At 67.0% G+C, this 55127-nt stretch carries 56 protein-coding genes and 1 tRNA gene (2 of these 57 only partly in view); 21 read left to right on the plus strand and 36 right to left on the minus strand.

Annotated elements, in window-relative coordinates; all coding sequences use genetic code 11:
* From ACIQCM_RS10710 to ACIQCM_RS10735, 6 genes are all read right to left on the minus strand, one after another.
* Nucleotides 1–1023: the 5' portion of a TRAP transporter large permease subunit gene (locus tag ACIQCM_RS10710; protein WP_400607509.1), read on the minus strand. The gene continues 315 nt to the left of window position 1, outside the view; the window shows 1023 of its 1338 coding nt (coding positions 1–1023); the start codon lies at nucleotides 1021–1023; the stop codon falls past the left edge of the window.
* Nucleotides 1024–1099: 76 nt separating this feature from the next.
* Nucleotides 1100–1882, minus strand: coding sequence for a DUF1932 domain-containing protein (locus ACIQCM_RS10715; RefSeq protein WP_400607512.1), 783 nt, complete (start codon nucleotides 1880–1882; stop codon nucleotides 1100–1102).
* A gap of 19 nt (nucleotides 1883–1901) precedes the next feature.
* Nucleotides 1902–2531, minus strand: a complete 630-nt coding sequence (locus ACIQCM_RS10720; RefSeq protein WP_400607515.1) for a methyltransferase — start codon at nucleotides 2529–2531, stop codon at nucleotides 1902–1904.
* Nucleotides 2532–2562: 31 nt separating this feature from the next.
* On the minus strand, nucleotides 2563–3570 hold the full coding sequence (locus ACIQCM_RS10725; RefSeq protein ID WP_400607517.1) for a tripartite tricarboxylate transporter substrate binding protein: 1008 nt from the start codon (nucleotides 3568–3570) through the stop codon (nucleotides 2563–2565).
* 46 nt (nucleotides 3571–3616) lie between these two features.
* Nucleotides 3617–5119, minus strand: coding sequence for a tripartite tricarboxylate transporter permease (locus ACIQCM_RS10730; protein ID WP_400607520.1), 1503 nt, complete (start codon nucleotides 5117–5119; stop codon nucleotides 3617–3619).
* A gap of 2 nt (nucleotides 5120–5121) precedes the next feature.
* On the minus strand, nucleotides 5122–5625 hold the full coding sequence (locus ACIQCM_RS10735; protein WP_400607523.1) for a tripartite tricarboxylate transporter TctB family protein: 504 nt from the start codon (nucleotides 5623–5625) through the stop codon (nucleotides 5122–5124).
* A 119-nt stretch (nucleotides 5626–5744) separates the two neighbouring features.
* Here ACIQCM_RS10735 and ACIQCM_RS10740 point away from each other — a divergent pair, with 119 nt between their 5' ends.
* Complete coding sequence (locus ACIQCM_RS10740) at nucleotides 5745–6545, plus strand: IclR family transcriptional regulator (protein ID WP_400607526.1); 801 nt, start codon at nucleotides 5745–5747, stop codon at nucleotides 6543–6545.
* A 90-nt stretch (nucleotides 6546–6635) separates the two neighbouring features.
* On the opposite strand, the gene ACIQCM_RS10745 is transcribed toward ACIQCM_RS10740, so the two are convergent.
* The 5 genes from ACIQCM_RS10745 to ACIQCM_RS10765 all read right to left on the minus strand — a co-directional run bounded on the left by ACIQCM_RS10745 (nucleotide 6636) and on the right by ACIQCM_RS10765 (nucleotide 11735).
* Complete coding sequence (locus ACIQCM_RS10745) at nucleotides 6636–6965, minus strand: GNAT family N-acetyltransferase (RefSeq protein ID WP_400607529.1); 330 nt, start codon at nucleotides 6963–6965, stop codon at nucleotides 6636–6638.
* A gap of 15 nt (nucleotides 6966–6980) precedes the next feature.
* Nucleotides 6981–8330, minus strand: a complete 1350-nt coding sequence (locus ACIQCM_RS10750) for an acyltransferase (protein WP_400607532.1) — start codon at nucleotides 8328–8330, stop codon at nucleotides 6981–6983.
* An 85-nt stretch (nucleotides 8331–8415) separates the two neighbouring features.
* Nucleotides 8416–9267, minus strand: a complete 852-nt coding sequence (locus ACIQCM_RS10755) for a class II fructose-bisphosphate aldolase (protein ID WP_400607535.1) — start codon at nucleotides 9265–9267, stop codon at nucleotides 8416–8418.
* A gap of 24 nt (nucleotides 9268–9291) precedes the next feature.
* The gene (locus tag ACIQCM_RS10760; protein ID WP_400607538.1) at nucleotides 9292–10191 is read right to left on the minus strand and encodes an NAD(P)-dependent oxidoreductase; all 900 of its coding nucleotides are present in this window, start codon (nucleotides 10189–10191) and stop codon (nucleotides 9292–9294) included.
* 11 nt (nucleotides 10192–10202) lie between these two features.
* Complete coding sequence (locus tag ACIQCM_RS10765; protein ID WP_400607541.1) at nucleotides 10203–11735, minus strand: four-carbon acid sugar kinase family protein; 1533 nt, start codon at nucleotides 11733–11735, stop codon at nucleotides 10203–10205.
* Between the two features lie 141 nt (nucleotides 11736–11876).
* Between ACIQCM_RS10765 and ACIQCM_RS10770 the strand changes: the two genes are divergently transcribed.
* The 4 genes from ACIQCM_RS10770 (at nucleotide 11877) to ACIQCM_RS10785 (ending at nucleotide 13790) form a co-directional block, all read left to right on the plus strand.
* The gene (locus ACIQCM_RS10770) at nucleotides 11877–12581 is read left to right on the plus strand and encodes a FadR/GntR family transcriptional regulator (protein WP_400607543.1); all 705 of its coding nucleotides are present in this window, start codon (nucleotides 11877–11879) and stop codon (nucleotides 12579–12581) included.
* Nucleotides 12582–12670: 89 nt separating this feature from the next.
* Complete coding sequence (locus ACIQCM_RS10775) at nucleotides 12671–12883, plus strand: dodecin (RefSeq protein WP_400607546.1); 213 nt, start codon at nucleotides 12671–12673, stop codon at nucleotides 12881–12883.
* A gap of 168 nt (nucleotides 12884–13051) precedes the next feature.
* Nucleotides 13052–13318: a GlsB/YeaQ/YmgE family stress response membrane protein gene (locus ACIQCM_RS10780; protein ID WP_377216569.1), complete on the plus strand. Its 267-nt coding sequence runs from the start codon at nucleotides 13052–13054 to the stop codon at nucleotides 13316–13318.
* Nucleotides 13319–13430: 112 nt separating this feature from the next.
* A complete protein-coding gene (locus ACIQCM_RS10785) occupies nucleotides 13431–13790 on the plus strand; it encodes a YtxH domain-containing protein (protein ID WP_400607548.1) in 360 nt (119 codons plus the stop codon).
* Nucleotides 13791–13935: 145 nt separating this feature from the next.
* Here ACIQCM_RS10785 and ACIQCM_RS10790 read toward each other — a convergent pair whose 3' ends face one another.
* From ACIQCM_RS10790 to ACIQCM_RS10815, 6 genes are all read right to left on the minus strand, one after another.
* Nucleotides 13936–14628: a class F sortase gene (locus ACIQCM_RS10790; protein WP_400607550.1), complete on the minus strand. Its 693-nt coding sequence runs from the start codon at nucleotides 14626–14628 to the stop codon at nucleotides 13936–13938.
* Between the two features lie 9 nt (nucleotides 14629–14637).
* Complete coding sequence (locus ACIQCM_RS10795; RefSeq protein ID WP_400607552.1) at nucleotides 14638–15453, minus strand: hypothetical protein; 816 nt, start codon at nucleotides 15451–15453, stop codon at nucleotides 14638–14640.
* A 292-nt stretch (nucleotides 15454–15745) separates the two neighbouring features.
* On the minus strand, nucleotides 15746–17899 hold the full coding sequence (malQ, locus tag ACIQCM_RS10800; protein WP_400607554.1) for a 4-alpha-glucanotransferase: 2154 nt from the start codon (nucleotides 17897–17899) through the stop codon (nucleotides 15746–15748).
* A 131-nt stretch (nucleotides 17900–18030) separates the two neighbouring features.
* On the minus strand, nucleotides 18031–18765 hold the full coding sequence (locus ACIQCM_RS10805; protein ID WP_400607557.1) for a GAF and ANTAR domain-containing protein: 735 nt from the start codon (nucleotides 18763–18765) through the stop codon (nucleotides 18031–18033).
* Nucleotides 18766–18801: 36 nt separating this feature from the next.
* Entirely contained in the window at nucleotides 18802–19824 is a 1023-nt protein-coding gene (locus tag ACIQCM_RS10810) for a DMT family transporter (protein WP_400607560.1), read from the minus strand.
* On the minus strand, nucleotides 19821–20411 hold the full coding sequence (locus ACIQCM_RS10815) for a TetR/AcrR family transcriptional regulator (protein WP_400607562.1): 591 nt from the start codon (nucleotides 20409–20411) through the stop codon (nucleotides 19821–19823). The genes ACIQCM_RS10810 and ACIQCM_RS10815 overlap by 4 nt, the downstream gene beginning before the upstream one ends.
* 150 nt (nucleotides 20412–20561) lie before the next feature.
* Between ACIQCM_RS10815 and ACIQCM_RS10820 the strand changes: the two genes are divergently transcribed.
* Nucleotides 20562–20861, plus strand: coding sequence for a DUF4193 domain-containing protein (locus ACIQCM_RS10820; protein ID WP_377216560.1), 300 nt, complete (start codon nucleotides 20562–20564; stop codon nucleotides 20859–20861).
* Between the two features lie 50 nt (nucleotides 20862–20911).
* Here ACIQCM_RS10820 and ACIQCM_RS10825 read toward each other — a convergent pair whose 3' ends face one another.
* Together ACIQCM_RS10825 and ACIQCM_RS10830 are read right to left on the minus strand one after the other, a co-directional pair.
* Nucleotides 20912–23200 carry a S8 family serine peptidase gene (locus tag ACIQCM_RS10825; protein WP_400607564.1) on the minus strand — a complete coding sequence of 763 codons (2289 nt, stop codon included), beginning with the start codon at nucleotides 23198–23200 and terminating at the stop codon, nucleotides 20912–20914.
* 180 nt (nucleotides 23201–23380) lie between these two features.
* Complete coding sequence (locus ACIQCM_RS10830; protein ID WP_400607567.1) at nucleotides 23381–23947, minus strand: OsmC family protein; 567 nt, start codon at nucleotides 23945–23947, stop codon at nucleotides 23381–23383.
* Between the two features lie 129 nt (nucleotides 23948–24076).
* Here ACIQCM_RS10830 and ACIQCM_RS10835 point away from each other — a divergent pair, with 129 nt between their 5' ends.
* The 3 genes from ACIQCM_RS10835 to ACIQCM_RS10845 all read left to right on the plus strand — a co-directional run bounded on the left by ACIQCM_RS10835 (nucleotide 24077) and on the right by ACIQCM_RS10845 (nucleotide 26929).
* The gene (locus ACIQCM_RS10835; RefSeq protein ID WP_400633680.1) at nucleotides 24077–24766 is read left to right on the plus strand and encodes an ArsR/SmtB family transcription factor; all 690 of its coding nucleotides are present in this window, start codon (nucleotides 24077–24079) and stop codon (nucleotides 24764–24766) included.
* Complete coding sequence (locus ACIQCM_RS10840) at nucleotides 24753–26048, plus strand: MFS transporter (protein WP_400607571.1); 1296 nt, start codon at nucleotides 24753–24755, stop codon at nucleotides 26046–26048. The genes ACIQCM_RS10835 and ACIQCM_RS10840 overlap by 14 nt, the downstream gene beginning before the upstream one ends.
* Before the next feature lie 68 nt (nucleotides 26049–26116).
* On the plus strand, nucleotides 26117–26929 hold the full coding sequence (locus ACIQCM_RS10845) for a GDSL-type esterase/lipase family protein (RefSeq protein WP_400607574.1): 813 nt from the start codon (nucleotides 26117–26119) through the stop codon (nucleotides 26927–26929).
* A 40-nt stretch (nucleotides 26930–26969) separates the two neighbouring features.
* Here ACIQCM_RS10845 and ACIQCM_RS10850 read toward each other — a convergent pair whose 3' ends face one another.
* The 4 genes from ACIQCM_RS10850 to ACIQCM_RS10865 all read right to left on the minus strand — a co-directional run bounded on the left by ACIQCM_RS10850 (nucleotide 26970) and on the right by ACIQCM_RS10865 (nucleotide 30940).
* The gene (locus tag ACIQCM_RS10850; RefSeq protein ID WP_400607576.1) at nucleotides 26970–27491 is read right to left on the minus strand and encodes an RpiB/LacA/LacB family sugar-phosphate isomerase; all 522 of its coding nucleotides are present in this window, start codon (nucleotides 27489–27491) and stop codon (nucleotides 26970–26972) included.
* Entirely contained in the window at nucleotides 27491–29239 is a 1749-nt protein-coding gene (locus ACIQCM_RS10855) for a dihydroxyacetone kinase family protein (protein WP_400607579.1), read from the minus strand. The genes ACIQCM_RS10850 and ACIQCM_RS10855 overlap by 1 nt, the downstream gene beginning before the upstream one ends.
* Nucleotides 29240–29301: 62 nt before the next feature.
* On the minus strand, nucleotides 29302–30075 hold the full coding sequence (locus tag ACIQCM_RS10860) for an SDR family NAD(P)-dependent oxidoreductase (protein ID WP_400607581.1): 774 nt from the start codon (nucleotides 30073–30075) through the stop codon (nucleotides 29302–29304).
* A 40-nt stretch (nucleotides 30076–30115) separates the two neighbouring features.
* Nucleotides 30116–30940: a sugar phosphate isomerase/epimerase family protein gene (locus ACIQCM_RS10865; protein WP_400607583.1), complete on the minus strand. Its 825-nt coding sequence runs from the start codon at nucleotides 30938–30940 to the stop codon at nucleotides 30116–30118.
* 186 nt (nucleotides 30941–31126) lie between these two features.
* Here ACIQCM_RS10865 and ACIQCM_RS10870 point away from each other — a divergent pair, with 186 nt between their 5' ends.
* The 4 genes from ACIQCM_RS10870 (at nucleotide 31127) to ACIQCM_RS10885 (ending at nucleotide 35189) form a co-directional block, all read left to right on the plus strand.
* The gene (locus ACIQCM_RS10870; protein WP_400607585.1) at nucleotides 31127–32464 is read left to right on the plus strand and encodes an MFS transporter; all 1338 of its coding nucleotides are present in this window, start codon (nucleotides 31127–31129) and stop codon (nucleotides 32462–32464) included.
* 35 nt (nucleotides 32465–32499) lie between these two features.
* Complete coding sequence (locus ACIQCM_RS10875; RefSeq protein WP_400607587.1) at nucleotides 32500–33402, plus strand: transketolase; 903 nt, start codon at nucleotides 32500–32502, stop codon at nucleotides 33400–33402.
* The gene (locus tag ACIQCM_RS10880) at nucleotides 33399–34421 is read left to right on the plus strand and encodes a transketolase family protein (protein ID WP_400607589.1); all 1023 of its coding nucleotides are present in this window, start codon (nucleotides 33399–33401) and stop codon (nucleotides 34419–34421) included. The genes ACIQCM_RS10875 and ACIQCM_RS10880 overlap by 4 nt, the downstream gene beginning before the upstream one ends.
* A gap of 108 nt (nucleotides 34422–34529) precedes the next feature.
* Nucleotides 34530–35189, plus strand: a complete 660-nt coding sequence (locus ACIQCM_RS10885; protein WP_400607592.1) for a GntR family transcriptional regulator — start codon at nucleotides 34530–34532, stop codon at nucleotides 35187–35189.
* 67 nt (nucleotides 35190–35256) lie between these two features.
* Here ACIQCM_RS10885 and ACIQCM_RS10890 read toward each other — a convergent pair whose 3' ends face one another.
* Both ACIQCM_RS10890 and ACIQCM_RS10895 read right to left on the minus strand, forming a co-directional pair.
* Nucleotides 35257–35811, minus strand: a complete 555-nt coding sequence (locus tag ACIQCM_RS10890) for a cysteine hydrolase family protein (protein WP_400607594.1) — start codon at nucleotides 35809–35811, stop codon at nucleotides 35257–35259.
* A 6-nt stretch (nucleotides 35812–35817) separates the two neighbouring features.
* Entirely contained in the window at nucleotides 35818–36390 is a 573-nt protein-coding gene (locus ACIQCM_RS10895; RefSeq protein WP_400607597.1) for an HhH-GPD-type base excision DNA repair protein, read from the minus strand.
* 247 nt (nucleotides 36391–36637) lie between these two features.
* Here ACIQCM_RS10895 and ACIQCM_RS10900 point away from each other — a divergent pair, with 247 nt between their 5' ends.
* Entirely contained in the window at nucleotides 36638–37255 is a 618-nt protein-coding gene (locus ACIQCM_RS10900) for a hypothetical protein (RefSeq protein ID WP_400607599.1), read from the plus strand.
* 78 nt (nucleotides 37256–37333) lie between these two features.
* Here ACIQCM_RS10900 and ACIQCM_RS10905 read toward each other — a convergent pair.
* Nucleotides 37334–37406, minus strand: a tRNA-Lys gene (locus ACIQCM_RS10905).
* 184 nt (nucleotides 37407–37590) lie between these two features.
* Here ACIQCM_RS10905 and ACIQCM_RS10910 point away from each other — a divergent pair.
* The 4 genes from ACIQCM_RS10910 to ACIQCM_RS10925 all read left to right on the plus strand — a co-directional run bounded on the left by ACIQCM_RS10910 (nucleotide 37591) and on the right by ACIQCM_RS10925 (nucleotide 40715).
* Nucleotides 37591–38250, plus strand: coding sequence for a hypothetical protein (locus tag ACIQCM_RS10910; protein WP_400607601.1), 660 nt, complete (start codon nucleotides 37591–37593; stop codon nucleotides 38248–38250).
* A gap of 198 nt (nucleotides 38251–38448) precedes the next feature.
* Entirely contained in the window at nucleotides 38449–39066 is a 618-nt protein-coding gene (locus ACIQCM_RS10915) for a DUF47 domain-containing protein (RefSeq protein WP_400607603.1), read from the plus strand.
* 1 nt (nucleotide 39067) lies between these two features.
* The gene (locus tag ACIQCM_RS10920) at nucleotides 39068–40090 is read left to right on the plus strand and encodes an anion permease (RefSeq protein ID WP_400607604.1); all 1023 of its coding nucleotides are present in this window, start codon (nucleotides 39068–39070) and stop codon (nucleotides 40088–40090) included.
* 217 nt (nucleotides 40091–40307) lie between these two features.
* Entirely contained in the window at nucleotides 40308–40715 is a 408-nt protein-coding gene (locus ACIQCM_RS10925; protein WP_400607606.1) for a hypothetical protein, read from the plus strand.
* A 7-nt stretch (nucleotides 40716–40722) separates the two neighbouring features.
* On the opposite strand, the gene pstB is transcribed toward ACIQCM_RS10925, so the two are convergent.
* The 4 genes from pstB to pstS form a co-directional block, all read right to left on the minus strand.
* Nucleotides 40723–41502: a phosphate ABC transporter ATP-binding protein PstB gene (pstB, locus tag ACIQCM_RS10930; protein ID WP_377216547.1), complete on the minus strand. Its 780-nt coding sequence runs from the start codon at nucleotides 41500–41502 to the stop codon at nucleotides 40723–40725.
* Nucleotides 41503–41597: 95 nt separating this feature from the next.
* The gene (gene pstA / locus ACIQCM_RS10935) at nucleotides 41598–42710 is read right to left on the minus strand and encodes a phosphate ABC transporter permease PstA (protein ID WP_400607608.1); all 1113 of its coding nucleotides are present in this window, start codon (nucleotides 42708–42710) and stop codon (nucleotides 41598–41600) included.
* The gene (gene pstC / locus ACIQCM_RS10940) at nucleotides 42711–43643 is read right to left on the minus strand and encodes a phosphate ABC transporter permease subunit PstC (protein WP_400607609.1); all 933 of its coding nucleotides are present in this window, start codon (nucleotides 43641–43643) and stop codon (nucleotides 42711–42713) included.
* 109 nt (nucleotides 43644–43752) lie between these two features.
* Nucleotides 43753–44874: a phosphate ABC transporter substrate-binding protein PstS gene (pstS, locus tag ACIQCM_RS10945; RefSeq protein ID WP_400607611.1), complete on the minus strand. Its 1122-nt coding sequence runs from the start codon at nucleotides 44872–44874 to the stop codon at nucleotides 43753–43755.
* A 232-nt stretch (nucleotides 44875–45106) separates the two neighbouring features.
* Between pstS and ACIQCM_RS10950 the strand changes: the two genes are divergently transcribed.
* Complete coding sequence (locus ACIQCM_RS10950) at nucleotides 45107–46234, plus strand: aromatic acid exporter family protein (RefSeq protein WP_400607614.1); 1128 nt, start codon at nucleotides 45107–45109, stop codon at nucleotides 46232–46234.
* Between the two features lie 6 nt (nucleotides 46235–46240).
* Here the strand turns inward: ACIQCM_RS10950 and ACIQCM_RS10955 are convergent, their stop codons facing one another.
* The 3 genes from ACIQCM_RS10955 to ACIQCM_RS10965 are packed head-to-tail and all read right to left on the minus strand — an operon-like array spanning nucleotide 46241 to nucleotide 50568.
* On the minus strand, nucleotides 46241–47110 hold the full coding sequence (locus ACIQCM_RS10955; RefSeq protein ID WP_400607617.1) for a PRD domain-containing protein: 870 nt from the start codon (nucleotides 47108–47110) through the stop codon (nucleotides 46241–46243).
* Nucleotides 47111–47166: 56 nt separating this feature from the next.
* Nucleotides 47167–48576, minus strand: a complete 1410-nt coding sequence (locus tag ACIQCM_RS10960) for a glycoside hydrolase family 1 protein (protein ID WP_400607619.1) — start codon at nucleotides 48574–48576, stop codon at nucleotides 47167–47169.
* Nucleotides 48577–48618: 42 nt separating this feature from the next.
* On the minus strand, nucleotides 48619–50568 hold the full coding sequence (locus ACIQCM_RS10965; RefSeq protein WP_400607621.1) for a beta-glucoside-specific PTS transporter subunit IIABC: 1950 nt from the start codon (nucleotides 50566–50568) through the stop codon (nucleotides 48619–48621).
* Between the two features lie 220 nt (nucleotides 50569–50788).
* Here ACIQCM_RS10965 and radA point away from each other — a divergent pair, with 220 nt between their 5' ends.
* A complete protein-coding gene (radA, locus tag ACIQCM_RS10970) occupies nucleotides 50789–52162 on the plus strand; it encodes a DNA repair protein RadA (protein ID WP_400607623.1) in 1374 nt (457 codons plus the stop codon).
* On the opposite strand, the gene ACIQCM_RS10975 is transcribed toward radA, so the two are convergent.
* Complete coding sequence (locus ACIQCM_RS10975; protein ID WP_400607624.1) at nucleotides 52159–52440, minus strand: hypothetical protein; 282 nt, start codon at nucleotides 52438–52440, stop codon at nucleotides 52159–52161. The two genes, radA and ACIQCM_RS10975, sit on opposite strands and share 4 nt — an antisense overlap.
* A 131-nt stretch (nucleotides 52441–52571) precedes the next feature.
* On the opposite strand from ACIQCM_RS10975, the gene ACIQCM_RS10980 reads away from it, so the two are divergent.
* Complete coding sequence (locus ACIQCM_RS10980) at nucleotides 52572–53051, plus strand: NUDIX domain-containing protein (protein ID WP_400607626.1); 480 nt, start codon at nucleotides 52572–52574, stop codon at nucleotides 53049–53051.
* A gap of 8 nt (nucleotides 53052–53059) precedes the next feature.
* On the opposite strand, the gene ACIQCM_RS10985 is transcribed toward ACIQCM_RS10980, so the two are convergent.
* Both ACIQCM_RS10985 and ACIQCM_RS10990 read right to left on the minus strand, forming a co-directional pair.
* Entirely contained in the window at nucleotides 53060–54289 is a 1230-nt protein-coding gene (locus ACIQCM_RS10985; protein WP_400607627.1) for a beta-ketoacyl-[acyl-carrier-protein] synthase family protein, read from the minus strand.
* 6 nt (nucleotides 54290–54295) lie between these two features.
* Nucleotides 54296–55127: the 3' portion of a peptide chain release factor 3 gene (locus ACIQCM_RS10990; RefSeq protein ID WP_400607629.1), read on the minus strand. It continues 782 nt past the right edge of the window; only the last 832 of its 1614 coding nucleotides appear in the window; the start codon falls outside the window, past its right edge; the stop codon is at nucleotides 54296–54298.

The following is a 55127-nucleotide window of genomic DNA, read 5'->3' on the forward strand; positions in this document are numbered from 1 at the left end:
AAGCCACAGTGGCAGGCTCATCCCGTTCAGCAGCTCCGTCATCTGCTTGGGCAGCCCGGTGGCAGCCAGGGCGTTGGCGCCGGCGAAGGCGAACACCACGGTCACCCCCACGATCCCGAAGCGCGGCGCGGAGTCCTGCAGCAGCGCCCACCACTTCCGGCCATCCCCGGGCAGGTTCTTCCGGCCCAGCAGGAGGCCTGTGATGATCAGGACCACTGGAATCCACACAATCACGCTGACTGCCTTCGTCACGTCGCCGCCGGTCCAGCCGGAAAGAGCCTTGGCGATGGCACCGGAGGTGATGACCAGCGGAATGGCCACCACAACGAAGAGCAGCAGCGGGGTCCAGCCGCGGCCAAACGCTGCCCGGACGGACAGCCGGTGCGCCGCATCGAGGGCAGCCATGCCGCTCTTGCGGACCAGCAGCCAGGTGACGATCAGCCGGTGCAGGAAGCACCACAGGCCGCCGAACAGCAGCGGCAGGACCAGCGCATTGACGTCCAGGAGGGGCCCGACGGTGGCCGACCCGACCAGCACGAACATCGAGGCACTGAACGGAAACGTGATGCCCATTCCCGCATTCCCGGCCACCAGTGTGGCAGCTGCGGGCTTGTCCAGCTTGGATTTTTCCATCCAGGGTATGGTGACCGAGCCAACCGTGGCGGCGATGGCGGCCTGGTTGTGCACCACGCTGCCCAGCCCCGCTGACGCCACGGTAGACACCCAGGCCGGGCCGCCCTTGACTCCGCCGATCACTGAATTCAGCAGGTCGATCAGCCGGTCCAGCACGCCGGTTCTGTCCAGCAGGTACCCCATGAAAACGAACGCCATGGTGGCAAAGACAATCTCGTCGGTAATGGCCCCATACAGCGCCTCCCATCCCATTTGGGCGGCCGCGGAGCCAGTGAACGGGAGCACCACCAGGAAGCCGAGGATCATGGCCTCGCCGACGCTGCGCTTGATCACGGTTGTCCAGACCAGGATCGCGGCAAGGTAGGCCCCGAGTGCCCAGATGCCGATCATGCGCCTGCTCCTGACGTTCTGTTGGATGTCATGTGGTTGGTACTTCCCTGCTCATTGATTCTGCCGCGCCGTAGGGTCAGCGCAACACCGCAGCCGGTTCTGCTTCGGCGATGCGGGCGTGGGCAGCCGCGGAAGCTGTCGTCATTTCCGCCGGAACGCCGAGTTCGGAGAGATAGTGGGCAGTGTCCTGCATTTCCCGGGAGCGGCGCAGCGCGTGCTTGCTGGTGCCGGCGAGGAACCTGTCGATGACCGCCTGGCCGTCACCGGCGAGCTGCCTGGCGATCTGGCCGCGGATCCAGTCCTCCAGCCCCGCGGCCTTGCCTGCGGTGACGGCTTCGACCACCACTGCTGCCAGGCCCTTCATCAGGACACTGCGCAGAAGCTTGTGGGCCATGGCGGCGCCCGGCTCACCTTCGGCGATTTCGACGTCGACACCGAGCGGGCGCAGCAGGCCGGCGACGGCCTGGGCGCCGGGGCCGCTGACCATGAGGGGGGTCTTCTCCCCCAGCGCGGCAACGGGTCCAAGGATGGCGACGTCGGCGAACTCGGCCTTGCCGGGAAGCCGGCCGAGTTCCTGCATGACAGAGGGAGAAGAGGAAGTGAAGTCCGCATAGCAGCTTCCGGTCGCCAGGACCGGCAGGCATTCCTGGGCAACGGCCCGGGCTGCCGCCGCGCCGGTCATCACCAGGACGATGTCGGCGCCCCGGCATGCTTCGGCGGCGGTGGCGGCGCGGGTGACGCCTGACGGAGTGGCGGGGGCAACGGGATCGTAGCCGGTGACGGCGTGTCCGGCTGCGGTAAGGGCTGCGGCATAGGTTGCTCCGGCCTCGCCGAGGCCGATGACGGTGCAGGCAGTCATGGAGTCTTCTCTTTCGTGGTTAGGAGCGGGCTGCAACAATTGCTTGCCGGCGGTTGGTTTCGTCTGCGAACACGGCTTCCGCGGCTTCCGCGACGGCGGCTGCCTGATCCCGGGGGATGACCACCACGCCGTCGGAGTCGCCGATGATGACGTCGCCCGGCAGGACGGGGACGCCGCCGAAGGCGATGGCAGTTCCCAGCCGGAAGGGCCCGTTCTTATAGGGACCGGCGGGCGTGGTGGCCCGGGCGAAGACCGGCATACCAATTTCGGCCAGGGCCTCGGCATCGCGGGCCGCCCCGTCAAGGGCGAATCCGGCGATGCCGAGGTTGATGGCGCGCTCCCCGATCAGTTCACCAAGGAGGGCGCGGGACTCATCGGCCCCGCCGGCTACGACGATGACATCCCCCGGCTGAGCCAGGCGCAGGGCCTGGTGGATGCCCTGGTTGTCGCCGGGCCGGGTCCAGACGGTGAAGGCCGGCCCGGCGATTTTCGCTCCTGGCCAGATGGCCTGGATTGCCGAATGGGCGACGCCAAGGCGGTCCACGGCGTCCCCGATGTTGGCAGCCGGCAGTTTGGCGAGCCGTTCAATGACATCCCTGTCGGGGCGGGGGAAGTCGGCGTCGATGGTCTCAGGGGCGGGCGTTGTCATGGTGCGTTCTTTCGGTGGGGCGCGGCAAGGGTTAGTCGGTCTTTTGAACCAGCGGGAGGACCTTCTTGAAGTCCCCTTCCTGGGCGGCCCAGAACTGCTGGTAGTCATCGCCGTTGAGGTAGCTGGTCTGCAGGCCCAGGTCCTCCATCTTCTTGACGACGGCCGGGTCCTGGATGGCCTTCTGCAGTGCGGCTTCCAGCTTTTCGGCCACCTCGTCCGGCAGCCCGGCCGGGGCGGAGTATCCGCGTGCCGTTCCTGCTATCAGGTCATGGCCCGATTCCTTGAACGTGGGTACGTCCGGCAGGGAGGGTGCCCGCTCTTCGGACATGACCCCCAGGACGCGTGCTTTGCCCTGCTTGGTAAGGTCGGTGACGTCGCTGACGTTGGCCACGAGGATATCCACGTGCCTGCCAAGGAACGCAGTGGTGGCCTGGGATGCGCCTTCAGAGAAGTGGACCGGGGCGAACTCGGAGCCCGTAGCTTCCTGGATTTGGGTCAAGGCGAAGTGCTCGCCGGTCTGCAGGCCGGTGGTGGAAGCGGTCATGGACTTGGGCTTGGCTTTGGCCGCGTCCAGAAGGTCTTTCAAAGTCTGGTACGGGCTGTCCGGCTGAACGGCGATCACGGTGGGGTCGATGACCTGCCGGCCGAGGGGCTGGAAGCTGTCCCGGGTGTACTTTGCGCCACGGCTGGGATCCAGCGGCGAGACGACCACGGACGGGGAACCGGTGGCCCCGATGGTGTAGCCGTCGGGCTTGGCGCGGGTGAGCTGGGTGTAGCCGATCTGTCCGCCGGCTCCGGGCTTGTTGATGACTTCCACGTTGGTGCCGAGTTCCTTCTCCAGGACGGGCTGGATCAGCCGGGCTGCCGTGTCCACGGCGCCGCCGGAGGAGAACGCGACGATGAGTTCGATGGACTTTCCCTTTTTCGGAAAGCCGTCGGCGGCGGAAGTGTTCGGGGAACCTGCATTGGCGCCGCAACCGGTGACTGCGATCAGGGTTGCTGCTGCGAACGCAGCTGCGATACGGGGGCGGATGGTCATGGTACTTCTCCTTTGAAGGTGCGGGTTTCTTGGGGTAGGGGGTGGATTAGGTTTCTGGGTCTTCGCTCAGCGCCTTGGGCTTGCGGAGTCTGAGCAGCGGGCTGAAGACGATGAGGAGTCCGAGGCCGATGAGGACTGCGGAGATGGGGCGGTTAAGGAAGATGCTGAAGTCACCCTGGGAGATCTCGAGCGATTCCCGCAGTGAACGTTCCATGAGGGGTCCGAGGACCAACGTGAGCACCATCGGGGCGAGGGGGATGTCCAGGTGCCGCAGTGCGAGTCCTAGAAGGCCGAAGCCGATCATGACGAAGACGTCAAAGACACTGAAGTTGATCGTGTAGGCACCAATGACCATGAAGAGCAGGATCAGGGCGGTCAGGATTGAATACGGTACCCGGAGGATGGAGGTCCACAGCCCGACCAACGGCACGTTCAGCAGCAGCAGCATCAGGTTTCCGATGAACAGGCTGGCAATGATCGCCCACGCGATGTCCGAGTTTTCCGTGAACAGGGTCGGGCCCGGGGTGAGGCCCTGCTGGAGGAAGGCTCCCATGAGGACAGCGATAGTTGGGGATGCCGGGATGCCGAGTGTGAACAGCGGGATCAGTGCAGCGTTCGCGTGGGAATTGTTGGCCGTTTCGGGCCCTGCGACGCCTTCGATGGCGCCCTTGCCCAGCTCGTTGCGGTGGCGGGAGAACTTCTTCTCGGCGCCGTAGGCCAGCAGGGAGGACACGGAGCCGGTCATGCCGGGAATGAGGCCCAGGCCGAAGCCGATGCCGGTGCCGCGGGCCATGGCCGGAGCGCTCCGGCGCCATTCCTTGCCCGTGGGGAGCAGCGAAACGAGGTTCGGGGCATGGACAGCGGGCGTCGGGGTTCCTTTTCGGTAGGAAAGAAGTTCCGAGAGCCCGAAGACACCAACGATCACGGCCACGAAGCTAACGCCGTCAAGGAGCCGGTCCATCCCAAAGGTGAAGCGCGGGGCGCCTGCAACAGGGTCAATGCCCACCATGGAAATCAGCAGGCCCAGGGCACCGGAGATCACGGCCTTGACCATCGATTTGCCCGCGAGAGCAACGAGCAGGGAGATTCCCACCACCATTAGGGCGAAGAACTCAGGAGGTCCGACGAGCAGGCCCAGCTCGCCAAGCGGTTTGGCTGCGGCGACGAGGCCGACAGTCGCGATCGTTCCACCGACGAAGGACCCGACCGCGGCGATGGTCAGGGCAGCACCTGCTTTGCCCATTTTGGTCATGGCATAGCCATCTATGGTGGTGATCGCCGACGCAGCTTCACCGGGAGTGTTCAGAAGCACGCTGGTGATCGTTCCGCCGTAGGCGGTGCCGTAGAAGATGGCACACAGCATGATGATCGCGCCGGTGGCGTCCATGTTCAGCGTCAGGGGGATCAATAGGGCGACGCCGGCAACCGGGCCGATGCCGGGCAGTACGCCGATGAATGTGCCCAAAAGGCAGCCAGCGAAGGCGAACAGGAGGTTCTGCCAGGTCATGGCAGCGGCAAAACCGCCGAGCAGTTCGTTGAAAATGTCCACGCCTAGAGTCCGATCGTGTTCAGCAGGGGGAAGGCAGAGACCGGCAGCGCGACGTTCAGTCCGTAGTTGAAGGCGTAGAAGGCGCCGACACTTCCGGCCAGGGCGATGATGAGCGAGGAAACCCACGATCTGCGGCTGCGAAGTTTCAGGTGGTACATCAGGAAGAGGAACATGCTCAACTGGAACCCGAGCAGATCCATGACGGATGCCAGGATTGCCAGGCTCAGGACAACTGCGATCACCAGTCCCCTGTCCACGCCTGCTGACGCCTCACTCGGATGGCGCAGTTCCTGGACCAGCCAGCTAGCCGCCATCAGGGCAAGCACCGCACCCATGGCGAAGGGAAACAATCCCGGACCCGGCCCGAGGGAAGTCCACAGGCCAAGGCCCACAGAGCTCATCAGGACGTAAATCCCAACTGCCGTGAAAGCGCCGATGCCCACCAGGACTGACGGTGCGACTCTGGCCGCGCGCTGCGGTGCCCTCATCACTGACTCCGTTGTCATGAGTTCCTTCTTCGTTTCGACTCACCCTTCCATACAATGGAAGAGAATTACATACATAGAAATTGTGACAGCAGACACAACCCACTGTCAAGCGCAAGGAAATTACATAGAATGAAAGAATGACGACAGGACCTAAGAACCCAGAGGCATCGGCGGAAGAAGGGCCGAAGGCCTCCAACATGCGGTCCTTGTCCAGGGCGCTGGAGGTCTTCGCTGAACTCCAGCGTGCCGAGAGGCCGCAGCGGCTCAGTGATCTGGCCCGGGCTTGCGGCATGAGCCTGCCCACCACACTGCGCATCCTCCGTGTGCTCCAGGACTTCGGCATGGTCAGCCAGACGGACAAGTCCTACCGGGTTGGCCCCGCCGTCCTGCCCGCGGCCAGGAGCTACCTGGAAAACGATCCCCTTGTAGTCTCCTCACGCCCAATCCTGCAGCAACTGGCGACCCAGACCGGGCTCACGGCCTCCCTGTACACCCGGCTTGGCTACGAAAGAATTCTGGTGGCCCGCGTGGATGGCGAGGCACCCCTTAGGTATGACCTTCCGCTGGGCAAGCGGCTGCCGCTCACGCTCGGGGCAGCGGGCAAGATACTCCTTGCCTCCGCGTCCGCGGAGGAACTTCAGCAAGTAGCGGCCGCGGCCATAGCTGCAGGGCAAGAGGATGAATCGTTCACGGCCGACGTGTTGCGGTCCCGCCTCCCCGAGCCGGGTTCTGATTTCGCATACTCGGCTGATGAGCGTGCCACAGGCGTGCATTCCGTAGCCGTTGCCTTATCCAACAGGACGGAACTGCCCACAGAATCCATCTCGCTGACCAGTCCCGTTGAGGCTGCGAGTGAGGCCACGCTTCGGGCTGGGGTCCCGGAACTAAGGCGTGCCGCCGGCAGGTTGTCAGAACTGCTGGAAGGCTCGGTTTATTAACAGCGTCTTCCACGTAGAAGGGCCATTCTGTGTAGTCCGGCGAACGAGCGGTCCCGGCCAGGATCGGTACGGCAATCCGGCTGCGGGGCGTTACCGTTCGGGCCAATCGACGCACTGCTCATAGCCCTCGTGCTGCCGGAGGTACCCGGAGATGAACGGGCAATGCGGAATGATCCGTTTACCCGATGCCACCACGTCATCCAGGGCAAAATGGGCCAGCACTTTCGCCAGGCCGCGGCCCTCGAACCCTTCGGTGGTTTCGGTGTGGGTGAAGTCGATGTGGCCGGGAAGGTCGCGGAAGAAGGTCTTCACCGCCACCTGTCCGTCTACGCTCAGTTCGTACCGGTGCCGTGCGTCATTGCGGGCAAGGGACACACCGGCGGCAAAACGGTCGTCAGTGGACATCATGTTCTCGGTCATGGTTCGACACTGGCACTACTTCACGCCGCTGGCAATGCCTCCCCTGCCACGCCGCCGCTTCCGGTGCGCATCCCGGGCGGCCCGCGGGCGGCCCCTCCTGCCCGGTGCGTGCCGGTCGCGCAGCATCAACAGGGCCAGGGCAAAGCAGACCGCCCCGACGCCCAGCAATTCAAGCGTCAGCCCGGTCAGCGCTCCTGCCGCGGCAGGGAAGAAAACCACGACGGCGGCCCCCGCCGCACCGGCCGGCCGGAAGCCCGTGGCGGGAGACGCCGTCGTACGCTGCTCAAGGTGGCCAAACGCAGCGAGGACCGGCAGCAAGAGGAGCACCAGCGCCAGCAGCACTATAGGGCGCGCCCACCACCACTCTGCCGTGCCGGCGGCGGGCTTGGGGAACGGCGTAAGGAGAAGCAGCCCGGACATCGCTCCGAGCAGGGGCAGGTGCCACAGGTACACCGTGAGGGACCTGCTGCCGGTCACCAGCAACATCCGCCGGACGCGCGGCGCCGATCCGGCGGCGGTGAGGGCGGGGCGGGCCAACTGCATCAGGGACGCCTGCGAGATGCCCAGCAATAACAGGGTCAGGTTGGGCGGATTCAGGTTGACCAGCATGTTGTTCGAGTAGATCCCAAGCGCCGTGACCACGCCCATGACAAGGTTCGCCGCCAATGCAATCCCGGCCAGGGCCGGCCGCGGGAGCCGGGCGGCGTGGCCGTCCGCGGTAAGGAACCCCAGTTGCTGGACCGCCCACCACAGGAACAGCAGGTTGAGGTAGGCCAGCTCCGGCACCGCGCCCCGGAAACTGTCCACCGCCACCACCAAAGTGGCGAGCCCCAGGAAAGTCAGCCAGGGACTGCGGGAGTGCAGGGCGGACAGGAGGGGGATGTTCAGCTGCGCGGCGAGGTAGGCAGCCAGGAACCACAGGGGCATGGCACCGCCGGAGGCCAGCAGCTGCACCACCTGCGGGTGTACGCCCAGCAGCCCGGCCAGCCAGAAGCCCAGGAACATCGCGGCCAGCACGGCGACCGCGGGGCGGAGGAAACGGCGGAGGCGGCCGCGCACAAAGTCGGCCGCCGTGCCGCCGCGGGCCACCAGCCGTCGCCACGACTGCAGCCCGGTGATGCCGCCGGTCACGAAAAACAGCGGCATCACCATAAACACCCAGATGACCGGTTCAAACCAGTCCTGGTCCCCAAGCGTGTTTTGCGTGGTGACGGTGCCGTCCGGATGCAGGACCGGGCTGACCATCATGGCGTGCCCCACCACCACCAGCGCCAAACAGATGCAGCGGACAAGGTCGATCGCCGGATCACGGACAGGCTCCGTTCCGGGCTGCACGCTTGGCTCCGCGGGGCCGATGCCGCTCACAGCACCATTGTGCGCCCGTCCCAGGCGTTTTTGTCCCCGTCGAGGGTATGAGCGCGTTTTAGGGTATGAGCGCGTTTTAAGGTCTCTACCTGGACAAAAACGCCAAGGCCGCGGCAGCGAACGAACCCGCCGACCGGTTCCAGTGGCCCAGCAGCGCCTGGAGGTTCTCGCCGTCGGCCCGCTGCGCCGGAAGCTGCTCCTGCAGCGTTGCCAGCACGCCGGTACGCAGTTCGGTGTTGAAGTTGACCTTGCCCACATTCATCGCGGCGGCCTTCACCAGCTCCTCCGGCGGGATGCCCGAGGCGCCGTGCAGCACCAGCGGCAGCCTTGTGCGCACCGCAATGTCCTGCAGCACGTCCCAGCGCAGCTGCGGCTCGCCCTTGTACCGGCCGTGCACGTTGCCCACGGCCACGGCCAGCAGCTCCGCGCCGGAACGCGAGACAAAGTCCTCCACCTGCGCCGAATCGGTCAGGCCCGTAACCTCCACGCCTGCCTGGCCGGGTTCAAAAGCGCGGTCCTCGTCACCTGCCAGCCCGCCCAGTTCAGCTTCAAGTCCGACGGCGGGACCCAGCAGGGCACGCGCCGCACGGACCAGCGCAATATTGTCCTCATACGGCAGTGACGAGCCGTCCGCGAGGACCGCGTCCGCGCCGGCGGCCACGGCGGCGGCCATGACGCGCAGGTCGGTGGCGTGGTCCAGCTGGACGGACACCGGGACGGCGGCGGCGTCGGCCAGGCCGCGGAGGGCGGCGATGAGGCGCAGCCCGTTGGCCGTGGCCGCGGTTTTCGGGGCCACCAGCAGGATCACGCCCTGGCCGGATTCCTCGGCGGCGCTCACCACAGCCAGCGCGGTGGTGAAGTCATAGCAGGTGAAGGCCGGGACGGCGGAGCCCTGCTGCAGGGCGGAGGTGACGAGGTGGTCGAGTCGGGTTCGCATCAGAAAATGTTCCTCGGTGGGGGGTCAGGAAGTTCGTTTGGCGGGGGCGACGACCTTGATGACTGCCGAGTCATCTGCGGCGGCGAGGCCCTGGGCCTGGCCCAGCAGGTACAGCTGCTCGGCGGCTGCGGCAACGGGGGCTGCCAGGCAGGCCGCCCGGGTGGCCTTGCCGACTATGCCCATGTCCTTGACGAAGATGTCCAGGCGGGAGAGCACCTCGGCGCCGTCCTCGCTGTACGCCTCGAGGATGCGTGGGCCGCGGTTGGACAGCATGAACGAACCTGCGGCGCCGGCTTCGAGGGCGGCGAGCGTCCTGGCCTGGTCCAGTCCCAGCGCGTCGGCGAGGGCCATGGCCTCGGCGGCGGCGGCGATGTGGACGCCGCAGAGGAGCTGGTTGACGGTCTTGAGCGCCTGGCCGTCACCGGGGTTGTCGCCCACCACGGTCAGGGTGGAGGCGAGCAGTTCCAGGGCGGGGGCTGCTTTTTCGCGGGCTGCCGGGGAGGCGCCGACGACGATCAGCAGGTCGCCTTCGCCGGCGCGCTTGGGCCCGCCGGACAGCGGAGCGTCCACCAGTTCCACGCCGTATTCGGCAAGCTTTTCCACCGTGGCGGGGATGGCGTCAGTGCCCACGGTGCTGCTGAGGATGACGACGGCACCCGCCTCCAGAACGGGGGCCACGCCGTTCCCGCCGAAGAGGACGTCGTTGAGCTGCTCGCCGTTGCGGACGGCCAGCAGGACTGCGTCGGCGCCCTTGGCGGCTTCGCGGGCCGAGGCGAAGGTGGCGATGCCGGCTTCTTCGGCGAGCCTGAGCCGTGCTTCGGCGACGTCGAAACCGTGGACGGTCAGCCGACTCGCCAGGCGGGTCGCCATGGGCAGTCCCATGGCGCCGAGGCCCAGGACGCTGACGGTGTAATCGCTGGTCATGGTGTGTTCCTTCAGGATTGGAAAGTGCTGCTCAGCTTGCGCGTGACCTGGGCCAGGGACTCGTCGTCGCCCACATTCCCCGCGAACACCACGTACGGGATGCCCTTGGCGGGTCCGTCCACCGGTTCCCACAGGCTCACGATCCCGGGCAGCATGGGCCCGCGGACAATGGCACGGCGGATCTCCAGGCCGTGCGCTGCCACGTCGGAGGACGTGATGCCGCCCTTGGCGATGACGAACCGCGGCGGAAAGGTCTTCAGGGTGCGGTTCACAACGCTGACGACGGCGGCAGACACCGTGCGCGCAATCCTTAGGCTTTCGGCCGGGTCATCCGCCTTGATGAGCAGGCGGCTGGTGTGGACGATAACGTCGCCTCCGCGCAGGGCCTCGACGACCGAGTCCACCGTGCGGGCAAGGTAGGCGTCGGCTTGTTCCTCGGTCCCGGCGAGAAGCTGCTGCACGTCGATTTCGATGATGCGGGCCGCGCTGTGCTGGCCTGTGAGGACCTTCAGCTGGCGGGTGGTGACGCCCACGTGGGAACCCACCACGATGAGGCCGCCGGCCCTGGACGGGTTGTGGCCGGCATAGGCTTCCTCGCCGGTGAGCTCGGGCCGGATCTCCTGGCCAATGCGGGCGCGGCCGAACGGCGGACCCACGCGGTAGAGGAGTTTCTTGCCGCGGCGCTCGGCCTCTTCAAGGCCCAACGCGAGGGCCCGGAGGTCGTTTTCGGTGACGATGTCCGCCACGATCGGGGTGGAGTCCTTGGCGTCATCGATGGCGTCCGCGATGGCGTTGGCGGACACCGCAGGGTCTCCGTCGGTGCCGTCCGAGGCGGCTCCGGCCCGGATGACGCCCAGGTCCAGGATGATTACGGACTCTGCGGCGAACCGGCCCTGGGACTTCTCCTCCACGTATTTGGCGATCTCGGAGTTGGCGAAGCCGAACGTCGCGTCCCGGGCGAATTCGGTCTCGGCCACGGGGGTCAGGGTTCCTGCCGCCTCGCCGGTGCCGCGCATGTAGTGGACGCCGCCGATGGTGACCCGCCCGGCGTCGGGAAAGGCCGGGACCATGACCACGCCGTCGGTCGATTCTCCGCTGGCCTCGGCTACCGTGGCCGCGATGACGTCCGGCTCAAGCGGGAAGTGCCCGCGGAGGGTGGAGTCACTGCGGCTCACGAACCCCAGCTTCAGTCCGGAACCCGCGGATCCGTCCGGAGTGCCGGCGGCGAGGGCATTACGGACCACTTCCCGGTTCCGGGCTGCGGCTTCGGCCGGGTCCAGGCTGCGGGTGTTCGTGAGGACGTAGACGGCGGGGCCGCAGCCGCTCTCCGCGATGTGGGCGAAGGCCCATTCGAAGTCAGCCACTTCCCAGCTGGTGAGCACGGGAAGGTCAGCAACGGATTGGGTGCCGGTGGGGTCGTCGTCGAGCACTACCAGGACCCTGGGAGACTCGGCACCGGAGGCGGCAACGGCACTGGCCACCAGGGACGCGGGAATCCTGACCTCTGCCGGGTAGCCGGCGAGGATGTCTGCTTCAAGGGTCACAGTTCACTCCATTGTGGCGGTTTCGGGAAGGCATTATCTGTAAGATGTCTGACATCTTGCATCGGCTGCTAGTGTGGCATACGGCATAAACCGGCGCAAGCAGACCTTCATCCGGGGGCGCGCAGGCACGATGGGGGCGGCATGACAAGGAAATCCCTGGTGGGCGTGGTGGCCGACGATCTGCTGGACCGCATCATCCAGGGCGAATTCCCGCCCGGCGCCACCGTCCCGGGCGAGCACGAGCTCAGCGCCCGCCACGAGGTCAGCCGAATGACCGTCCGGGAAGCGATGAAAACGCTCCAGGCGCAGCGGATCCTCAGCGTGGAGCGCGGCCGCGGCACCTTCGTCAATCCGCTCAACCGCTGGAGTTCCCTTGAGGCGGTGCTGCGTGCGGCGTCCGAAGGCAAGAACGACGCCGACGCCGCAATCCAGCTCATTGAACTGCGCCGCATGCTGGAAACCGGCGCCTGTGAGCTGGCCGCCGCCCGTATCACAGCAGATGAAACCGGACAGCTCTTCGCCTGCGTGGAGACGATGAGGCAGGCCCACAGCGTCAACGACGTCGCCGCATTCGTGGCGGCGGACCTGGCATTCCACAACCTGATCCTGCAGGCGTCCGGAAATGTCTTCGTGTCCGTTCTGTTCGAGCCGCTGCACCGGGTCCTGGAGAAGCGCCGCACCGAAACGTCCGCGGTACCCGCTATCCAGGAGCATGCCATAGGGCATCACCAGGCCATCGCCGACGCACTGAAGTCCCGCGACGCCGCCCGGGCCCGCGAAGCCATGGACGCCCACATGCAGCAGACCCTGGACGACCTGAAGACACTGGTCCTGGACGGCAGGTAGGCGCCCCCGCTCTGGCCAGTGCCCGGAATCGCCACTAGTCTTCAAGGACGCCCGCAACCGGGATCATCGGCAATCACGAGGAGCGAAAGTTGTCCAACCGCACGTACAGCATTTCTGAAATTGTCGGCACGTCGGACCAGGGCGTGGATGACGCCGTCCGCAACGGCATCGCCCAGGCAGCCAAGACGGTCCGGAACCTTGACTGGTTCGAGGTCAAGGAGATCCGCGGGCACCTCGAAGACGGCAAAATTGCCGACTGGCAGGTGACCATCAAGATCGGATTCCGCCTCGACGAAGGCTGATCCCCGCCGCAGCAATCCGGGGCGGGACGCCCTCCCGCCACGCCCCTGACATGGACTTTTCCGCGCGCCGGGTTGGCAAATCGATAGTAAGCATGATTACTATTGAGCCAGAAGGATGAAGTGCTTCCGGAATCCGGGGGCCTCCTTTACTAGGAAGAGGAACGAAAAATGGGATTTATTGCATTTCTGATTCTCGGACTTATTGCTGGTGCCATCGCCAAGGCGATCCTGCCGGGTAGGCAGGGTGGCGGCTGGCTGATCACGCTCGTCCTGGGCGTCGTGGGAGCACTCCTCGGCGGCTGGATCGGCGGCATGATCTTCGGCAGCGGACTGCAGGAGTTCTTCTCCCTGCAGACGTGGCTGCTGGCCATCGGCGGCGCACTTATCGTGCTGTTGGTGTACGGCATGATCACCAAGCGCAGCGCGCGCGGATAACTGACGCGCACGCCAGGAAACCGGCCTGGGGGACACAATCCCCGGGCCGGTTTTCTTTACCCCGGCCATACCGGCCCGGACCGCAAAACCTCTCACGGAACAGGAGTTCAACGTGAAAAACAAGCTTCTTTTGGGCGTGGGAATCGCCACCGGCTACGTCTTGGGATCCCGCTCGGGACGCGCCGCATATGACAAGCTCAAGGCCCGTGCGGCCGGCATCTGGGACAGCCCGCCGGTGCAGGAGAAGGTCACCTCGGCCACCGACGCAATCAAGGAAAAGGCACCCGTCATGGCGGACCAGCTGACCGAGGCTGCCCGGCGCGCCGGAACGGTCCTGGGATCCGCGATGCACCGCGATGACTCCTCGGTAAAATCGGGCACCGGCACGGATGGGGACCATATCCCCGCCCACAGCACGCACCCCGAAACCACCAACCTGGGAACCTCCGCTGAGGACGGCGCCAAGCCGTAGCGGAACCAGCACCCATTGCGCAGGGCCCCGGTGTGACAACGGGGATGCGCGCGCCTTGTGCTACAACTGAACTGCCTTGCTGGCCGTCGCGATCCTTGGGGGACGCGGCGGCCAGCGACGTGTGCGGAGCATTCCGCAAGAACCGTCAGCGCCGCGGCGAGGCGGTGAGCACCACGTTCTTGCCCCACGGGTCCTGGGTGTAACAACTGATCAGGACCACCCGGTTGGGCGCCACGCTCCAAATGTCGCTGTCCTTGAGGGTGTTCTTGTCGTAGGTGGTGACCGAATCCACCACGTAGCCCAGCACGCCCTTCGCCGTTGTCACGGTAACCGGCTTGCCCACCAGCCCGGTGTCACTGAGGCGGTTGAACGGGGCGTCGCCGCCGTCCAGGCTGTGCCCCGCGATGTACGTCGTGTTCACTGAACCGCGGCCGGGCACGCCGTAGTTGGTCAGCCAGTAGGCCTCCAGCGTGAGCGGCGGGACCAGCAATCCGGACGCGAACTGGTCCTCGCTGACGGTCAGCGGCAGGACCCTGACGTCGAAGTCGGCGGCCTTGATGGACACGCGGGTAGGCGCGGCGGCCGTCGGGCCGGCGGCCTTTCGCACCGTTGCCGGCGACGGAAGTCCCGCCGACGGAGTCGCCGCGGACGGCGCAGAAGAATGTCCGACGCCGGTGCTGCCGCCGTCGCGCGCGGAACCTGCGGCGGGGTTCCCGAAGAGTCCGTCCGCGGGCGCCAGGAAGAGGGCTGCGGCAAGGGCTGCCACGCCCAGTCCGGACACGGCAAACCAGCGCCGGCGGATGGGCCGGCGCCGGTTGTCCGTGGTCCGTGATTGCACTGCGGGCTGTTACTTGCGGGCCGATTCCAGGCGGCGCATCCGGAGGGCGACACCCGAGGGCACGGCAATGCCGGCGGCGAGAAGACCTGCCAGGAGCGCCAGGCCGGGGTGCGTTGCCGGTTCCGCTTCAACCGCGGTCTGGACGTTGAGGCCCTTGTTGACCACCGGCGTGGCGGCCGGAACGACAGCCGGGGTGTCCGAACCAATGGCTTCCGGGTTGCAGGCTGCCAGGAAGGCGTCAAACAGCGCCATCAGGTTGGCCGCGGACTCTTCGTCCAGCGAGAGCATGCCCAGGGCTGCCTCAAATTCAGCGACCGCAGCGTCGTAGGCTTCCTCGGCGGCGAGGATCTCCGGGGTGCTGACCGCTGCCTCGTAAGCAGCGGTCAGGTCGTCCACCAGTTGCGCGGCCGCAGTCTCGGCAGCAACAGCTTCGTCCCGGGCCGTTTCGGCTTCAGCGATGGCGTCGGCGTCGCCGGAACCCTGCGCCGCAGCCAATGCCGCTTCGGCTTCCACGGTGGCGGCCGAAGCCGCCTCAAGGTCTGCTTCCGCGGCCTCGAGCTCAGCCAGGGGACCGGCTTCGGCGGCATCCAGCAGGTCAAAATACTTGGCCTCTGCAGCGGCAGCGGCCTCGGCGGCAGCCTCAAGCTGGGCAACACTTTCCTCGGTGATGCCGGCCGCTGCCAGGGCAGCCTCGAACTGGGTGGAAGCCTGCAGGCAGGCTGCGTCGCCCGGTGCCGCGCTTGCGGCCGGGGCTCCGAGGAAGAGCCCGCCGGCCAGAAGAGCTGCCGAAGAACCGGCAGCGACCCATTTGGATACAGCAGTCATAACGTGAAAGTCCCCCTAGGACACGAAGCGACCGCCGGGCCAGCCCCGGCGGTTTCAGCGCGCCGCAGGGCATCCCGGATGCGCTCTGTACCAAGGAGGTTCGCCGGAGAAGCATTGGGGAGGTCCCTGCTGCTGATCGTCCGGATTGGAGAGGCGGGCCTGAGCCTGTGTGCCGCCCGAAAGACCGCTGTGAAACCTAAAAATACAAGGTAAAGGTGATCCAGGCAACGCGGTGCGTCGGATCCGGCCCAACAACGGCCCTGCATTGGGCCACATCTGACCCCGCGTTGCTTTAAGCGTGGAGGGAGCGGTCCACTGCAGCCAGCAGCGCGTTGAACCGGGGATTGGCCGGGAGGTCGTCCAGCAGGACCGGTTGCCCGTCCGGCCCGCCCAGCGGCACCTGCCAGTTCGGGTAAACCTCCCCGGTGGTGCCGGGCTGGTTCTGCACCCGCCGCTCCCCCACGGCGTCCACCAGCGCCACGCCCAGAAGGGCCGACGGCGTCTGGCTCAGCAGGAGGTGGAGCGCCTCGATGGTGCGTTCCTCCGAAGCTTCTCCCGCCAGGTAGCCGCGCTCCCGGAGCAGGGCGAACATCTTCTCCAGCGACGCCTCGTGTTCGGCGCGTTCTTCCTCCTCGGACCGTTCCAGAAGGCCCAGCCGGCTGCGCAGGCCAACGTGGTCCCCGGCGAGGTAACCCGCGGTGGGCGGGAGGTCGTGGGTGTTGACGCTCGCGAGCGCCTGCGTCCGGTACTTTTCAGGCGCAAGGGGAGCGTCGCCGTCGTACTCGAACCAGAGGATGGACGTGCCCAGGATGCCGCGCGCAGCGAGGTAATCCCGCACCCACGGTTCGAAGGTGCCCAGGTCCTCGCCGATCACCACGGCACCGGCACGGTGCGCCTCAAGGGCGAGGATGCCGATCAGCGCCTCATGGTCGTAGCGGACGTAGGCGCCGTCGCCGGGCGCGTTGCCCGAGGGGATCCACCAGAGCCGGAACAGGCCCAGGATGTGGTCCACCCGGATGCCGCCGGCGTGCCGCAGCACCGTGGCAAGCATGTTGCGGAACGGCAGGTAGCCCGCTTCGGCAAGGCGCGCCGGGTGCCACGGCGGCTGGCCCCAGTCCTGTCCCTGCTGGTTGTACATGTCCGGCGGGGCGCCGACGCTGGTCCCCGGCGCCAGCACATTGCGGAGCGTCCAGGCGTCGGCGCTGCTGTGGTCCACCCCCACGGCGAGGTCGTGCACCACGCCCAGCCGCATTCCTGCCCGGAGGGCAGCCCGCTGCGCATCCTCCAGCTGCTCATCGCAGATCCACTGCAGCCAGCGGTGGAACCCGATGCGGTCGGCCAGCTTTTCCCGGAGCGTTTCGGCTTCCCTGCTGCCCAAGGCAAAACCGGGATCTGTCCACCGCGGATCATCGGCCGGAATATCCTCACGGATGGCGGACCAGAGGGCAAAGTCCTCCAGCCCCTGCCCGGACACGCGGCAGAACGCGTCAAAGGCGGCCTGCCGTGCCGGGGGCCGCCGGGCGTGGTAGAGCATCTCCAGGGCCTGGAGCTTGGCGGCATACACGGCGTCCCGTTCCAGCCGTCCGCCCTCCCGGTTCAGTGCCGCCACCTCTTCGCGGAGCTTCTCCACCGCAGCCCGGCGGCGCGGCTTCAGGTAGGCGAGCTCCGGGATGTCTTCGATGCGGATGTAGAGCGGGTTGAAGAACCTGCGCGTCGACGGCGAGTAGGGCGAGGGCTGGACCGGCGGAACGGGCTCGGCGGCGTGCAGCGGGTTGACCAGAACGTAGTCGGCGCCGCGGGTGCCGCTGATCGCGGCCAGGTCCGCCAGGTCTGAAAAGTCGCCGATGCCCCAAGAGCGCCGGGACCGGACCGAGTACAGCTGGGTTGCCAGTCCCCAACCCCGGCGTTCCTCCAGCTGCCGTGCCGTGCCCAGCCGCGCGGGCGTAACCACCAGGGTGGCTGTGGCTGTTGCGCCGCCGGCTTCAGCGCACAGCGCATGCCATCCCAGCGGAAGGTCCTGCGGCAGTGCGAAGTTGGCCCGCCCGGTAGGCACCCCGTCAACGTGCACCGGCGCCAGGCGCGCCTTCTGTCGGACGGCCTCGCGGCTGCCGGAGCCGTCCTCAAGCATTACGGTCAGGCTCACCGGTGCGCCGTCGGGGGCGTGGACCGGCACCAGCGCCGGCTCGCCTTCCTGGATGACGACGGCGGGAGGCAGCATCCGACGCCACGGCGCCAGTTCCGCTTCCGTGAGCGCCGCGCGGATCTGTTCATCCGTTCCGGCTTCGACACCGAGTGCAGCGAGCACCTTGATGAGGGTGCCTTCGGCCACGGAGTGCGGCAGGCCGTCCCAGCCCTGGAACGAGGTTTCCACGCCGTGGGCATCCGCCAGCTGCTGGAGCAGGTGGGGGTCAGGCTGTTGTTTGAGCTGCTGGTCTGAAGCCGTCATGCGTGTCCGCCTCGCGTGGTGTGGTGGGCCCGAACTTACAGTGCTGCCTGTTGCACCGGGCGCTTGCACCCCGTGCACAACCGTTGGTTCAGATTATTGCAGGGCGGCGTCCGGACGAAAGCCGCGCCCCCTTAGGGGTCGAAGTGCGTGTTGACCGTCCCGGCGCTGACCCTGCCCAGGATCTCGGCGGCCAGTACCCGCAGTTTCTGGTTGCGGTGGGAGGAGGCCTTGGTCAGCAGCGCCATCGCTTCCTCCTGCGAACAGCGGTTCTGGGCCATGATGATGCCGCAGGCCAGGTCGATCGTGGTGCGGTTCTGCAGGGCAGCGGTGAGGTCGTCGGCGAGGTTCTGGGCGTCAGAAATTTTCAGGGCCAGCCGAAGTGCCCTCCCGGCCAGGCCGGCAAAACTCTCGGCGCGTTTAATGATGTCTTCGGAGAAGGTTCCGGGCTCGGCGGCGAAAAAGTTCAGCGCCGCGGCGTGGTTCTCGTCCAGGGGCAGGGGCACACCCAGCACGGCCTGGCAGCCGTGCTCGGCCAGCACCCTTTGGTACTCAGGCCACCGGTTGTCCGTGGCGACGTCCGCCAGCAGCACCGGTTTCATGGCCTCCATGGCGGTGAGGCAGGGACCTTGCCCGAGCACCTGCTCCAGCCGGTCCAGTTCCCTGGCGCGGTCGCTGCTGCCGGCCACGGTGGCGCTGCGCTTGCGCCGCCGGAGGGTCACGCCGCATTCGATGGCATTGCCCGCCGTCTGGGTCAACGTGCCGGCGGCGACAATCGACAGTTCCCCCAGGAAATCGTTCACGTTGCTGCTGCCGATGATGAGGTCATGCAGCTGGAGGAACTGGTCGTGTGTTCCGGAGGTGTCCATCCCTCAATATAAGCCCATCCGCCTTAGGGGGCTGCGCTACGACGAGCTGGGCTGAACCGCTTCCACCTGCCCAGGGGAGGAACGCGGCTGCCCGTCACGGGTGGCCGGCAGCACGGCAGTGCGTTCCCTCGCCGGGGTGAGGATGAACAGGCTGCCAAGCACGACGGCGGCGCCAAGCCACGCGGGTGCCGGAAGCCGCTCCCCCACCACCAGCACCGCCAGGACAGCGGCCACCACCGTCTCGAGGAGGGAGATGCTGGTGGCGGTACTGGCCCCGGTCCGCGCCAGTCCCCAGCCGAAGAGGACGTAGCCGGCAAACATTGGCACCACGGCCATGTAGGCGCCCACCGAGAAGTTTGTCCAGGACGCCAGGAGCGGTGCACCGGTCAGGACCAGCACCGGCATCAGCAGGATGCCTCCCAAACCAAAGACCGACCCCATGGCGGCCCTCGAGGAGATGCCCCGACCGATCAGGCGGTGCGCCGCCCATGAGTAAACCGCGTAGGTGGCGCCGGCCAGCAGGCCCAGGGCGATTCCCGCCGTCGTGCCCCACTGGCTGGGGGGATCCCCGGCTGTGGCCGGGGCGTGTCCGGCGAAGGACAGCAGTGCGGCGCCGCAGATACCCAGGGCCGCGCCGGCGGTCCAGCGCCTGGTGAGGGGTCTCCGGTCGGCGAACCGTTCGATCAGGGCCGCCGCAACAGGGGCCGAACCGATGGACACCACAGTTCCCACGGCCACGCCGGACAGGCGCATCGAGCTGTAGAAAGCCAGCGGGTAGACGGCGACGGCCGCGGCGCCCAGGCCTACGAGCCGCCACTGGCTGCGGAGTCGGAGCCGGTGTGCCGCAAGGGCGCTGGCCGCGTACAGGGCCTGCAGCAGTCCTCCCACTCCCATGGCCGCAGCGCCGATGGCCAGCGGGCTTACCGCCGGCGCGAAGCTAGCCACGGTACCCGTGGTGCCCCAAAGGATCGAAGCCCCCACGACGAACAGGGCACCCCAGAGTGCGGCCCTGGCGTGCTGGCTCCGGCCCGCCCGGGCTGCCGCGTCGCGGCCCGTCACAGGGCGGCCAGGATCTCGACGGCGATGCCCCGCGCGTCCCGCAGCCGGGCGTCGTCCCCTTCGAGGCCGGCACGCGACACCGACCCCTCGAGAAGGAACGACAGGTGCCGGGCAACCCCGGGGGCACGCTCCTCCGCTCCGGGCAGCAGCTCACGCACATGCGTGGCCAGCAGTTCCTCCACTTCCTCCTTGTGCCGCCGGACGGCGGCCCGGCCTGCATCCCCCGCCGGGAGTTCGGCAGCCGCGTTGAGCAGCCCGCAGCCACGGAAGCCGTGCGCGTAGGCGCCATGGGCGTGGTCGGCATAGGCATCGAAAACGGCGAGGACCCGCTCCCGCGGGTTGGCGGCGGCAGAGGCGCGTGCGTTGTACAGGTCCAGCCATTCCGCGTGCCGGGCCTCGAGGTAGGCCGCCACCAGCTCGGCTTTGGACGCAAAGTTGTTGTACAAACTCTTCTTGGCCACACCGGCCCGGGCGGTGATGGTGTCGATGCCGGTGCCCGCCACCCCGTGCGCATAGAACAGCTGTGCTGCCGCGTCGAGCAGCAGCTCGCGGGCGGGCCTGCGGGACGGCGCATGGGTGTCCGGCACGGTGCGGCAACTCCTTGGAAATCGGGTAGGTAGACCAGTCTACCTACCCGATGCCCCGGCCGCCACATGCCGGGAATATTTCAGGCACCGCTCGGGTTTTCGATCTGTTCAGGTAATCTGCTCACCACCAGCCGAACAGGAGAAGCAGCCATGTCAGTTGACTACGACGCTCCGCGGGCCACGCCCGGGGAAGAGCCGGCCAACGACCTCGAGGGGCTGAAGACCGACAAGGCGGGGCGCCGCGAGGCCGTTCCGGACGTTGACGAAACGGACCTCGCGGACAGCTTCGAACTGCCCGGCGCGGACCTCTCCCAGGAGGAACTCCAGATCCAGGTGGTTCCGGTCCAGTCCGATGAATTCACCTGCATGTCCTGCTTCCTGGTCCACCACCGCAGCCAGCTGGCGCGGGAGAAGGACGGGAAAAAGTACTGCAAGGAATGCGAGTCCTGACGGTTCGGGCTGCCGCCCGCTGAGCGGTTCCTGCTCGGAAGACGGGTGGCCTAGCGGGATGTGTACGCTGCGAACCGGTACATGAACGCTGCCATAACGTCCCGCGATACGGCCGAGGTGGGCCGGTAGGACTTCGTTCCGTCAGGTTCCGACCACCCACCGCTGATCCGTGCCGCCGCCAGCCAGGAAATCTCCTTATAGAAGACCCGCTTCACGGAGACATCGGAGAACGGCGAAACCGCGGGCGGGGTGAAAGCTGGGCTCCCCGCAAGCCGGTACATGAACGCAGCCATCACATCCCGGGACACCGCCAGCGTGGGGCGGTAGGTCCGGGTTCCGTTTGGCCCGGCCCAGCCCCTGCTGACTCCCGTGCTGGCCAGCCAGGAAATCTCCTTATAGAAGTCGTGCCCCACCGAAACGTCCGTGAAAGGGGAAACCCTGGGCGGGGTGAAAGCGGGGCTTCCTGCCAGCCGGTACATGAACGCAGCCATAACGTCCCGCGATACCGCCAGTGCGGGACGGTAGGTCCGGGTTCCACCGGCACCGGCCCAGCCGTTGCTGATACCCCTGGCGGACATCCAGTGGATCTCAGAGGCAAAAACCCTGGTGAACCCGATGTCAATGAACGGGCGGACGCGGACCGCCGGGGAAGTGCTGGACGCCGCGGCATATCCCGGCTTGGAGCCCGTCACCACCACCCGCAGGTCCTGCAGGGTGTCCAGGCGGCTGGTCTTGTAGGTACGTCCGGTTGCCATCGGAATGGGGTTTCCGCCACGCGTCCACTGGTACGCGAACGCGTCCGGCGCCGGAACCCAGGTGCCCTCACTCGCCGTCAGGGTCAGGCCCACGGCGGCGTCGCCCTGCACCACGGCCGATCCCGGAGCCAACTCCGGAGCCGGGGGTGCCGCCGGCGGCCCGGGCAGGGCGGCCAGGGCGGCGGTGGCGTCCAGCAGGCCGGCGCCGCAGCCGTTCACGTCGCATTTTTGGGGCAACGCACGCGCGCTGCCCATGAGTGTTTTCTCCACCTGTTCAGGCGCCAGGGTGCCGTCGGCTGCCAGCAGGAGCGCAGCCACGCCGGCCACGTGCGGGGCCGCCATCGAGGTTCCCTGCATGTACACATAGGTCTCCTGCGCCGGGGTGGTGGTTCCGGTATTCAAGGTGGACGCGATGCCGTTCTTAACACCGGTGGCCATATAGCCTCCCGGTGCGCTGATATCCACGGCCGGGCCGTAGTTGGAGTAGGGAGCCCGGGCGCCGTCCCGCCCGGTGGAACCGACGGTGATAACGCGGTCGCAGTTTGCCGGCGTGGAGTCTGCTGCGGGCCTCCCGTCGTTGCCGGCAGCCACTACCACCACAGCCCCTTTGGCCGCCGCGAAGTTCAGGCTGTTCTGGAATGTAGCGCTGCATTCGGCGATCGCGCCCACGCTGAGGTTGACCACCCGAGCCGGCGTCGCGTTCGGTGGAATGCCGGGCACCGCACCTCCCACAGCCCAGATGACGGCGTCGGAGATATCGCTCATGTACCCGCCGCAGGCCCCCATGGCCCGCAGCGGCTGGATCTTGGCACCATGGGCAATGCCGGCCACGCCTTTGCTGTTGTTCGTGGCCGCACCGATGATGCCCGCCACGTGCGTCCCATGCCATGACGACTTCTCCGAGCCGCACCAGTCACCCTCGTCCTGGGGGTTGGAGTCCCGGCCACCGCCATCGCGGGACATTGAGTCATCCGTGATGAAGTCGTAGCCGGGAACGACATTCGCCTGAAGATCCGAATGGGGCGTCATGCCGCTGTCCACCACGGCCACAATCTGCCCCGCCCCGGTGGAGCGCTCCCACGCCCCGGGAACCCGGATTCCGCCAGGCTCTTCGAAGAGGTTCCACTGGAGTTCATAGTAGGAGTCGTTGGGCGCTGCCGCGGCGGGCCGCAGGAAGGTATCGACTTCCGCGTATTCGACGCCGGGGGAAGCTCCCAGGCTTTCCGCCACCCGCCGGGCATCCTGGGCCGTGAGCCGCTTGCCCGCCGTGGCCACCGCAAGGCTGCGGCTGTCCCCGCGCACCTCCTGTAGCGGGACCCCGAGCCGGCGGCCCACGGCGTCGTAGGCCTGGGTCCGAAGCAACTGCCCTTTCGGCGAAGGCGCTGCAGAGTCCTTGAACTTGACCACGAACCGGGTTTCCGGGCTGTCCGCGGCAGATCCCTGGCCGGTGTGGACGGTGGGGTCGTCTGCTATCGGCGCCGGGCGGTCCTGCGCCCGGGCGGGAACGCCGGCCAGCGTGGACACGACAAGCAAAGCCGGCAGCATCAGGGCGGCGTATACGGTGCGGCGGACGGGCTGGGGCATAAGCGGAACCCTTCACGTTGGCGGCCATGACAAGTGGTCACAAACGTATCGCAGCCGCGGGAGACCTATTACTTACATTGTGCTGGGCTGCACTGACCTTGTAAATATGGTCGGCGCCTGCTCCGGGACGGAACCGGGCCTGTTGCCGCTTCCGTCCCGCGATGGGCAGGGGAGCACTCCCTAATGGATTTCCAGCGTGGTTTCCACGGGTACCGGATTCGCCAGGCAGTCGCGCACAGGGGACGTTTCCTGCACGTAACGGCACAACGCCTGAAGCTGCTCGGCCGTGGCGTTCGGGCTTGCCACCCGGGCCTTCGCCCGGATCGCAGTGAAGCCAGGCCGGGGCCCTTCCAATCCGAGGAACGGCCCCACATCGAGGTCGCCCTCCATCTCAAAGGCCAGGTCGGTCAGCTCGATCCCCTGGGCCGCGGCATTGGCCGCGTAGCCCACCGCGTAGCAGAAGCCCAAAGCCTGGAGCAGGAGTTCTACTGCATTGGGACCACGGTTGTTGCCCAGGAGCACCGGAGGCTCGTCCCCCGCAAGCTCAAAGGCCTCGGCGCGGCCCGTGTCGGGCTGTCCCGCTTGCGTAAAGCCCTGGATGTGCCCCGTATTGTAGGTGCCGCCGCGCCAGGTAGTGGCGGCTTTGAAGGTGAAGCTCCCCAGCCCCGGTTCCGATTTAATGGCGTCGATGGTTGCCATCAGCCCGTCGACGTCGATGCCATTGCGGGCGGTCGTTGCATTAGTCATGGCCTTTTCCCTCCTTCTGGACCGGCCGGCACGGTCGGACCTTAATATTCAAGCGATAGCTTGAATATTTGAATTCGACACCCGGACGCGGTATCTTGTCAAGCATCTACTTGAATAAGACTGGAAGAGGTGCCCGTGGGAAACAGGGAAGCAAAGGACGCACTGTTTGACGCGTTCGCTTCAGTGGCCAAGGTGCTGGGCAGCGGCCGCCGGGCGGAGATCGTGGACGTACTGGCCCAGGGCGAACGTGCCGTGGACGAACTCGCTGCGGAGATCGGCCAGAGCGTGGCAAACACGTCCCAGCACCTCCAGCAGCTCCTGCGCTCCGGACTGGTTCTGACCCGGCGTGAAGGCACCAGGATTTTCTACCGGCTGAGCAGCCCCGCGGTGGCGGAACTCTGGAGCTCAGTCCGGCGGGTGGCGGAAGAGCATGTCGCGGAACTGGCCCGCCTGGCCGATTCCTATCTGGGCGACCGCGCCGCGCTCGACACCCTGACACAGCTGGAACTGAATGAACGCATGGAGGCGGGGGACGTCGTCGTCGTCGATGTCCGGCCGGAACCCGAATTCCGTGCCGGGCACATCAGCGGTGCCGTCTCCATCCCGCTCAAGGAACTGGAATCGCGCCTTCAGGACCTTCCCGCGGGGCAGACGGTGGTGGCGTACTGCCGCGGTCCGTACTGCGTCTTCGCCGATGACGCAGTACGGCTGCTGCGCGCCCGGGACATCCCTGCCGCGCGTTTGGAGGCCGGGTACCCCGAGTGGGCGGCAGCCCGCCTGCCCGTTGACCGGGGAGCGTCCGGCGATGTCGAAGGGTAGCCCGGCGGCAGCGCTGGGGCTGCGGCAAAACCTTGCCCAATTCATGCTGCTGGTGGCAGTCAACGCCATGGTGGGGGGAACGCTCGGCCAGGAGCGGACGGTGCTGCCGCTGCTGGCAGGGCAGGTCTTCGGCCTGGACCTCTACACCGGCGCACTGACCTACATCCTTGCCTTCGGCCTGGCGAAGGCAGCCACGAACTACTTCGCCGGCACCCTCTCCGACAAGTACGGACGCAAACCCGTCCTCATTGCCGGCTGGCTCATCGCGCTGCCGGTCCCGCTGATGCTGATCGCAGCCCCCACCTGGGCTTGGATCGTCGCCGCGAACGTGGTGCTGGGCATCAGCCAGGGCCTGACCTGGTCCACCACCATCGTGATGAAAATGGATTTGGTGGGGCCGGCCAGGCGCGGGCTGGCCATGGGCCTGAACGAGGCCGCCGGGTACCTGGGCGTTGCCGGTGCTGCCCTGGGGACCGGGTACGTGGCTGCGCAGTACGGGCTGAGGCCTGCGCCCTTCCTGCTGGGCGCAGCGTTCATCGCCGTGGGCCTGGGACTGTCCGTCTTCACCGTCCGGGAGACCCGCGGGCATGCCATGGCCGAGGCCGCCGGACACGTGGACAGCCATGCCGGGGCCCACGCACACCTCAGCAACCGGGAGATCTTCTCCCTGACGAGTTTCCATGACCGTTCGCTGTCCTCGGTGAGCCAGGCCGGGCTGGTCAACAACCTCAACGACGGCCTGGCCTGGGGACTCTTTCCCGTCCTGTTCGCGGGAGCCGGGCTGGGAGTGGACCGGATCGGCATCCTGGCCGCGGCCTACCCCGCGGTATGGGGTGCCGGACAGCTGCTCACGGGTGCGCTCTCCGACAAGGTTGGCCGCAAGCCCCTGATCGTTGGCGGCATGCTTCTCCAGGCCGTCGCGCTTGCCCTGACAGGGCTGGGGGGTGACTTTGGCACGTGGCTGGCCGCAGCCATCCTCCTGGGCGCGGGGACGGCCATGGTCTACCCCACCCTCCTGGCAGCGATCGGCGACGTCGCCCATCCCCACTGGCGCGCCCGTTCCGTGGGCATCTACCGGCTATGGCGCGACGGCGGATTCGCCGTGGGGGCGCTTCTTTCCGGCCTGCTCGCGGATGCGTACGGCATCCCTGCGGCAATTATCGCCGTCGCCGTCCTTACTGCCGCCTCCGGAGTCCTGGTGGCGTTCCGGATGCGAAGCAATGACCACGTCCCCGTCGCGCCGGAAGAACCGCCGTCGACACAGCCGCGGCACCGGGTGTAGCTTTTTGCCTCCAGGGTCTTTTTGTGGAAGCCGGCCCGCCGCAGTGCCGGCCGTACCGGGAGGTAGCCATGCGCAAGATCGCCAAATTCCTGCTCGTTCCAGTGATGTTTTTCTTTATGGTCGCCGGCGCGCAGCCCGCGTCAGCGCTGACCTATCCCAAGAGCATGGCGGCTCTGGGTGATTCCATTTCGCAGGCCGCGGACGTTTGCTGCTGGTACGGGGACCACCCCGCGCAGTCATGGTCCACGGGCAACAACCAGTACGACGGCATCCGCAGCCACTATGAGCGGCTGCTGCCCCTGCGTCCGGCCATCGCCGGCAAGAACTACAACAACTCCCGCAGCGGCGCCAAGGCCTCGGACCTGCCGGGCCAGGCCAAGGCAGCCGCAGCGCAAAAGGCGGAGTACGTCACCATCCTGATCGGTGCCAACGACCTCTGCACGTCCACTGCGGGAGGAATGACTGACCCGGGCAGCTTCGAAGAATCCATCCGGACCTCCCTGGCAACGCTGGACCAGATACGGCCCAGGCCCCAGGTGTTCGTCAGCAGCATCCCGAATATCCACCACCTGTGGTCGGTCCTGAAGGACAGTTCGGTGGCGCAATGGGTCTGGTCCACGGCCAAGGTCTGCCAGTCCATGCTGTCCACCGCCAATACCGACGCCGACCGGCAGCTGGTGGTGGACCGTGAACTGGCATTCAACGCTTCCCTTGCCCGGGTTTGCCAGGAATACCGGCACATGTGCCGCCACGACGGCGGCGCGGTGTACAACTACCCGTTCGCGGCAGGCGACGTCAGCGTCCTGGACTATTTCCACCCCAGCCTCCGGGGCCAGGCAGCCCTGGCGGAAGTTACGTGGAAGGCGGCCGGGTGGTCCTGACCGGCTGACGCGTGGGCTCGCGGCGCTGATGCGCGGCAGTCTAGGCTCCGGCCGGCGCCCCGACAGTAGGCTGGCAGACCTCGAAATCCGTGAGGACCTTTACCTTGCCGGCAGAAGCGGAGCCCGGGTCAAAGGTGTAGCCGATCCATTCCCTGGCCAGGCGGCGGGCCAGTTCAATGCCCACCACCCGCTGGCCCATGGTCAGGACCTGGCAGTCGTTGGAGAGGACCGACCGCTCCACTGAGAACGAGTCATGGGCGGCCGTGGCCCGGATGCCTTCCACCTTGTTCGCAGCGATCGCCACGCCAATCCCTGTGCCGCAGAAGAGGATTGCACGGTCGGCGCGTCCGTCACGGATCATCTCTCCGGCGGCAATCCCCACGTAGGGATAGGGCCGGGTAAAGTCGTCCGGCGCGTCGGAGCGGTTGACGCCGATGTCGATGACCTCAACCACCCGGGGGTCCTGCCGGAGGTCTTCGAGCACCCGGTCCTTGTAATCCACGCCCGCCTCGTCCGAGCCCACAATCAGCCGCAGTCCCATCGCTTTTCCTTCCGTAGCCATTACTTTGCCCCCACCGGGTCTGCCGCCGTGGCGGCGGCTGTGAAATGGGGTCCCATGACGGTGAAGATCATCGCCAGGGAGGTTGCGCCGGGGTCAGGGGTGCCCAGGCTCTTCCCGGCCAGCGGCCTGGCACGTCCCTTCAGTGGAAGGAGCCCGGCGGTGGCCTCCGCAGCGGCTGTGGCGGCGCTTGCGGCACCTGTCCAGGCCTCGCCCGGCTCCTGCCCGTCCGCAATGAGGCGCGCGAAGTTGTCCGCGAACGGCAACAGCGCGTCAACCATGGTCTTGTCCCCAATGTCGGCCTTGCCCAGTTGGACAATGCGGTGCGCAAAAGCGGTCACGGCGCCCGCCAGGCCGGACCCGTCCGGCGCGGCCGTGTTTCCAACGCACTCGCCGAACGCCCGCAGCCCGGCGCCCCACAGGACCCCCGAGGTGCCGCCGGCCTTGTCCGCCCAGGCGTCCCCTGCGGTCGAGAGCACGTCCCCGGCACCGGCACCCGCCTCAAGCGCGGCCGCTGCGGCGTCGGCGGCCGCGTCCACGCCCCGGACCATGCCGCGCCCGTGGTCCCCGTCGCCGGCGATTGCGTCCATCCGGCCCAGCCGTTCCTCCGCGCCATGGAGGAGGGTGCGGGCCGCCCGGATCGCCGCAACGCACGCAGCCGCGTAGTCCCGGGAGGCATCCGTGGCGGCAAACTCAGCAGCGGAGGTTCCGCCGTCGGACGTTTCCTCACGTGTGATTGCCCCGTCCGGCTCAGTGGCGGTCCCGCGGCGGTAGGCCGGTGTCTCCGCCGGAGCAATCCATAATGGCTCCAGTTCATCGTCCAGCCAGGTGACGGTCAGCGAGACGCCCGCCATGTCCAGGCTCGTGACCAGCTCGCCTGCCTCGGGCATCACCAGCGTGTAGCCTGCGGCGCGCAGCAGCGGAGCCACGGTGCCCCAAAGGACAAACAGTTCCTCATGCTTGGTGGAGCCGAGCCCGTTGAGGATGACCGCGATCCGCTGCCCGGCGCCGGGCGGGGTTTCGGCGAGAACCCGTGACACCAGTTCCTGGCCCAGTTCCCTGGCGGAGGGCAGGCCGGCGTCGTGGAGGCCGGGCTCGCCGTGGATGCCCAGGCCCAGCCCCATTTGCCCCTCGGGGAGGGTGAACAGGGGCGCCTGGGCGCCCGGGAAGGTGCAGCCGGCGAAGGCGCTGCCGATGGTCCGCGTCCGGTCATTGGCCTTGCGGCCCAGGCGGACAACCTCGGACAGTTCCGCACCGGCCTCGGCAGCCGCGCCCATTACCTTGAAGACCGTGAAGTCACCGGCTATGCCGCGGCGTTTGGCAATGTCCGACGGCGGTGCGCTGGCTATATCGTCGGTGACCAGCACGTTCTCCACGGCAATGCCTTCCGCGGCCAGCCTGTCGCTGGCCATGCCGAAGTTCATGACGTCACCGGCGTAGTTGCCGTAGGTGAAGACGACGCCGGCGCCGGACTCCGCTGCCTTGGCCACCGAGTAGGCCTGCTGGGCGGAGGGGGATGTGAAGATGTTGCCCACCACGGCGCCGTCAGCGAAGCCGGGCCCGATCATTCCGGCGAAGGCCGGGTAGTGCCCGGAGCCGCCGCCGGCGAGGACCACAACCTTGGGCTGGGCGGGCCGGTGCCGGCGGACGGCGCCGCCGGGGACCTGGCGCACCAGATCAGAGTGCAGGTCGCAAAAGCCCGCCAGGGCTTCCTCGGCGAATTCCGAGGGGTCATTGAAAATTTTCGTCATGGTGGGGTCTCTGCCGTGCTCTCAGTCTTCGGAGTGGAGGTGGGCCGGTGGCGCTTAGGGCCTTAGTGGAGGTGGCTTCCGCCGTTGATGTCGATGGTGGTGCCGGTGAGGTAGGCGGAGTCCTCGGAGGAGAGGAAGGTGATGACGGCTGCAACCTCTTCGGTGGTGGCGTTGCGGCCCAGCGGGATGCCGGCGTTGATGGCGGCTTCCTGTTCCTCGGTGCTGCCCACGCGGATGTTGGTGTCCACCGCGCCCGGGGTGATGGCGTTGACGGTGACGCCGGTGGTGCCCAGTTCGCGGGCCAGGGCCTTGGTGAAGCCGAGGATGGCAGCCTTCGCGGCGGAATAGGGAACCTTGCCGAAGACACCGCCGCCGCGCTGGGCGGAGACGGAGGACATATTGACGATGCGGCCCCAGCCGTTGTCGATCATGCCCGGCAGGAAGGCCTTGGTGACCAGGTAGGTGCCGGTGGCGTTGACGTCCATGACCTTGTGCCACAGTTCGAGGGTGGTCTCCAGGAACGGCACGGGCGAGGTGATGCCGGCGATGTTCGCCAGTGCCCCGACGGGCGGCAGGTTGCCTGCGGCGACTTCGGCGGCGACGGCGGCCTGGGCCGCGGTGACGGAGGCTTCGTTGGCGACGTCGATCTCGTGGCCGAAGGCGGGGACGTTGAATTCGTTGCCGATCTCGGCGGCCACCTTGGCCGACTTCTCGCCGTCGAGGTCCAGGATTACGATGCCCCAACCGTCACGGGCGTAGCGGCGGGCGGTGGTGAGGCCGATGCCCCGGTCCGAGGTTGCGCCGGTGAGGACGGCGGTGCGCTGGATGGTGCTCATGGTGGTACTCCTTGTGGCTGGTGGTGGGAAGGGTTTTGTCTTAGAGGAGGTCGGTGATGAAGCTGGCGGCCTTTGCGGCAGCCGCCGGGCGTTCGTCATCGGTGACGTCCCGCGTCTCGAGTTCGAGGGAGTAGTGGCCGGTGTACCCGTCCGCGGCGAGCCGCTTGAGGCCCCCGGCGAAATCGGCTGCGCCGTTGCCGATGCTGAGGTTGATGTTCCCCGGCACGGCGTCGCGCAGGTGGACGTGGCTGATGCGGCCGCGGTGCCGGTCAACGTAATCGTGCACGTCCTCGCCTGCGGCCGTGATGTGGCTGAAGTCCATGACGATCCCGACCCCGGATCCCGCCAGCCGGTCAGCCAGCCGTCCGGCGCGTTCCAGGTTCCAGCAGAACCGCAGGAAGTGCAGCGACTCGGTCCAAAGTTCGACGCCGAACTCCGCCGCGCGCTTGCCGGCGGCCGTGAGCTGGGCAGCAATCAGGTCCAGATCCTCGTCTTCGCTGCGGACCGGTACGTGGTCGAGAGCGCCGCACGGCAGGACCAGGGCCGTGGCCCCGGTATTCGCGGTGAGGGTGAGGAGGGCGTCAAGGTGCCTTGACCGCGCCGCCTGGGCTTCGGCGTCGAGCACTGCGTTGAGGTCCCCGACGTCGCCGTTCACGGATCGAACCCGGAGGCCGGAGGCCGCCACTTCGGCAGAGACAGCGGTAACCGCCGCCGCGTCCAGGTTGTAGGGGACGTGGTTGCACACGCCGGGCAGGGCGCCGAGATCGATCTCCTCGAAGCCCAAGTCCCTCATGGTGCCCAGGGCGAAGCCCAGTTCCTGGTGGCGGAAGCTGATGGAAGAGCACCCGAGTCGGGAATGGAACATCGTTGATCCTCTGGTCGGCACTGGCGGTAGTGATGGAAACCACAGTAGGTTCGTTAACTGTCAACAGTCAACTCCAAACATTAACTGTTGACAGTCAGCATGAGGTGGCTCACACTTGGAGCTATCATTTGTTAACAGTCGACAGCGGCGGACTTCCCCCGGCCGCTTTTCGAAAGGGAAACCACCATGAGCAAAGATGCTCTGAACATGCGCGGTCCGGTCCACGGCACCAAGGACGCCAAGCGCGTCGCCGTCGGGTCCGGCGTGGGTGCCGTGATCGAGACGTACGACTTCATCGGTTTCGGCACCGCTGCTGCGCTGTACTTCGGAACGGCCTTCTTCCCCACCGGCGACCCCGTTACGGGTACGCTGGCCGCCTTCGCGACGCTGGGTGTCGGCTTCGCCGCCCGTCCGCTGGGCGGCATCATCGGCGGACACCTGGGAGACAAAGTGGGCCGCAAACCCGTCCTGGTGGCCTCGCTGATCCTGATGGGCGTAGCGACTTTCCTGATTGGCCTGCTGCCCACCTACGAGCAGGTGGGGCTGCTGGCTCCGGCGCTGCTGGTCTTCGTCCGCATTGTCCAGGGCCTGGCTTTCGGCGCCGAGTGGGGCGGCGCCATCCTGATGAGCTACGAACACGCACCGTGGAAAGCCAAGGGAAAGTACACCGGCATCGTCCAGGCCGGCTTCCCGGTGGGCCTGCTGCTGGCCAACCTGGTGTTCCTGGTCAGCGTGAACCTGGGCGGCGAGCTCGCTTGGCGCGTTCCCTTCCTGGCGAGCATCGTGCTGGTGGTGGTCGGCCTGATCATCCGCTCCAAGGTGCCCGAATCCCCCGTCTTTGACGAGGTCAAGGACAGCGGCGACATCGTTAAGTCGCCCATCGTCGAGGTCATCAAGACCGATTGGCGCAACATTGTCCGCGGTATCGGCCTGCGCGTGGCAGAGACTGCCGGCTACGCCGTGTCCATCACCTACATGATTTCCTACCTGCACACCGAGAAGCTGGCGGACAAGACCGAGACGCTCATCGCCCTCTGCATCGCGTCCTTCATCGGCATCTTTGCCACCGCCGCCTGGGCCCGCCTGACCGACAAGGTCGGCCGCCGCCCCCTTTACATCTGGTCCTGCACCTTCGCGGTACTCTTTGCAGTGCCGATGTTCGTGATGGTCAACACCGGCCTGTTCATCGCCATCATCGCCACGATTGCCATCTCCTACGCCGTCTGCCAGAACTCTCTCGCCGGAGCCCAGGGCGCGTGGTTCCCGGAGCTCTTCCAGGCCAAGACACGCGCTTCCGGCGCCAGCCTGGCCTACCAGATCTCGGCAATGGTCTCCGGTTTCACCCCGTTCGTGACCACCCTGCTGTTCGTGAGCTTCGGCTGGATGGGCCCGGCCATGCTGTTCGGCCTCTATGCCGCAGTGGGGCTGTGGGCCGCCGTTGCCACCCGCGAAACCTGGGGCAAGCGCGAACGCGAACTGGCCGATGAGGCCACCAAAAGCACGCCCAACACGGTAAGCGTCTAATGACGGTCGCGCACGAAACGAAGAGGGAGCAGGCAATGCCTCCAGAGACACTCCAGGGACGCGTTGCCGTGAGCGGAGCAGCCGTGGCGCAGGACCGCGTGGAGACAGTCAGCGCAGCCGCATACCGGATCCGGCACCACGCCCTGAACATGGGCGAGGTGCAGGGCCAGGGCTACGTGGGCCAGGCCCTGGGCGCTGCGGACATGCTCGCCGCCATCTATGGCGATCAGCTCCGCTTCCGGGCAGAAGACCCGCACTGGGAGGCCCGGGACCGGTTCCTGCTCTCCACCGGGCACTACGCCATCGGCCACTACGCCGCCCTCGCCGAGGCCGGGATCGTCCCGGTCGGAGAACTCGAGACCTATGGCTCTGACGATTCCCGCCTGCCGATGTCCGGGATGTCCACGTACACCCCGGGCATGGAAATCTCCGGCGGATCCCTGGGCCACGGGCTGACCATCGCCGTCGGCATGGCCCTCGGCCTGCGCTACCAGGGTTCCAGCGCCCGGGTGTTCAACTTCCTCTCCGATGGTGAGCTGGACGAAGGCTCCACCTGGGAAGCCGCCATGGGCGCGCACCACCACCAGCTGGGCAACCTCACTGCCATGGTGGACATCAACGCCCTGCAGGCAGACGGAAAAACGGACACGGTGCTCCGCACCGAACCGGTCACCGAGAAATGGGAATCCTTCGGCTGGTACACCCAGCGGGTGGACGGAAACGACGTCGGCGCGCTGCTGGCAGCGTTCGACAACGCAGCCCGCCAGGCCGCCGCCGTCGGACGCCCTTCCGTGATCCTGTGCGACACGAAGGTGGGCCGCGGGGTGCCGCTGCTGGAGAACCGCGAGAAGGCGCATTTCATGCGCATCGAAGAACACGAATGGCAGACCTGCCGTGAGCAGCTCACCGCCGGATACGAAGGAAAGGGCGCCCGATGAGCACCACCACTGAGGCTCCCGACACCGCAGCAGCAGCCGCCAGGCCGAAGCTCAAGACCTCGGCGATGATCGCCTCCTTCGCCGACCCCGGCCAGAAGACCGCGCCTGCGCCGTTCGGGCACGCACTGGTTAAGGCTGCGCAGGAGAACGACAGGATAGTGGGCCTGACGGCTGACCTGGGCAAGTACACGGACATGCACATCTTCGCCAAGGCCTTCCCGGAGCGGTTCTTCCAGATGGGCATGGCCGAGCAGCTGCTCTTCGGCGCAGCCGCCGGCCTGGCCGAAACCGGGCTGGTGCCGTTCGCGTCCACCTACTCCGTATTCGCCGCCCGCAGGGCCTATGACTTCCTGTGCCTGGACGCGGCGGAGCCGAACCTGAACGTCAACATCGTGGGCGGCCTGCCCGGCCTGACCACGGGGTACGGCCCCAGCCACCAGGCCACCGAGGACATGGCGATCTTCCGCGGCATGCCCAACCTGACCATCGTGGACCCCTGCGACTCGGTGGACATCGAGCAGGCCGTGCCGCAGCTCGCCGCCTCGGAGGGGCCCACCTACCTGCGGCTGCTGCGCGGCAACGTTCCCACCGTCCTGGATGAATACGGCTACACGTTCGAGCTCGGCAAGGCCAAGGTGCTGCGCGGCGGCAACGACGTCGTGTTCATCTCCTCCGGGCTGATGACCATGCGTGCCCTCCAGGCAGCCAAGGCGCTGGCGGCACACAAGGTGGATGTCGCCGTCGTGCACACCCCCACCATCAAGCCGTTCGACGCCGAAACCGTCCTCAAGGAGATCAACACGGACCGGCTCGCCGTCACCCTGGAAAACCACTCCGTGGTGGGCGGACTGTTCGAAACCGTCGCCTCCGCCGTGGTCACAGCAGGGCTCGGCAAGCGCGTGGTGCCGGTGGCGCTGCCGGACCAGTTCCTCGACGCCGGGGCTCTGCCCACCCTGCACGACCGCTACGGCCTGGCCGTGGACCGCATCGTGGCAAAGGTCCTGGCCGAACTCAGCTAGGACCTTGTGACCCGGCAGAAAGCACGGCCCCGGCCGGGGCCGTGCTTTCTGCCGTACTATCGAGTTACCGACTGTAAACAGTCGACTTACAACATTGAGGGACAAGCCATGGCCGGACTGACCGCCCCGCTGCTGGGACTGGAAAAGAAAAGCCTGCGCGAGCAGGCGCTCTCGGCGCTGAGGACCGCCATCACCAGTGGTGAACTGGAGCCGGGGCGGCACCTGGTGGAAACCGAGCTGTCCGAAATGCTTCAGATCAGCCGCGGTACCCTGCGTGAGGCACTGCGCCAGCTCGAGCAGGAGGGCCTGCTTTCCGCCGGGCCCCGCGGACGGCTCTCCGTCCGGCACCTGGACGAAAAGGAAATCCGGGACATCTACGCCGTGCGCGCGGCACTCGAATCCCTTGCTGCCCGGACGCTTTGTGAACTGCCGGACCGGCAGCAGGTCACTACCTCGCTGCACAACGCCATAGATGCAATGAGCGCGGCCGCCAGCGGAACCCTGGAGGAACGGATCGAGTCGGATCTTGAGTTCCACCGCACCCTGTGCCGGCTCACCGGAAACGAGACGCTGCTGCACTCCTGGGAGTCCCTGGAAGGCTCCATCCGGATGTCGATCATGTTCGCAGGGCTCGAAAAGGGTGTCAGCAACATGAGCGTGGACCGGCACAAGGACATCGTCGCAGCCATCGACACCGGTGACGCGCACCTGGCCCGGAAGACCATCCTGGAACACATGGACACCGCTGCCGCCAACCTGGTCGCCTGACGCGATAGCGCGCCACGTCGGAACCGCGACGGCGGCGCTTACGCAAGTGCCGCCGTCGCGCGTTCTCCTAGGCGTCCCGAAGCCTCGCCAGGATTTCGTCGTTGGACTGCACCGGCTGGCGGTAGGTGGTGGACAGGATGCGGAGCATGTCCGCGGCGTCCTGGTTGTCCTCTGAGGCCATCGCGTCCCTGGCGTAGGTGACGCGGATGTTATGCGCGAAGGCGTCGGCGCCTGTTTGCGCGATGCAGTTATGCGTTGAGATGCCGGCGAGCACCACTTCCTCGGCACCCCAGTTCCGCAGCCTGGCCAGGAGGTCGGTGCCCACGAAGGCGCTGTCCCGGGTCTTAGTAAGCTGCGGCAGCCCGTCCTTGGCGAGGCCCGGCACCGCTTCCGCCTGCCTGGTGCCGCGGAAAATGAAGCCCTGGTCGTCGTCGAGCATGTTCAGCGTCCAGGTGGACTTGTCCCGCTCATGCTCCGTCCCCACGAGCAGCGCCCTGTGGCCGCTCGCCGTGAAGCCCTCCAGGAGGGCATTGCAGGAGGCCACGAGCCGTTCCTGCTGCGCGGCCAGTTCGGGCGCCTCAAAGTACGCGTTCTGCATGTCGATCACCAGCAGTGCAATCATGGAAACCTACTTCGCTGCCTTGGCGGCCGCCTTGGCTGCCTGTTTGGACGCGCGCACCTTGGCCAGGGATTCGGGGTCCACGATGTCCGCCACTGACAGGTACGCTCCTTCCTCGCCGTAGTGGCCGGCCGCCTCACGCCAGCCCGCGGCCCGCAGCCCGCGCTGCTTGCCCAGGAGCGCCAGGAAGATTTTCGCTTTCTGCTCGCCGAAACCGGGGAGTGCCTTCAGCCGGCGCAGCACCTCCTGCCCGTCCGGGTTGCCCTCGGTCCATATCGCCTTGGTGTCTCCACCCCACTCGGTGTGCACGGTGTCCGCGAGCGCTTGGACCCGTGCGGCCATGGATCCGGGGAAGCGGTGGACGGCGGGGCGTTCCTTGAAGAGCTCAACGAAAGCCTCCGGATCGTGCGCCGCGATGGTCTCCGGATCCATGGAACCGAGCCGTGCCCTGATCTTTTCCGGCCCGGCAAACGCGGATTCCATGGTCACCTGCTGGTCCAACAGCATTCCGGTCAACAGAGCGAAGTCGTCTTCGCTGAGCAGCTTGTCCGCGGCGGGGTCGCCTGTGATGTGCAGTTCCATGCGCCCATCCTGCCACTCCCCCGCCCTCACTCGGAGTTTTTTGTCCGGATCGAGGGCCTTTCCGGGCGGTTTGACGCCTCTGAATGGAGAAGAACCCGTTGGGGAGGAGTGAAACCAAGTACTGCCCCCGCCAAAAAACGAGTACTGCGTACGCGTTACCGGCCACCCTCCCCGGGGCTAAGTTTTTCCTCACAGACATGGGGGTCTGGTTCGCAGCACTTGACTCATGAGGGGGGTGGGGCTGGCGATGCACACACGGCACGCAGCAGGTTTCCCGGGGCACCAGCCCCGGGTACTAAGCGGGGCCGGCGATGAGGAGGCCTTTGAGACCGAGGCCTCTCCCCCAGCCGTCGCCGGCCCCCTCCTTTTGGATACTGCCACCGGCCCCGAAAGCGTTGCGGCATCCCTGGTCCGGTTGGCTGCGGCGGCAGCTGCGGTCATGGCGGCGAACATCCGCGTCCCGGTGGAGTGCGGCCTGGTGGTCCTGCAGCCCAGCCGCCCCGCGCAAATCCTTGGAACTTCCGCGGCCGCGGCCCGCCTCCTGGAATGGGAACTGGCCGCACAGCAGGGCCCGGCCAGTGCGGTGCTCTCCGGAGGCCACCCCGTGGCTGCCCTCCAGGGGAACGGAGACCTCCGCTGGCCGCAGTATGCGGTACAAATGTACGACGCCGGACTGGCCAGTTCGCTTGCTGTCCGGCTTCGGCTGGACTGCTGCAGGGAGTGGCAGGACACCCGGGCGGCCCTCACCTTCAACTCGCGCAACCCGCGAGGGCTGGCGCTGGAGGTCATCGCCGCCGCCCGCTTCCTCGCCGTGCCGGCGGCCCGGGGACTGGAGGGTGTCCTCGACGGGGCTGTGCGGGCCTGAGCCACTGCCCCGGGAACGCAAAATCCCCGGCTCCCTGCAACGGCAGGAAACCGGGGACCTGTCCACTCTTTGAAAGAGTGGGCCCTGTGGGGCTCGAACCCACGACCCACGGATTAAAAGTCCGATGCTCTACCAACTGAGCTAAAGGCCCCAGCCGGGCAAACACTGCCGCCCGGCCCATTCCATTCTGGACGTTAATACTCTAACGCATGCTTCCGGCGCGTTCGCACCGGGGCGGGCGCCGTCGTCGTACGCTTCCGCCAGGCGCAGAAGCGCGCCCATGGTGCGCGGCCGGATGCTCGATTTCCACCGCGGCACAGGAGTAGCGTGGGGGCATGAGCGAGCAACCAGGATCCAGTCCGTATGGCGGCGCGAACCGGCACCACAAGCCCAAGCCGTTTGCCCCGGTTGACTTCGAGCCTTTCGCGGGCGGGGCGGATCCCGCCCGGGTCTCGGAAGCCGCCCACCTCGCCGCGCAGGCCCTGGTCCGCCACGGCCGGGACAGCGACGATCCTGTGGTCACCGAGCGCCTGGTGAAGCTCGCGGACGAGCAGGGGCTGGAGGCGATAGCGGAAATGTGGGCAGAAAGTCCGGCCCGCTCGCTGCCCGGAGCCCTGTGGCGGCTGTACGCACTGCGCGCCGCCACCGTCCGCGATCCGGAGCGCATCTCGGTCTACTTCCGCGCCGGAAAGGACACGGCGCAGGTTTCCAACGTGGTGGCCGGCGCTGCCGAGCCGCCCGGGGCGGACGAGATGACAGCGATGGCGGACGCCATCCTTTCAGGGGCGTTCGACGGCGAATTCGACGTCGCGCTGGAACGTTCCGCCGCGTTTTGCCGCGTCATCGCGCTCGGCCAGGCGACACTCGCCGATGGTGCCGAGCACGCCAATGAGGCCCACGCCAGCAAGCTCACCCGCAGCTCCCACCAATTGGTGAAGACGGCGGAGGACCTGGAGCACGCCGCCAACGCGTGGCGCCTGGGTGAGCTGGACTGAACCGGCGGCACCACCCCGCTGCCCCCAATTGTCAAGATTGACTTGGGCCAGGCATCGTAGAACACTGAAACTGGTGCCGAACCGCGAAACCCCCGGGCTTCAACAATTAGCCGCCTAGAGCGGCCTACCGCCGAGAGGCGTATCCGGTTCGGCACCATTTTTGCGCCCGTTTTCATGGCCTGCCGGTAGAGTAAGCGCGTGAAGCTGCGCCTTTTCCCCCAGGAGCCCGCCGGGCTGAACCTTCTCTCCCAGATGGCACAGCAGATCGTGCTGGCCGCCGGCACGCTCGCGGAGATCCTGGGCGTCCCGGCAGCGGAGCAGGGCCGGCTGGTGGAGGACATGCACAACCACGAGGCCAAGTCCGCTGAACTGAACTTCGCTCTTCTCACCCATATGCGCACCAGCTTCGTAAACCCGCTCCCCCGCGAGGACATGTACGCCCTGTCCCGCTACCTGAACGAAGCCATGGAAAAGATGGACGCAGCCGCCGAGCTGGTGGGCCTGTACAAGCTGGAGCGGCTGCCCAGGCGCGCCGCCGAACAGCTGGAGATCATCAGCCGGCAGGCCGAGCTCACCGTTGACGCCATGCGCCGCCTGGACAACCTGGACGATCTTGAGGACTACTGGATCGAAATCCTCCGTCTCGCCAAGCGGGCCGAACGGACGCACCGGCTGTGGGTCGCGGACATGATCAACGACATGAAGTGGGCGCAGTACTCCCGCAACCGCGACATTGCCAACCAGCTGGTGGAGGTCACCAAGGACATGCGGCGGATCGCCGTCCAGGTAGGCAGCATCATCGTCAAGGAATCGTGAGGTGGCTCCGGTCATATTCGGCGTGGTGGTCCTGCTGGCCGCCGGATTCGCTTTCCTGAACGGGTTCCGCGACGCGTCCACGTCCGTGGCACTGGCAGTCCGCACCCGGGCACTGACCCCCAGCGTCGCTGTCCTGCTGGCCGCCTTTTTCAACTTCGTGGGCGCCCTGCTGAGCGCCGGCCTTGCCGTGGCCATCAGCCGGACCTGGATCAGCCTGCCGGGCGGGACGGACGGGCTCACCATCCTTGCCGCGGGACTGGCCAGTGCCTGCGGCTGGGGAATCCTGATGTGGTGGCGCGGAATTCCGGCCTCCTCGACGCACGCGCTGGTGGGCGGGCTGGCCGGCGCCGCCCTGGCGAGCCTCGTCGTAGGCGGCCCGGGGGTGGCCGGGGTCAACCAGTCCCTCCTGCTTCAGGTGGTCCTGCCCCTGCTGTTGTCCCCGCTGATCGCATACAGCGGCGCCTTCCTGCTGGTCTACCCCGCCACCTGGAGTGCCCGCTACACGCAGCCGTCCGTCGTCAACCAGCGGTTCCGGCGCAGCCAGGCCGTGGCGGCGGGTGCAGTGGCATTCGGGCACGGCCTGCAGGACGGGCAACGGATCAGCGCGGTGCTGCTGCTGGCGCTGCTCGCCGCCGGCTATGACGACGGCGGCGGCATCCCCGTGTGGGTGGCCCTCCTGACCGCTGTGCTCATCAGCACCGGGACGCTGTTTGGCGGCTGGCGCATCTCCCACACAGTGGGCTACAAGATCACCCGGATCGACCCGCTGCGGGGCTCCGTGGCGCAGATCCACAGCGCGCTCCTGCTGCTCCTGGGGGCTGTGGTGTTCCATTGGCCGCTGTCCAGTACACACACCGTGACCGCTGCGGCCCTGGGCGCGGGTGAGAACCAGCATTTCTCCGTCACCAGCCGGAAGCTTGTGTTCCGCATCGTCGCCCTCTGGGTGCTGACGCCGCTGGCTACGGCCGCGCTGGCGTTCGTCCTGGCTTTGGCGCTCTCTCCGCTGCCGTCCGCGCTGCCATGACGTGCTGCCCTTGGGCGGGCCGGCCGTAGCGGCGGCCGGGCCCATTTCCCCGATACACCCGGCCCCTATACACCCGGACGGCGGTGGCGTACATTCAAAAGTGCGTCCCGGCGGCCGCGCTGCCGGGTACGTGCGTCCGGGCCGCGTGCTGGGCCCGGAGCCGCGCCGCTGCAGCCACCGGCGGTACTGATGCACTTGGCGGAAAAGAGCAGGCGCCTTGTCCAACTCCGATCCCCGGCACCCCATGCCCCGCCCCAGGGAACTTCGGTGCGAGTCCTGCGGGACCGAACACCGGCTCACCATCCATGCGATCACCGCCATGGAGACAGGCAACAGCGAACTCGTCACCGTTTCCTACACCTGCGCGGACTGCCAGAGGTTCCAGGAACATCCGGCCTACGCCTCTGACGTGACCGCCGCCCTCCACCAGGTCCGCTGGATGGCCCGGGTGGTTCTCTTCGGCGACGATTACGTGCACTGCGGCTTCCCGATGGAGGAGGCCGAACTTGAGGTCGAGCGGCTCTGCTACCGGAGCAGTGCCACCGGCGGCGGACTCAACACCCTGTCACTGCCGGTCCGGGTGCTGCGCTGCCACTGCGGCTTCCAACTGGAAATCCCGGGATAGCGGCTTTTTATCCGAAGCGGCCGGAGACGTAGTCCTCGGTGGCCTTCTGGGTGGGGTTGCTGAAGATGGTGTGGGTGTCCCCCACCTCGATCAGCTTGCCGGGCTTGCCGGTGCCTGCGATGTTGAAGAACGCGGTGCGGTCCGAGACGCGTGCCGCCTGCTGCATGTTGTGCGTCACGATGACCACGGTGTACTGGTCCTTGAGCTCATTGATGAGGTCCTCAATGGCAAGGGTGGAGATGGGGTCCAGGGCGGAGCAGGGCTCGTCCATCAGGATGACCTGCGGCTCCACGGCGATGGCGCGGGCGATGCAGAGGCGCTGCTGCTGGCCGCCGGACAAACCGGAGCCGGGCTTCTCCAGCCGGTCCTTGACCTCGTTCCAAAGGTTGGCGCCCTTGAGGGAGCGCTCCACCAGGACATCAGCCTCGCCCTTGGAAATCTTCTTGTTGTTCAGCTTTACGCCGGCCAGGACGTTGTCCCGGATGGACATGGTGGGGAACGGGTTGGGCCGCTGGAACACCATGCCGATCTGCGAACGCACCGTCACGGGGTCAACGCCGGGACCGTAGAGGTTGTCGCCGTCCAGCAGGACGTCGCCTTCCACGCGGGCACCCGGGATGACCTCGTGCATGCGGTTCAGGGTCCGCAGGAAGGTGGACTTGCCGCAGCCGGACGGGCCGATGAAGGCGGTCACCGACTTGGCCTCGATGTTGATGGTCACGTCTTCCACGGCAAGGAAGTCGCCGTAGTACACGTTCAGGTCCTTGACGTCGATGCGCTTAGACATGGTGTTCCTTCACTAACTGGGTATGAATTGAAGTTTAGGAGCCGGCCCGGAGGAGTGGAAGGGCCGGCGTCCGGCGAACGGAGCGGAACTGCTGGTCAGCGGCCGGTCTTCGGTGCGAATACCCGTGCGATCAGCCGCGCGCCGAGGTTCAGGACCATCACCAGGACGATCAGCACCAGGGCCGCGCCCCACGCACGCTGGTTGGAGGGGTCCGGGTTGGCCGGCGAGGTGGGGTTGAGGATCTGGGTGTAGATGAAGGTGGGCAGGGACGCCATCCAGCCGCCGAACACGTTCGAGTTGATGCTGGTGGCGAATCCTGCGGTCACCAGGATGGGTGCCGTCTCGCCGATCACACGGGCGATCGCCAGGGTGACGCCGGAGGCGATACCGGAGATCGCCGTCGGAATAACCACCTTGAGGATGGTCCGCCACTTGCGGACGCCGAGTGCGTAGGCGGCCTCGCGCAGTTCGTTCGGGACGATCTTCAGCATTTCCTCGCTGGAGCGCACCACCACGGGGATCATCAGGACGGAAAGCGCGACGGCGGCGACCGCACCGGTCTTGGTGCCCGGGCCCACCACCGCGAAGAAGAACGCGGCGGCGAAGAGGCCGGCCACGATGGAGGGGATGCCGGTCATGACATCCACAAAGAACGTGATGGCCCGTGCCAGCCGGCCCTCGTTCCCGTATTCCACCAGGTAGATGGCGGTGAGCAGGCCCACCGGAACGGAGATCACGGTGGCCAGCAGGGTGATCTGCACGGTGCCCAGGAGCGCGTGGTAGATGCCGCCCAGGACCGGACTCCCGTTCTCCACTGCCTTGTTGTCGTAGACACCGGTGACTCCGTTCATGGAGTTGGTCAGGAAGCCTGGAGTCACGAGGCCCGGGATGCCGTTGACCAGGACAGTCCAGATCACGGAAACCAGCGGAAGCAGCGCGATCAGGAAGGAGCCCACCACCAGGCAGGTGGCCAGTTTGTCCTTGGCCTTGCGGGATCCTTCCACTGCTGCGCTCCAGGACACCAGGCCCACGGCGAACAGGATGGCCGAGACGATGCCCCAGCCGAAGACATTGAAGCCCACCAGCGCCATGATGGCTGCGCCGGCGATCAGGGCTGCGGCCAGCACCGTGTAGGGAGCATATTTCGGCAGCTGGCCCTTGGTCAGGGCGGAGCGCTTGCTGCGCACGGGGGTAAGCGTGGAGGTCATTTAGTTGGCTCCCGAGAATTCTTTGTGCCGGCTGATGATCCAGCGCGCGACCATGTTCACGGCCAGGGTGATGATGAACAGGACCAGGCCGGCGGCAATGAGGGTGCTGACCTTCATTCCGCTCGCCTCCGGGAAGTTAAGCGCGATTTCCGCGGCGATGGTCTGGTTGCCGGACTGGATCAGGCTGGCTGTGAGGGCGCCGGAGGACAGCACCAGCGCCACGGCCATCGTCTCACCCAGAGCGCGGCCCAGGCCGAGCATGACCGCGCTGATGATGCCGGGGCGGGCGAACGGAAGGACGGACATCTTGATCATTTCCCACCGGGTGGCGCCGAGCGCCAGGGCGGCCTCCTCGTGCAGTTTGGGGGTCTGCAGGAAGATTTCACGGGAGAGCGAGGTGATGATGGGAAGGACCATGACGGAGAGCACGATGCCGGCGGTAAGGATCGTCTTGCCGGTTGCGGAGGCCGGTCCCTGGAAGATGGGCAGCCAGCCCATGTTCGCCGCCAGCCAGTTGTAAGCCGGGGAAATTTCCTTTGCCAGGAACGCCGCGCCCCACGCGCCGTAGATCACGGACGGGATGGCAGCCAGCAGGTCCACCACGTAGCCCAGGCCTGCGGCGAGGCCGCGCGGGGCGAAGTGGGAGATGAAGAGCGCAACGCCGATGGCGATGGGGGTGGCGATCACCAGGGCGATGGCGGCTGCGATGAGCGTGCCGATGACGATTGGCCAGATGTAGGCGAAGAATCCTTCACCGCCGCCAATCTCCTCGGCCGGCGCGGTCAGTGCCGGGATGGCCTGGACCACCAGGAAAAGTGCGACGCCGAAGAGGACGGCAAGGATGAGGCAGCCGGCGGCCAGTGCTGCGCCCGAAAAGACTTTGTCCCCGGCGCGGCCGGCGCCCTGGGTGCTGGTCAGGGTTGTGGCGGTCATTCGACGGCCCTTCCATCGTGGAGGTACTGAAACGTGGGGGTGCGGCTTCAATGCCAAGTTCCCCGCACTGCCTCACGGCTGTGCGGGGAACCCGGTTTTAGTGCGGTAATTAGGACTTTACCTTGATGGACTCGATAGCCTTGACAGCCTTCTCGGCCAGCTCGGCGGAGAGCGGGGCGGACTTGGCGGAATCGGCTGCCGCCTGCTGGCCCTCTTCGGACACTACGTAGTTCTCGAAGGCCTTGACCAGGTCAACGGTCTCCTGGTCAGCGTAGGTGGAGCAAACCACGTGGAAGGAGACCAGGACGATCGGGTAGGCACCCTCGGCAGTGGTCTTCCGGTCCAGCTTGATGGAGAGGTCGTTCGCCGAACGGCCTTCCACGGGCTTGCCGGCGTCAACGGCCTTGGCAGCCGCCTCGGCGGAGATGGTGGTGAAGGACTCGCCCACCTTGATCTGGGCAACGCCCAGCTTGCCGCTCACGGCGGAGTCGTCAGCGTAAGTGACGGCGCCGGGGGTGTCGGTGACGGCCTTGACCACACCGGAGGTGCCCTTTGCGTTCTCGCCCTTCAGGCTGGACGGCCATTCGCCATCAGCCTTGTCCGTCCATGCCTCGGGGGCAACGGCAGCAAGGTAGTCGGTGAAGTTCTTGGTGGTTCCGGAGTCGTCGGAACGGTGCACCGCGGTGATCTTGAGGTCCGGCAGGGTGGTGCCTTCGTTCAGGGCAGCGATGGCGGGGTCGTTCCACTTGGCGATCTCGCCGCGGAAGATCTTGGCCGTGGTCGCAGCGTCAAGCTTGAGTTCCTTGACCTCCGGCAGGTTGTACGCAACGGCGATCGGGGAAACATAGACGGGGATGTTCAGGGCGCCGTCCGGGCCGCAGACCTTCTTGGAGTCTTCGTACTCGTCGTCCTTCAGGTAGGCGTCGGAGCCGCCGAACTGGGCGGAGCCGTCCAGGAGGGCCTTGCGGCCTGCGCCGGAACCATCCGGGGAGTACTGCACAGTGGCGCCGGGGTTGGCGGCCGCGAACTCGGTCTTCCAGGCGTCCATGGCTGCGCCCTGGGCGGAAGAGCCGATGCCGGTGAGGGTGCCGGTTACCTTGGCGCCACCGGACGCCTGGTCGCCGCCGGGGTTGGTGCCCGTGGCGTTGTCTGAACCGCATGCCGTAAGCGCGAGTGCGCCGGCTGCGATAACAGCGATAGCCGCGTGGCGGCCGAAGCGGAGTGCCTTCACAGATGTACCCCTTCCAGGGTTATTCAGGTGCGGGACAGGACTGGAGGGGCCCTGTTGCGCGATGCGTACGTTTTGTACCTCGAAAAAACTTATGGGCCCCAGGTAACGGGATTGGCCGTCCAAGGTGAACGGAAGGTGAACGCGCAGACCACATTAGTTTACAAATGCCGGGTCGCCGTTGCGCAGATCACATTTCAGGCCGTATGGGCGGCCACGAAATAGACTGGGGCCCATGGCGCCCTCGGCAGGACTCTCAGCAGGCAGACGGTTCCTGCGCGGCCGTGTCCAGACCGGGCTTATCCGGAGCCGGAATTCCTTGGTTCCAGCCGTCCAGATGACGGTCTGCGCGGTGGGAGCATACGCCTTTGCCGAGTACGTGCTGGGTCACTCCGGCCCGCTGTTCGCCGCCACCTCCTCGCTGATCGCCCTCGGGTTCTCCCGTGAACCGCGGCTTCGGCGTGTCGTGGAGGTGGGCCTGGGCTGCACCATCGGCATCGCCGTGGGTGACCTGCTGCTCCACTGGTTGGGCGGCGGAATCTGGCAGGCCGCCGTCGTGCTTCTTTTCTCGATCCTGCTGGCCCGCTTCCTGGACAGCGGCACGATCTTCACCACGCAGCTGGGGCTGCAGTCCCTCCTGGTGGTGCTGCTGCCGGCCCCCGACGGCGGGCCGTTCACGCGCAGTATAGACGCCGTGGTGGGCGGGCTGTTCGCCCTGCTGGTGACCATCCTGATTCCGAAGGATCCACGCCGCGAACCCCGCAGGGACGTCCGGAAGCTGCTCCACGAGCTGGCTGAGGTGCTGCGCGATTGCGGGACGGCCTTGGTCAACAGCGATTCCACCCAGGCGTGGCATGCGCTGATCCGCGGCCGGAACTGCCAGCCCCTGGTTGACGCGATGCGCCAGTCGCTGCGCTCGTCCGGCGAGGTGGCCACCCTGGCGCCCGCGTACCGGAGGCACCGCGAGGAGCTGGAGCGGCTCACGGAATCGCTTGATTTCATCGACCTGGCGCTGCGGAACAGCCGGGTGTTCGCGCGGCGGCTCACGAGTGCCATCAACCACGCCGCCCTCACGGATGCTGCCACCGAGAACATCGCAGAGGTTCTGCAGGACACCGCTGCCGCGATTGACGAGCTTTCGCTGGGCCTGGCGGAAACGCACGACGGCGTTCGGCGCGCCCACCTGCGCACCGCCCGGCAGGAACTCAGCGAGATCGCCCTGCGGCTGCATCCCAAGCTGCTGGAAGTGGAGCGGCTGGAGGGCGAGACCGTGGTGATGCTGTACCGGCCGCTGATGGTGGACCTCCTGGAGGCCACCGGGATGGACGCGCAGGAAGCTCGGGACGTGCTTCCGGCGCTGTGACGGTGCTCAGCCCTGGGTATCGGCTGCTTGCTGGAGCCTCAGGTCATCGGCCATGCGTGCCACGTGCAGGGTCAGGTAGGTGACCTCGTCCTCGGTCAGGGGCTGGCTCAGCCGCAGCTCCAGCACGGCTTGCAGCTTCAGGGCGGTCCCGTAGGCGTCCGGGTAGGCAGTGCGGATGGCGGAACCAAGGCCGGTGGCCCCTTCGGCCAGCTGCCTGCCGGTGTGGGCACGGACGAAGAAATACCGCAGATGTGTGATGAACCGGGCGGCGTTCACGGTTTCCCTGTCGAACGCCCGCCCGTAGGCCTGCTCCAGGACCTCGAACAGCTGCGCGAAAACCCCGGTCATCTGGTACGTGTAGGAAAGGTCTCCGCTGGCAAAACCCGCGTTGACCAGATGCAGGGCCACCGCCACCGCCTCATCGCGCGGCAGCGGCTCCTCAAGCCTGCTGTTGACGAAATCCACGATCTGCTGGGCCATCCGTAGCTCGTCCGGGTAGAGATGGGCCACCTCGGCGCGGAGGGGGTATTCGATCAACAGGCCTTGGCGCAGCCGCTTGATGGCGAAGCTGAGGTGGTCCGCGAGCGCCACGACGGTAGTGGAGTTCAACGGCGCCGCCATCCCGCCGCGGGCGATCTCCAGCGCCTGGTCCGCGAGCATCAGGTGTTCCGGCGGGATGGCGGCCACCAGCGCACCGAAGTTGTCCGCGTTGCGGCCGTCTTCCGGGACGAAGACCCGGACCACCTTGGCCCGGTCCACCTCCTGCCCCGGCTTCGCCTGGAAACCCAGGCCGCGGCCGGTGAGGATGACCTCTCCCCTGCCGTCCGCGTCCCGGGCGAGGACGACGTTGTTATTAAAGACGCGAAGCACCTCCACGCCGTCCTCCTTTCGTTCCTGACCCGGCAGCCGTCGTCGTGCGCTGCCGGGTGCCGCTAGTTCAGGCTGGCGCCATTGGTGGCAATGACTTCCTTGTACCACCCGTAGGACTTTTTGGGGTAGCGGGCAAGGGTGCCGGTGCCGTCATCGTTGCGGTCCACGTAGATGAAGCCGTAGCGCTTGCTCATCTGGGCCGTCGAAGCGCTCACCACATCGATGCAGCCCCAGGAGGTGTAGCCCATCAGCCGGACGCCGTCGGCCACCGCCTCGCGCGCTTGCACAAGATGGTCGTTGAGGTAGGCGATCCGGTAGTCGTCAACCACCGTTTTCGTCCCGTTCACCTCCACAAGCTGGTCTTTGGCGCCCATGCCGTTCTCCACGATGAACAGCGGCTTCTGCCAGCGGTCCCAGTAGTCGTTCAGGGCCACGCGCAGACCCTGCGGATCGATCTGCCAGCCCCATTCGGAGGCCTTGAGCGTGGGGTTGGGCACTCCGCCCATAATGTTGCCGGGGCCCTTGCCCTTCCTGGCGGGGTCAGCAGTTTCGCAGATGCTCATGTAGTAACTGAAGGAGACGAAGTCCACGGTGTTTTTGAGGTCTTCGCGGTCCTGCGCGGTGATCTCCAGTTCAATGCCGTTGTCCCGGAAGTAGCGCAGCAGGTAGCCCGGGTACTCGCCGCGGCAGTGGATGTCGCCGAACGCGTAGCTGTCCTGGGCTGTGTGCATGGCAGCCACAACGTCGGCGGGATCCGGGGTGAGCGGGTAGACCGGCAGGGCGATGATCATGCAGCCCACCTGCGCGCCGGGCATGAGCTCGTGGGCCAGTCTGGTCGCCCGGGCCGACGCCACCAGCTCGTGGTGGATCGCCTGGTAGAGGTCCTGCTTGGTGAGCTGCTCCTTGGGCGTGGGGATTCCGCCGGAGAGGAACGGTTCATGAATCACCGAATTGATCTCGTTGAACGTGAGCCAGTACTTCACCCGGCTGCCGAAGTGCTCAAACAGGGTGCGGCAGTAGCGCTCGTAGAAGCCGATCAGTTCGCGGTTGGTCCACCCGTCGTACTTCCGGGCAAGGTGCAGCGGGGTCTCGTAGTGGCTGATGGTCACCAGCGGTTCGATGCCGTGCTTCTCCAGCTCGTCCAGAACGCGGGAGTAGAAGGCCAGGCCTTCGGCGTTGGGGGTTTCCTCATCGCCCAGGGGGAAGATGCGGCTCCAGGCAATGGAGAACCGGAACACTTTGAACCCCATCCCGGCGAAGAGCGCAATGTCCTCCGCATAGCGGTGGTAGAAATCGATCGCCACCTGCTTGAGGTTGTCCGGCGTCGGCCCCTCGGTGGGGGCCTCCGTGATGCCCTTGGGCATGACGTCCTGGATCGACAGGCCCTTGCCGTCCTCGTTGTAGGCGCCTTCGAGCTGGTTGGCGGCAGTGGCGCCGCCCCACAGGAATCCGTCAGGGAAAGTGGTGGTCACAGTTGTTCCTTTGTCAGTCGGGGTTGGCTGGATGTGACGGCATCAGGGCCGGACGCTGATGGCGGCCTGGCCCTGCGCCAGGGTGCCGCCGGGCAGTGACGCCCCATCCACGGGTGTCACGCTGGCAAGTTGGGCGGTGTTGGTGACCATCACCAGAGTGGTGGTGTCGTAGCCGGCTTCAGCCACCAGGTCCAGGTCCACGACGGCGAGAAGGTCGCCCGCCCGGACCTGGTCGCCGCGGACCACGGCTGCTTCGAAGCCACGCCCCTGGAGCTGCACGGTATCGATTCCGATGTGGACCAGGACCTCCACACCATCGTCGGATTTGATGCCGAAGGCGTGGCCGGTCTTCATGGCGGCCTTGATGGTTCCGGTGATGGGTGAACAGATGCGGCCGTCCGCAGGGACGATGCCCAGGCCACTGCCCATGGCGCCGGAGGAGAACACTTTGTCCTGGACCTCCGCCAGTGCCACAGCCTGACCGGACACGGGAGCCAGGAGCTCCACGGTGCCGGCCGTACCGGCGGACGCGGCGGGTCCGGCCGCGCCGGTGGCCGGCTGAACCGGGACGGGCGAACCTGCCTCCAGCGGGTCCGCGGCGGACCCGGGAAGGGGCGCGCCGGCGTCGTCCGCGGCTTCCAGCTCACGCGGGCCGAAGAAGAAGGTGAGGGTGAAGGCAATGGCGACGGCGAGGCCGGTACCCAGCAGCTGGAGGCCGAAGTTGCCCACGGTGCTGAAAGCCGGCAGGCCAAGGAGTGACGGGAATACGAAGGAGCTGGCGCCGCTGCCGCCGACCGCCGCGATGGCGCCACCGACGATGCCGCCCGCAATGCCGAAGTAGAACGGCTTCTTCAGCGGCAGGTTGACGCCGTAGATGGCCGGTTCGGTGATGCCGGCGAGGAAGCCGGAGAGTGCTGCAGGTCCCGCCACGGTACGGCGGGCCTTGTTGCGGGTACGGAGCATGACGGCAAGGGTAGCCGCGGCCTGGCCGAGGACTGCCGCCAGCAGCGGGCCCATCATGAGCGAGTAGCCCTGCGTGGACATTTCACTGAGCATGCCGGGGACCAGACCCCAGTGCAGTCCGAAGAGGACGAAGACCTGCCAGAAGCCGCCCATGATGGCGCCGGCGAGCCAGGGCACGTAGGTGAAGGCGGCGTTGATCCCGGCGGAAAGGCCCTGTGCGGCAAAGGTGGTGACTGGGCCCACCGTCATCAGGACCAGTGGAACCATGACCAGGAGCGTGAGCAGCGGCGTGGTGAAGTTCCGGATGGCTGACGGAAGGACACCTGTCAGGAAGCGCTCAAGGTAACCCTGCAGCCATACGGCCACGATGATAGGCAGCACCGAACTGGTGTAGTTCATCATCACCACCGGAATGCCGGCGAAGCTGACCGGTGCGCCCGCGCCTGCCAACGCCACGATGCTTGGATAGACCAGGGCTGCAGCGATGGCCATGGACGTGAACTGGTTGGTCTTGAACCGTTTGGCAGCCGTGACAGCCAGGAACACCGGCAGGAAGTAGAAGAGGGCGTCAGCGGTGGCTGCCAGGATCACGTTGGTCTGGGATTCCGGTGCCAGCCAGCCCAGCTGGGTGGCCAGGCTGAGGAACGCCTTGAGCAGGCCCGCCGCCGCCAGCGGCCAGATGACTGGCGAGAAGATGGACGAGATGAGGTCGATGAAGCGGTTGAAGAGGTTCCCTTGCGGCGCCGTCTCCGCTTCGGCGGGGGTGCCGTCCGTGACTTTGGTGATCCTGCCAAGCTCAGCGTAGACCGTAGGAACGTTATCTCCGATCACGACCTGATATTGGCCGCCGGCCTTCATCACGGTGATCACTCCGGGCAGCTTTTCCACGGCTGCGGTGTCTGCCTTTGCCTCGTCGCGCAGCTTGAGCCGGAGCCGGGTGGCGCAGTGGGTGGCGCCGGCAATGTTACTTTCGCCGCCAACCCCCGCCACGATGTCGCCGGCCAGTGACCGGTAGTCCACAGTTGCCATGTCAGACCTCTCTGTCTATTTTTGGGCACAAAAAAAGACCCGAGACGCACGTGCTGTGCTTCTCAGGTCTTGCCTCTTACGAGTAACAATCCTGTAGGCGAAATTGCCTTCGACGTTGAACTATAGCGGTGATTCAGGTCACGCGCAACGTCCCAGGTTGAGCCGGGTCGGTTGGCAGGCCGCCGGCTGCTTGTCGGTCGCCGCCGCTAGGGTTGAACGCATGGCAACAAAGACTTCCCGGGCCTCCAAGGCGCCCGCCTACAAATGCGCCGAATGCGGCTGGACCACGGTCAAGTGGGTTGGTCGCTGCGGCGAGTGCCAGGCCTGGGGCACCGTGGAGGAAACCGGAACCGCCGTAGCACGTACGACGGCGGCCGCCACCGTTGCGGAGCCTGCCCGCCGCATCGCTGAGGTAGACGCCACTACGGCGGCTTTCCTGCCCACGGGCGTGGACGAACTGGACCGCGTCCTCGGCGGCGGGCTGGTGCCGGGGGCCGTGATCCTGCTGGCCGGTGAGCCCGGCGTCGGAAAATCGACGCTGCTGCTTGATGTCGCCGCGAAGTTCGCACGCACCGCGCAGGACGTCCTGTACGTGACCGGCGAGGAATCCGCCGCGCAGGTGAAGCTGCGCGCGGAGCGAATCGACGCCGTCGCCGATTCCCTCTACCTTTCCGCGGAAACGGACCTCGGCCAGGCGCTGGGACAGGTGGAGAAGGTGGAGCCGCGGCTCCTCATCGTCGATTCCGTCCAGACCCTCAGCAGCGCGGACGTGGACGGCAGCGCCGGCGGAGTCTCGCAGGTGCGTGAAGTGGCCGCCTCCATCATCGCCGCGGCCAAGCGCCGCAACATGACCACCCTGCTGGTGGGCCACGTGACCAAGGACGGCTCCATCGCGGGCCCGCGCCTGCTGGAGCACCTGGTGGACGTGGTGTGCCAGTTCGAGGGCGAAAGGCACTCCCGGCTGCGGCTGCTGCGTGCAGTGAAAAACCGCTACGGGCCAACCGATGACGTGGGCTGCTTCGACCTGAACGAGAACGGCATTGAAGGGCTGGCGGACCCCAGCGGACTGTTTGTCAGCCGCACCAAGGACCCGGTTTCCGGCACGTGCATCACGGTGACCATGGAGGGCCGGAGACCTCTGCTGGCAGAGGTGCAGTCCCTCCTGGCCGAAAGCCCCAACTCGCAGCCCCGCCGTGCCACCAGCGGCCTGGACAGCTCGCGGGTGTCCATGCTGCTGGCCGTGCTCCAGCAGCGGGCCGGGACCCTGCTGCACAAGGACGATTCCTACGTGGCCACCGTGGGGGGAGTGAAGCTCAGCGAACCCGCGACGGACCTCGCCGTTGCCCTGGCGGTGGCCTCCGCCAAGGCGCGGAAACCGCTGCCGGTCCGACTGATCGCCTTCGGGGAGGTGGGGTTGGCTGGTGAGGTCCGGCCCGTCCCCGGGATCAACCAGCGGATCCAGGAAGCCCACCGGCTCGGTTTCACCCACGCCGTGGTTCCCGCCAGCCATACCGGCCCGGGACCCATCCCGGCAGGGTTTTCCGTCCGGGAAGTGGAGCACCTGACCGAGGCGCTCAGCCTGCTGATCGGCTAGCCGATGGGGCGGGGGTCGGCATCTTCCTGATGGGAATTTTCCTGGTGGGAATTGAACAGCCACCCGGCCACATCGCTGCGCAACACCAGCAACGGGCCTCCGGTGGGGCTGACGTTCCCGGTGGGCACGTAATAGCCGCGGCCCGATCCGGGCCCGCCCGCCGCCTGATCCAGCGCATCGACGAGGTGGCGGGGCAGGTGTCCCTGCGGTCCCAGCACGCGGAGTTCATCCAGTTCTTCCGGCGTCAGCCGTCCCAAAACCTCAGCAATGTTGGCCATGACGGGTGTCCCTTCGAGCTAAGTGCCTGAAGGATTACCCTAGAGCAGGGCTGTGAACTGCAGGTTAACTTCTGCGGCCATTTTGAAGTCGTCCGGCCTGAATTCGTCGCTGGAACCAGGAAGGGGCCGGAATGCCTGTCCGAAGTGCCGGAATCCTGCTGTACCGGCGTCGAACCGACGCCGTGCTTGAGGTGTGGATCGCGCACATGGGCGGCCCGTTCTGGGCCGGGAAGGACGAGCGTGCATGGTCCGTTCCCAAGGGTGAATACCTGGAGGATGAAGACCCGCTCGTTGCCGCGCTGCGCGAGTTCCACGAGGAGATGGGAACTCCCGCTCCCGTCGCCGAATACACCCACCTCGGCGACTTCCGCCAACCGTCGGGCAAAGTAATTACTGTTTTCGCCGCCGAGGCAGCGTTTGACCCGGGGGCGATCCGCAGCAACACGTTCCCCCTCGAATGGCCCAGGGGTTCCGGCCGGGTCCAGGACTTCCCGGAAATTGACGACGCCCGGTGGTTCGCCGCACAGGACGCCCGCCTGAAGCTGGTCAAGGGCCAGGTCCCGATCCTCCACGCGCTGGTGGCGCACCTCGGCGCCCTACCGGGTGCCTGACGCGGCGGCTATTCGCCGCTGACCACCAGGGCGACGCTGTGCCCGCCGAAGCCGAACGCGTTCACCAGGCCGGTGCGCGGGCTGTCCGCAGGCAGCGCCCGGACGTGTTCCGCCACGACGTTGAGTTCCACTTCGGTGTCCTGCGCCTGCAGGTTCAGCGTGCCCGGCAGCCGGCCCTCGCGGAGTGCCTCCAGGACCACAACTGCTGCCAGCGCCCCGGCGCCGCCCAGCAGGTGGCCGGTGTGGCCCTTGGTGGAGGTGACCGGCACGTCGGGCCCGAAGATGGCGTTGATCGCCAGCCCCTCCAGCCGGTCCCCCACAGGCGTGGAGGTGGCATGCGCGTGGATGAAGCCGATGTCAGCCGGTTGCAGGCCGGCAGAATCCAGTGCCTTCTGCATGACGCGGCGCTGCATCACGGGGTCGGCGGCGACGATGTCGTTCGCGTCGGAAGTCACCGCACCTCCTGCCACGGCACCCAGGACGGCGGCTCCCCGGGCGCGTGCATGGGCCTCGCTCTCGAGCACCACGATCCCTGCCCCTTCGGCCAGCACGAAACCGTCGCGGCCGCCGTCGAACGGGCGCGATGCCCGGGAAGGATCGCCGGTGCGGCCCGAAAGCGCCCGAATCTGGGAGAAACCGGTGATCACCAGGTCGTTCACGGACGCGTCCACCCCGCCGGCAATCACGACGTCGGCCGCACCGGAGCGGATCATCTCGGCTCCCTGGACAATCGCCTCTGCCCCGGAGGCGCAGGCGCTGACAGGGGTCCGGGCGCCGCCCTTGGCGCCGAGGTCGATGGACACCCAGGCGGCGGGGCCGTTGACCATCAGGCGGGTCAGTGTGTGCGGGGAAACCTTGCGCGGACCCGAGGCCGCGAGCACGCGGTCCTGCTCGAGGGTGGAGCCCAGGCCGCCGTACGCGGAGCCGATGACCACAGCGAACCGTTCCGGATCGACCTCGGGCGCACCGGCCCGCGCCCACGCCTCGCGGGCGGCGACCAGCGCAAGCTGCCCGCACCGGTCCATCCGCTTCATCTCGCGGGTGCTGAGCCGCTCCGAAAGGTCGGTGGTGACCCGGCCGGCTATCCTGACCGGAAGCTGCTCCGCCCAGTCCTCGTCCAGCGCGGCGATCCCGGAGGTGCCGGAGATGAGTCCTGCCCAGGTTTCGGCAACGGTGGAACCCACCGGGTTGATGGTGCCGGAGCCGGTAACCACCGCACGGGGCTGTGATGCGTTCAAGGTGCCCTACTTCGCGGGGTTGTGGGTGCCGATGGGCACCAGGGTGAGGTCGGGGTGGTTCTTTTCGATCCGGCGCAGCGCCCACACGTCGGTGAAGAGGGCGAGGTATTCGCCGTCGGACCGCAAGAGAACCTCAGCGCCGGGCACGTTCGCCAGCGCAGGCATGGCATCCGCCGTCGTAATCCTGGCAAGGGAGTAGGACAAGCGCTCCAGGCGCATGGGCGCGCTGAAGTCGTGCGCCATGCGGTCCTCCACCACCTCGAACTGCATGGGTCCGACGGCGGCGAGCACCGGCGCCTGGTCGCCGCGGAGGTCGGAGCGGAGCAGCTGGATGACGCCCTCATGCTCGAGCTGCTCAATGCCGCGGCGGAACTGCTTGAACTTGCTGGGGTCCTTGGAGCGGGCTACCTGGAAGTGCTCGGGTGCGAAGAGCGGGATGGCCGGATACTCGACGGGTTCCTCAAGGAAGAGGCTGTCACCCACGCGCAGGGAGGAAGCGTTGACCAGCCCGACGACGTCGCCCGGGTACGCCTCGTCGATGACCTCGCGTTCGCGGCCGAACACCTGCTGGGCGTATTTGGTGGCGAAGGACTTGCCGGTGCGGGTCTGGGTGACCACCATGCCGCGCTCGAATACGCCGGAGCAGACGCGGATGAAGGCGACGTGGTCCCGGTGCGCCTTGTTCATGCCGGCCTGGACCTTGAAGACGAAGCCGGAGAAGGGAGATTCGACGGGCCGCGGGGCGCCGTCCACGTCCGGGCGGGGTGCCGCCGGCGGGGCGAAGTCCACCAGCGCGTCCAGCAGTTCCTTGACGCCGAAGTTGAGTGCCGCGGAGCTG

Origin of the sequence: Pseudarthrobacter sp. NPDC092439 (assembly GCF_044754945.1) — a bacterium.
GTDB lineage: Bacteria > Actinomycetota > Actinomycetes > Actinomycetales > Micrococcaceae > Arthrobacter.

What these genes read in the sequence shown, in the direction of transcription:
- ACIQCM_RS10725 (WP_400607517.1), bottom strand. Translation starts at nt 3,570, where the DNA reads ATGACCATCCGCCCCCGTATCGCAGCTGCGTTCGCAGCAGCAACCCTG.
- ACIQCM_RS10910 (WP_400607601.1), top strand. Translation starts at nt 37,591, where the DNA reads ATGAGCGAGCAACCAGGATCCAGTCCGTATGGCGGCGCGAACCGGCAC.
- pstB (WP_377216547.1), bottom strand. Translation starts at nt 41,502, where the DNA reads ATGTCTAAGCGCATCGACGTCAAGGACCTGAACGTGTACTACGGCGAC.
- ACIQCM_RS10950 (WP_400607614.1), top strand. Translation starts at nt 45,107, where the DNA reads ATGGCGCCCTCGGCAGGACTCTCAGCAGGCAGACGGTTCCTGCGCGGC.
- ACIQCM_RS10780 (WP_377216569.1), top strand. Translation starts at nt 13,052, where the DNA reads ATGGGATTTATTGCATTTCTGATTCTCGGACTTATTGCTGGTGCCATC.
- radA (WP_400607623.1), top strand. Translation starts at nt 50,789, where the DNA reads ATGGCAACAAAGACTTCCCGGGCCTCCAAGGCGCCCGCCTACAAATGC.
- ACIQCM_RS10885 (WP_400607592.1), top strand. Translation starts at nt 34,530, where the DNA reads ATGGCCGGACTGACCGCCCCGCTGCTGGGACTGGAAAAGAAAAGCCTG.
- ACIQCM_RS10825 (WP_400607564.1), bottom strand. Translation starts at nt 23,200, where the DNA reads ATGCCCCAGCCCGTCCGCCGCACCGTATACGCCGCCCTGATGCTGCCG.
- ACIQCM_RS10840 (WP_400607571.1), top strand. Translation starts at nt 24,753, where the DNA reads ATGTCGAAGGGTAGCCCGGCGGCAGCGCTGGGGCTGCGGCAAAACCTT.
- ACIQCM_RS10850 (WP_400607576.1), bottom strand. Translation starts at nt 27,491, where the DNA reads ATGGCTACGGAAGGAAAAGCGATGGGACTGCGGCTGATTGTGGGCTCG.
- ACIQCM_RS10860 (WP_400607581.1), bottom strand. Translation starts at nt 30,075, where the DNA reads ATGAGCACCATCCAGCGCACCGCCGTCCTCACCGGCGCAACCTCGGAC.
- ACIQCM_RS10715 (WP_400607512.1), bottom strand. Translation starts at nt 1,882, where the DNA reads ATGACTGCCTGCACCGTCATCGGCCTCGGCGAGGCCGGAGCAACCTAT.
- ACIQCM_RS10820 (WP_377216560.1), top strand. Translation starts at nt 20,562, where the DNA reads ATGTCAGTTGACTACGACGCTCCGCGGGCCACGCCCGGGGAAGAGCCG.
- ACIQCM_RS10965 (WP_400607621.1), bottom strand. Translation starts at nt 50,568, where the DNA reads ATGGCAACTGTGGACTACCGGTCACTGGCCGGCGACATCGTGGCGGGG.
- ACIQCM_RS10770 (WP_400607543.1), top strand. Translation starts at nt 11,877, where the DNA reads ATGACAAGGAAATCCCTGGTGGGCGTGGTGGCCGACGATCTGCTGGAC.
- ACIQCM_RS10845 (WP_400607574.1), top strand. Translation starts at nt 26,117, where the DNA reads ATGCGCAAGATCGCCAAATTCCTGCTCGTTCCAGTGATGTTTTTCTTT.
- ACIQCM_RS10880 (WP_400607589.1), top strand. Translation starts at nt 33,399, where the DNA reads ATGAGCACCACCACTGAGGCTCCCGACACCGCAGCAGCAGCCGCCAGG.
- ACIQCM_RS10720 (WP_400607515.1), bottom strand. Translation starts at nt 2,531, where the DNA reads ATGACAACGCCCGCCCCTGAGACCATCGACGCCGACTTCCCCCGCCCC.
- ACIQCM_RS10830 (WP_400607567.1), bottom strand. Translation starts at nt 23,947, where the DNA reads ATGACTAATGCAACGACCGCCCGCAATGGCATCGACGTCGACGGGCTG.
- ACIQCM_RS10855 (WP_400607579.1), bottom strand. Translation starts at nt 29,239, where the DNA reads ATGACGAAAATTTTCAATGACCCCTCGGAATTCGCCGAGGAAGCCCTG.
- ACIQCM_RS10735 (WP_400607523.1), bottom strand. Translation starts at nt 5,625, where the DNA reads ATGACAACGGAGTCAGTGATGAGGGCACCGCAGCGCGCGGCCAGAGTC.
- pstC (WP_400607609.1), bottom strand. Translation starts at nt 43,643, where the DNA reads ATGACCGCCACAACCCTGACCAGCACCCAGGGCGCCGGCCGCGCCGGG.
- malQ (WP_400607554.1), bottom strand. Translation starts at nt 17,899, where the DNA reads ATGACGGCTTCAGACCAGCAGCTCAAACAACAGCCTGACCCCCACCTG.
- ACIQCM_RS10895 (WP_400607597.1), bottom strand. Translation starts at nt 36,390, where the DNA reads ATGGAACTGCACATCACAGGCGACCCCGCCGCGGACAAGCTGCTCAGC.
- ACIQCM_RS10900 (WP_400607599.1), top strand. Translation starts at nt 36,638, where the DNA reads ATGCACACACGGCACGCAGCAGGTTTCCCGGGGCACCAGCCCCGGGTA.
- ACIQCM_RS10980 (WP_400607626.1), top strand. Translation starts at nt 52,572, where the DNA reads ATGCCTGTCCGAAGTGCCGGAATCCTGCTGTACCGGCGTCGAACCGAC.
- ACIQCM_RS10975 (WP_400607624.1), bottom strand. Translation starts at nt 52,440, where the DNA reads ATGGCCAACATTGCTGAGGTTTTGGGACGGCTGACGCCGGAAGAACTG.
- ACIQCM_RS10755 (WP_400607535.1), bottom strand. Translation starts at nt 9,267, where the DNA reads ATGCGAACCCGACTCGACCACCTCGTCACCTCCGCCCTGCAGCAGGGC.
- ACIQCM_RS10805 (WP_400607557.1), bottom strand. Translation starts at nt 18,765, where the DNA reads ATGGACACCTCCGGAACACACGACCAGTTCCTCCAGCTGCATGACCTC.
- ACIQCM_RS10745 (WP_400607529.1), bottom strand. Translation starts at nt 6,965, where the DNA reads ATGACCGAGAACATGATGTCCACTGACGACCGTTTTGCCGCCGGTGTG.
- ACIQCM_RS10740 (WP_400607526.1), top strand. Translation starts at nt 5,745, where the DNA reads ATGACGACAGGACCTAAGAACCCAGAGGCATCGGCGGAAGAAGGGCCG.
- ACIQCM_RS10865 (WP_400607583.1), bottom strand. Translation starts at nt 30,940, where the DNA reads ATGTTCCATTCCCGACTCGGGTGCTCTTCCATCAGCTTCCGCCACCAG.
- pstA (WP_400607608.1), bottom strand. Translation starts at nt 42,710, where the DNA reads ATGACCTCCACGCTTACCCCCGTGCGCAGCAAGCGCTCCGCCCTGACC.
- ACIQCM_RS10890 (WP_400607594.1), bottom strand. Translation starts at nt 35,811, where the DNA reads ATGATTGCACTGCTGGTGATCGACATGCAGAACGCGTACTTTGAGGCG.
- ACIQCM_RS10875 (WP_400607587.1), top strand. Translation starts at nt 32,500, where the DNA reads ATGCCTCCAGAGACACTCCAGGGACGCGTTGCCGTGAGCGGAGCAGCC.
- ACIQCM_RS10870 (WP_400607585.1), top strand. Translation starts at nt 31,127, where the DNA reads ATGAGCAAAGATGCTCTGAACATGCGCGGTCCGGTCCACGGCACCAAG.
- ACIQCM_RS10760 (WP_400607538.1), bottom strand. Translation starts at nt 10,191, where the DNA reads ATGACCAGCGATTACACCGTCAGCGTCCTGGGCCTCGGCGCCATGGGA.
- ACIQCM_RS10795 (WP_400607552.1), bottom strand. Translation starts at nt 15,453, where the DNA reads ATGACTGCTGTATCCAAATGGGTCGCTGCCGGTTCTTCGGCAGCTCTT.